Annotated in this window: 51 protein-coding genes (2 of these 51 cut by a window edge); 20 read left to right on the forward strand and 31 right to left on the reverse strand. The window is 36.1% G+C overall.

The genetic code is table 11. The features are described 5' to 3' along the window. The 8 genes from AC13DP_RS19990 to AC13DP_RS20025 form a co-directional block, all read right to left on the reverse strand. Positions 1-39 carry the start of an adenylosuccinate synthase gene (locus AC13DP_RS19990; RefSeq protein WP_347406828.1) on the reverse strand. Its footprint begins 1,236 nt before the window's first position, so only the first 39 of its 1,275 coding nucleotides appear in the window; its start codon is at positions 37-39; the stop codon falls past the left edge of the window. An 11-nt stretch (positions 40-50) separates the two neighbouring features. Beyond that, positions 51-506, reverse strand: a complete 456-nt coding sequence (locus AC13DP_RS19995; protein WP_013071152.1) for a Fur family transcriptional regulator — start codon at positions 504-506, stop codon at positions 51-53. A 30-nt stretch (positions 507-536) separates the two neighbouring features. Beyond that, positions 537-2,747: a RelA/SpoT family protein gene (locus tag AC13DP_RS20000; protein WP_013071153.1), complete on the reverse strand. Its 2,211-nt coding sequence runs from the start codon at positions 2,745-2,747 to the stop codon at positions 537-539. A 446-nt stretch (positions 2,748-3,193) separates the two neighbouring features. Then, a complete protein-coding gene (locus AC13DP_RS20005) occupies positions 3,194-4,426 on the reverse strand; it encodes a M48 family metallopeptidase (protein ID WP_347406830.1) in 1,233 nt (410 codons plus the stop codon). 42 nt (positions 4,427-4,468) lie between these two features. Then, positions 4,469-5,275, reverse strand: a complete 807-nt coding sequence (locus AC13DP_RS20010) for a TrmH family RNA methyltransferase (RefSeq protein WP_228252467.1) — start codon at positions 5,273-5,275, stop codon at positions 4,469-4,471. Positions 5,276-5,348: 73 nt separating this feature from the next. After that, the gene (locus tag AC13DP_RS20015) at positions 5,349-6,662 is read right to left on the reverse strand and encodes an amidohydrolase family protein (RefSeq protein WP_483068358.1); all 1,314 of its coding nucleotides are present in this window, start codon (positions 6,660-6,662) and stop codon (positions 5,349-5,351) included. An 11-nt stretch (positions 6,663-6,673) separates the two neighbouring features. Beyond that, positions 6,674-9,655: an amidohydrolase family protein gene (locus tag AC13DP_RS20020; protein WP_483068359.1), complete on the reverse strand. Its 2,982-nt coding sequence runs from the start codon at positions 9,653-9,655 to the stop codon at positions 6,674-6,676. An 83-nt stretch (positions 9,656-9,738) separates the two neighbouring features. Further along, a complete protein-coding gene (locus AC13DP_RS20025) occupies positions 9,739-10,812 on the reverse strand; it encodes a DUF3810 domain-containing protein (RefSeq protein ID WP_339813592.1) in 1,074 nt (357 codons plus the stop codon). 153 nt (positions 10,813-10,965) lie between these two features. On the opposite strand from AC13DP_RS20025, the gene AC13DP_RS20030 reads away from it, so the two are divergent. Together AC13DP_RS20030 and AC13DP_RS20035 are read left to right on the forward strand one after the other, a co-directional pair. Beyond that, on the forward strand, positions 10,966-12,840 hold the full coding sequence (locus AC13DP_RS20030; protein WP_483068360.1) for a DUF6055 domain-containing protein: 1,875 nt from the start codon (positions 10,966-10,968) through the stop codon (positions 12,838-12,840). Between the two features lie 142 nt (positions 12,841-12,982). Beyond that, positions 12,983-14,443: an aminoacyl-histidine dipeptidase gene (locus tag AC13DP_RS20035; RefSeq protein ID WP_272959614.1), complete on the forward strand. Its 1,461-nt coding sequence runs from the start codon at positions 12,983-12,985 to the stop codon at positions 14,441-14,443. A gap of 6 nt (positions 14,444-14,449) precedes the next feature. On the opposite strand, the gene AC13DP_RS20040 is transcribed toward AC13DP_RS20035, so the two are convergent. The 4 genes from AC13DP_RS20040 to AC13DP_RS20055 form a co-directional block, all read right to left on the reverse strand. Further along, positions 14,450-15,055, reverse strand: coding sequence for a hypothetical protein (locus AC13DP_RS20040; RefSeq protein WP_483068361.1), 606 nt, complete (start codon positions 15,053-15,055; stop codon positions 14,450-14,452). Positions 15,056-15,135: 80 nt separating this feature from the next. Continuing rightward, entirely contained in the window at positions 15,136-16,251 is a 1,116-nt protein-coding gene (locus tag AC13DP_RS20045) for a peptidylprolyl isomerase (RefSeq protein ID WP_228252225.1), read from the reverse strand. 40 nt (positions 16,252-16,291) lie between these two features. Continuing rightward, positions 16,292-16,846 (reverse strand): gliding motility-associated peptidyl-prolyl isomerase GldI, encoded by a 555-nt coding sequence (gldI, locus tag AC13DP_RS20050; RefSeq protein ID WP_272956948.1) that lies wholly within the window; start codon positions 16,844-16,846, stop codon positions 16,292-16,294. After that, positions 16,843-17,859 carry a DHH family phosphoesterase gene (locus tag AC13DP_RS20055; RefSeq protein ID WP_483068362.1) on the reverse strand — a complete coding sequence of 339 codons (1,017 nt, stop codon included), beginning with the start codon at positions 17,857-17,859 and terminating at the stop codon, positions 16,843-16,845. The genes gldI and AC13DP_RS20055 overlap by 4 nt, the downstream gene beginning before the upstream one ends. A 260-nt stretch (positions 17,860-18,119) precedes the next feature. On the opposite strand from AC13DP_RS20055, the gene AC13DP_RS20060 reads away from it, so the two are divergent. Next, complete coding sequence (locus tag AC13DP_RS20060) at positions 18,120-19,124, forward strand: alkaline phosphatase D family protein (protein WP_228252222.1); 1,005 nt, start codon at positions 18,120-18,122, stop codon at positions 19,122-19,124. A gap of 78 nt (positions 19,125-19,202) precedes the next feature. After that, positions 19,203-19,622 (forward strand): nucleoside-diphosphate kinase, encoded by a 420-nt coding sequence (locus tag AC13DP_RS20065; protein WP_013071167.1) that lies wholly within the window; start codon positions 19,203-19,205, stop codon positions 19,620-19,622. Between the two features lie 224 nt (positions 19,623-19,846). Here AC13DP_RS20065 and leuB read toward each other — a convergent pair whose 3' ends face one another. From leuB to AC13DP_RS20085, 4 genes are all read right to left on the reverse strand, one after another. Next, complete coding sequence (leuB, locus tag AC13DP_RS20070) at positions 19,847-20,959, reverse strand: 3-isopropylmalate dehydrogenase (RefSeq protein WP_483068363.1); 1,113 nt, start codon at positions 20,957-20,959, stop codon at positions 19,847-19,849. Between the two features lie 33 nt (positions 20,960-20,992). Beyond that, the gene (gene leuD / locus AC13DP_RS20075; RefSeq protein ID WP_013071169.1) at positions 20,993-21,607 is read right to left on the reverse strand and encodes a 3-isopropylmalate dehydratase small subunit; all 615 of its coding nucleotides are present in this window, start codon (positions 21,605-21,607) and stop codon (positions 20,993-20,995) included. Further along, the gene (leuC, locus tag AC13DP_RS20080) at positions 21,607-22,989 is read right to left on the reverse strand and encodes a 3-isopropylmalate dehydratase large subunit (protein ID WP_013071170.1); all 1,383 of its coding nucleotides are present in this window, start codon (positions 22,987-22,989) and stop codon (positions 21,607-21,609) included. The genes leuD and leuC overlap by 1 nt, the downstream gene beginning before the upstream one ends. 70 nt (positions 22,990-23,059) lie before the next feature. Next, on the reverse strand, positions 23,060-24,232 hold the full coding sequence (locus AC13DP_RS20085) for a 2-isopropylmalate synthase (RefSeq protein ID WP_347406837.1): 1,173 nt from the start codon (positions 24,230-24,232) through the stop codon (positions 23,060-23,062). 147 nt (positions 24,233-24,379) lie between these two features. Between AC13DP_RS20085 and AC13DP_RS20090 the strand changes: the two genes are divergently transcribed. After that, positions 24,380-25,924: a hypothetical protein gene (locus AC13DP_RS20090; RefSeq protein ID WP_272957065.1), complete on the forward strand. Its 1,545-nt coding sequence runs from the start codon at positions 24,380-24,382 to the stop codon at positions 25,922-25,924. A gap of 11 nt (positions 25,925-25,935) precedes the next feature. Continuing rightward, positions 25,936-26,802 carry a DMT family transporter gene (locus AC13DP_RS20095; RefSeq protein WP_228252218.1) on the forward strand — a complete coding sequence of 289 codons (867 nt, stop codon included), beginning with the start codon at positions 25,936-25,938 and terminating at the stop codon, positions 26,800-26,802. A gap of 13 nt (positions 26,803-26,815) precedes the next feature. Here AC13DP_RS20095 and AC13DP_RS20100 read toward each other — a convergent pair whose 3' ends face one another. The 5 genes from AC13DP_RS20100 to AC13DP_RS20120 all read right to left on the reverse strand — a co-directional run bounded on the left by AC13DP_RS20100 (position 26,816) and on the right by AC13DP_RS20120 (position 32,597). Beyond that, positions 26,816-28,618, reverse strand: coding sequence for a glycoside hydrolase family 15 protein (locus tag AC13DP_RS20100; protein WP_347406838.1), 1,803 nt, complete (start codon positions 28,616-28,618; stop codon positions 26,816-26,818). Positions 28,619-29,009: 391 nt separating this feature from the next. Further along, positions 29,010-29,717 carry an RluA family pseudouridine synthase gene (locus tag AC13DP_RS20105; protein ID WP_339810989.1) on the reverse strand — a complete coding sequence of 236 codons (708 nt, stop codon included), beginning with the start codon at positions 29,715-29,717 and terminating at the stop codon, positions 29,010-29,012. Between the two features lie 61 nt (positions 29,718-29,778). After that, positions 29,779-30,279 (reverse strand): cupin domain-containing protein, encoded by a 501-nt coding sequence (locus AC13DP_RS20110; RefSeq protein WP_347406839.1) that lies wholly within the window; start codon positions 30,277-30,279, stop codon positions 29,779-29,781. Between the two features lie 11 nt (positions 30,280-30,290). Beyond that, entirely contained in the window at positions 30,291-31,109 is an 819-nt protein-coding gene (gene panB / locus AC13DP_RS20115) for a 3-methyl-2-oxobutanoate hydroxymethyltransferase (RefSeq protein WP_228252214.1), read from the reverse strand. 360 nt (positions 31,110-31,469) lie between these two features. Next, a complete protein-coding gene (locus tag AC13DP_RS20120; protein WP_347406840.1) occupies positions 31,470-32,597 on the reverse strand; it encodes a glycoside hydrolase family 18 protein in 1,128 nt (375 codons plus the stop codon). A gap of 84 nt (positions 32,598-32,681) precedes the next feature. On the opposite strand from AC13DP_RS20120, the gene AC13DP_RS20125 reads away from it, so the two are divergent. Further along, a complete protein-coding gene (locus tag AC13DP_RS20125) occupies positions 32,682-33,134 on the forward strand; it encodes a nuclear transport factor 2 family protein (RefSeq protein ID WP_483068364.1) in 453 nt (150 codons plus the stop codon). Between the two features lie 54 nt (positions 33,135-33,188). Here AC13DP_RS20125 and AC13DP_RS20130 read toward each other — a convergent pair whose 3' ends face one another. The 3 genes from AC13DP_RS20130 to AC13DP_RS20140 form a co-directional block, all read right to left on the reverse strand. Further along, positions 33,189-34,193: an alcohol dehydrogenase gene (locus AC13DP_RS20130; RefSeq protein ID WP_483068365.1), complete on the reverse strand. Its 1,005-nt coding sequence runs from the start codon at positions 34,191-34,193 to the stop codon at positions 33,189-33,191. 57 nt (positions 34,194-34,250) lie between these two features. Then, positions 34,251-34,886 (reverse strand): CPBP family glutamic-type intramembrane protease, encoded by a 636-nt coding sequence (locus tag AC13DP_RS20135; protein WP_148211690.1) that lies wholly within the window; start codon positions 34,884-34,886, stop codon positions 34,251-34,253. Between the two features lie 73 nt (positions 34,887-34,959). Further along, the gene (locus AC13DP_RS20140) at positions 34,960-36,393 is read right to left on the reverse strand and encodes an L-serine ammonia-lyase (RefSeq protein ID WP_086026155.1); all 1,434 of its coding nucleotides are present in this window, start codon (positions 36,391-36,393) and stop codon (positions 34,960-34,962) included. A gap of 232 nt (positions 36,394-36,625) precedes the next feature. On the opposite strand from AC13DP_RS20140, the gene dnaK reads away from it, so the two are divergent. Further along, positions 36,626-38,545, forward strand: a complete 1,920-nt coding sequence (dnaK, locus tag AC13DP_RS20145; protein WP_483068366.1) for a molecular chaperone DnaK — start codon at positions 36,626-36,628, stop codon at positions 38,543-38,545. 104 nt (positions 38,546-38,649) lie between these two features. Beyond that, entirely contained in the window at positions 38,650-39,306 is a 657-nt protein-coding gene (locus AC13DP_RS20150) for a hypothetical protein (protein ID WP_483068367.1), read from the forward strand. Between the two features lie 7 nt (positions 39,307-39,313). Here the strand turns inward: AC13DP_RS20150 and AC13DP_RS20155 are convergent, their stop codons facing one another. Beyond that, on the reverse strand, positions 39,314-40,600 hold the full coding sequence (locus AC13DP_RS20155; protein WP_272958900.1) for a divalent metal cation transporter: 1,287 nt from the start codon (positions 40,598-40,600) through the stop codon (positions 39,314-39,316). A gap of 1,481 nt (positions 40,601-42,081) precedes the next feature. Then, positions 42,082-42,717 carry an alpha/beta hydrolase gene (locus tag AC13DP_RS20160; RefSeq protein ID WP_483068368.1) on the reverse strand — a complete coding sequence of 212 codons (636 nt, stop codon included), beginning with the start codon at positions 42,715-42,717 and terminating at the stop codon, positions 42,082-42,084. A 48-nt stretch (positions 42,718-42,765) separates the two neighbouring features. Here AC13DP_RS20160 and AC13DP_RS20165 point away from each other — a divergent pair, with 48 nt between their 5' ends. From AC13DP_RS20165 to AC13DP_RS20190, 6 genes are all read left to right on the forward strand, one after another. Beyond that, positions 42,766-43,188: a PaaI family thioesterase gene (locus AC13DP_RS20165; protein ID WP_483068369.1), complete on the forward strand. Its 423-nt coding sequence runs from the start codon at positions 42,766-42,768 to the stop codon at positions 43,186-43,188. Beyond that, positions 43,185-44,324, forward strand: a complete 1,140-nt coding sequence (locus tag AC13DP_RS20170) for a chorismate-binding protein (RefSeq protein ID WP_483068370.1) — start codon at positions 43,185-43,187, stop codon at positions 44,322-44,324. Before AC13DP_RS20165 ends, AC13DP_RS20170 begins: the two co-directional genes overlap by 4 nt. 202 nt (positions 44,325-44,526) lie before the next feature. Further along, positions 44,527-46,257, forward strand: a complete 1,731-nt coding sequence (menD, locus tag AC13DP_RS20175) for a 2-succinyl-5-enolpyruvyl-6-hydroxy-3-cyclohexene-1-carboxylic-acid synthase (protein ID WP_347406852.1) — start codon at positions 44,527-44,529, stop codon at positions 46,255-46,257. A gap of 6 nt (positions 46,258-46,263) precedes the next feature. Continuing rightward, positions 46,264-47,175: an AraC family transcriptional regulator gene (locus AC13DP_RS20180; protein ID WP_483068371.1), complete on the forward strand. Its 912-nt coding sequence runs from the start codon at positions 46,264-46,266 to the stop codon at positions 47,173-47,175. Positions 47,176-47,296: 121 nt separating this feature from the next. Next, positions 47,297-47,641 (forward strand): DUF2853 family protein, encoded by a 345-nt coding sequence (locus AC13DP_RS20185; protein ID WP_347406854.1) that lies wholly within the window; start codon positions 47,297-47,299, stop codon positions 47,639-47,641. 107 nt (positions 47,642-47,748) lie between these two features. Then, entirely contained in the window at positions 47,749-48,582 is an 834-nt protein-coding gene (locus tag AC13DP_RS20190) for a CvfB family protein (RefSeq protein ID WP_013071195.1), read from the forward strand. 4 nt (positions 48,583-48,586) lie between these two features. Here the strand turns inward: AC13DP_RS20190 and AC13DP_RS20195 are convergent, their stop codons facing one another. Continuing rightward, complete coding sequence (locus AC13DP_RS20195; RefSeq protein WP_483068372.1) at positions 48,587-49,090, reverse strand: hypothetical protein; 504 nt, start codon at positions 49,088-49,090, stop codon at positions 48,587-48,589. 225 nt (positions 49,091-49,315) lie between these two features. Here AC13DP_RS20195 and AC13DP_RS20200 point away from each other — a divergent pair, with 225 nt between their 5' ends. From AC13DP_RS20200 to AC13DP_RS20220, 5 genes are all read left to right on the forward strand, one after another. Next, complete coding sequence (locus tag AC13DP_RS20200; protein WP_483068373.1) at positions 49,316-50,059, forward strand: GLPGLI family protein; 744 nt, start codon at positions 49,316-49,318, stop codon at positions 50,057-50,059. An 87-nt stretch (positions 50,060-50,146) separates the two neighbouring features. After that, entirely contained in the window at positions 50,147-50,554 is a 408-nt protein-coding gene (locus AC13DP_RS20205; protein ID WP_013071198.1) for a DUF2059 domain-containing protein, read from the forward strand. Between the two features lie 307 nt (positions 50,555-50,861). Then, positions 50,862-51,701 (forward strand): 1,4-dihydroxy-2-naphthoyl-CoA synthase, encoded by an 840-nt coding sequence (locus AC13DP_RS20210; RefSeq protein ID WP_228252195.1) that lies wholly within the window; start codon positions 50,862-50,864, stop codon positions 51,699-51,701. Continuing rightward, positions 51,689-52,213 carry a PH domain-containing protein gene (locus AC13DP_RS20215; protein ID WP_347406859.1) on the forward strand — a complete coding sequence of 175 codons (525 nt, stop codon included), beginning with the start codon at positions 51,689-51,691 and terminating at the stop codon, positions 52,211-52,213. Before AC13DP_RS20210 ends, AC13DP_RS20215 begins: the two co-directional genes overlap by 13 nt. Next, positions 52,206-53,735, forward strand: a complete 1,530-nt coding sequence (locus tag AC13DP_RS20220) for a PH domain-containing protein (RefSeq protein ID WP_347406860.1) — start codon at positions 52,206-52,208, stop codon at positions 53,733-53,735. Before AC13DP_RS20215 ends, AC13DP_RS20220 begins: the two co-directional genes overlap by 8 nt. Before the next feature lie 17 nt (positions 53,736-53,752). On the opposite strand, the gene AC13DP_RS20225 is transcribed toward AC13DP_RS20220, so the two are convergent. The 4 genes from AC13DP_RS20225 to AC13DP_RS20240 form a co-directional block, all read right to left on the reverse strand. Then, positions 53,753-54,106: a S41 family peptidase gene (locus AC13DP_RS20225; protein WP_347406887.1), complete on the reverse strand. Its 354-nt coding sequence runs from the start codon at positions 54,104-54,106 to the stop codon at positions 53,753-53,755. A 457-nt stretch (positions 54,107-54,563) separates the two neighbouring features. Further along, positions 54,564-54,848 carry a hypothetical protein gene (locus tag AC13DP_RS20230; RefSeq protein ID WP_347406861.1) on the reverse strand — a complete coding sequence of 95 codons (285 nt, stop codon included), beginning with the start codon at positions 54,846-54,848 and terminating at the stop codon, positions 54,564-54,566. Positions 54,849-55,101: 253 nt separating this feature from the next. Then, a complete protein-coding gene (locus AC13DP_RS20235; RefSeq protein WP_347406862.1) occupies positions 55,102-55,386 on the reverse strand; it encodes a hypothetical protein in 285 nt (94 codons plus the stop codon). A 165-nt stretch (positions 55,387-55,551) separates the two neighbouring features. Beyond that, on the reverse strand, positions 55,552-57,671 hold the 3' portion of the coding sequence (locus AC13DP_RS20240) for an alpha-ketoacid dehydrogenase subunit alpha/beta (protein WP_483068374.1). It continues 286 nt past the right edge of the window; only the last 2,120 of its 2,406 coding nucleotides appear in the window; the start codon falls outside the window, past its right edge; its stop codon occupies positions 55,552-55,554.

Genomic DNA, 57,671 nt, shown 5'->3' on the forward strand with positions numbered 1-57,671 from the left:
GTCTCCCCATTGAAGCCCGAGTAGTAAATCTACCGCCATGAAAATTATACTTAATTAGTTGATTTTTTAATGCCGTAAAAATATAAAGAATGTTTGTCTATTTTGATATCAAACACTTCTTCTATGGTTTGTTTAATGGATTGAATTCTTGGATCGCAAAACTCGATCACTTCGCCAGTATCGGTAAGAATGATGTGGTCGTGCTGTCTGTCGAAATAGGATTTTTCATATTGCGCCTGATTTTGCCCAAATTGATGTTTACGTACCAGTCCACATTCTAATAATAACTCGATGGTATTGTATAATGTAGCACGACTAACACGATACTTTTTATTTTTCATTTTGATATATAAAGATTCAATATCAAAATGCTCATCATTATCATAGATTTCCTGTAAAATAGCAAAACGTTCAGGGGTTTTTCGGTGCCCTTTATCTTCCAAAAACTTGGTAAATACGTTTTTAACTACTGCCTGGTCGTTCTTATTTACAACTTTTTTACTCATAATTTTTTACTGCCGCACAAAGGTATGCGATTATTCACGGGTAACCTTATCTATCCCGTTAATTTTTTTCAGTCTGTTTATAATTTTTGTCAAAATATCATTGTTTTTAACGACCACGGTAATACGCCCACTAAAAATTCCGTCGTCACTCTCAAAATTGATATTCTTCATATTAACATGCATATTACTCGATATTTCACGGGTAACATCGCTAACAAGACCAATATTATCTATTCCATTTAGTTTAATGACAGCTTTAAAATCTTGCTGAGAGCTATCTACCCATTTAGCCTGAATAATACGATAAGCATAATTGCTTTGTAATTGTATAGCATTGGGGCAATCTATCTTATGTACCTTTATTCCTTCATTTACAGTTACAAAGCCAAAAACATCATCTCCCGGAATAGGGTTGCAGCAATTAGCCAGTTTATAGCCCAACTCGTCTTCTTCCTTTCCAAAAACTAACTGGTCATAATTTGCGGTAATTTCATCTTTATTAAGATCGTGGTTAACTTCTGGTTTTTTGCTTATTTTTCGTTTAATGTAACTCACCAGCGCATTGCTTCGGGAGGCTGCGAATTCTTTTAGTGCCTGGTTATCTATTTTTCCAATACCCACACGATAAAACAAATCCAGACTTGTTTTTAAATGAAAATGGGCTACCAGCTCATTTACCGTTTTTTCGCTAAAAGGAATTTTTTGCGCTCTGAGCTTCCTTGTTAAAACAGCTTTTCCTTCTTCCGCAATTTGCTTTTTCTCGTCTTTTAAAGAAGATTTTATTTTAGCCCTGGCCCTTGCGGTATTGGCATAATCCAACCAGTTGATGTTTGGTTTAGCGCTATCTGAGGTAATGATCTCTACTTGATCACCACTTTTTAAAACATGACTTAGCGGAACCAATTTGTTATTTACTCGTGCTCCACGGGTGTGTGTACCAATTTCTGTATGAATACTAAAGGCAAAATCGAGTGGTGTAGAACCTTTTGGCAGAGATTTTAAATCTCCTTGAGGTGTGAACACAAATATTTCTTTAGAATATAAGTTCAGTTTAAATTGTTCTACAAAATCCACGGCATTTACCGTAGGGTTTTCTAGAACTTCCTGCAGCCGGTTTAACCATTCTTCGATACCCTGTTCTTCCTTTTCGTCGGCATTTTTGTATTTATAATGTGCTGCATAACCTTTTTCGGCAATTTCGTGCATTCGCTCACTACGAATTTGCACTTCTACCCAACGACCTTTTGGTCCCATTACGGTAATGTGCAAGGCTTCGTATCCCGTAGATTTGGGCGAAGAGATCCAATCACGCAAACGGGTGGGGTTGGGTCTAAAATGATCGGTTACTACAGAGTAGATTTTCCAGGCCAGGAATTTTTCGTTGGCCTGATCGCTTTTATAGATAATACGAATCGCAAATTTGTCGTAAACTTCGTCAAAACTGATGTTTTGCGCATTCATTTTGCGACGTATCGAAAAAATGGATTTTGGTCGCCCTTTTATTTCGTAATTTAGGTTTTCCTTATCTAGAGAATCCTGAATGATTTTAGAAAACTCATTGATATAAGCATCCTGTTCTTCTTTACTTTCTTTAATTTTGGTTAAAATATCCTGGTAAACTTCAGGTTCGGTATATTTTAACCCTAAGTCTTCAAGTTCGGTTTTTACGTTGTATAATCCGATTCTATGCGCTAACGGAGCATATATATAAAGTGTTTCTGAAGCGATTTTTAACTGCTTATCCCTGCGCATGGCATCCATGGTTTGCATATTATGCAAGCGATCTGCAATTTTGATAATAATTACCCGAATATCATCATTTAGCGTAAGGAGCATTTTTCTGAAATTCTCGGCCTGTAGAGAAACATCCTTATCTTTTTTTAGACTTGAAATCTTTGTAAGCCCGTCTACGATTTTAGCAACGGTTTCCCCAAACATTCTTTCCAGGTCATCGAGGGTGTAAGAGGTATCTTCAACCACATCATGGAGTAGGGCAGCAGCGATAGATGTAGCATCCAGACCAATTTCCGAAGCTACGATTTTTGCCACTGCAATGGGGTGAAAAATATACGCTTCACCAGATTTTCGACGCTGATCTTTATGTGCATCAACAGCGGTATCAAACGCCGATCGGATGAGTTTCTTGTCCTCATCGGTTAAGGTTTGATAGCTAATCCTTAGCAGTTCTTTGTACTGCTGTGCGATTTCTTTATTTTCCTTTTCTATAGCTGCCTCTGTCATATTTTAAAAATACATAAACAAAAATCAATTAGCAATAACCACATTGCAATTAGCACTTATCAGTAATCAGTTAGCGATGATTATTAATACTTTAGCTTCCGGTAAATTCAAAAAATTTTTTTACAACTATAACAGCCATCGAACTAACTTTTAACTTTCAAATTAAAAAACATCCCTCCCGATAACTATCTGGATTGTCTAGATGACCGTAGCGTTCAAAGTTGAAAAGTTTAAGGTTTAAAGTTTTGTCCTAAGTGAAATGCAGAAGTCTTTTTTTCTATATACAGTTACACTTTGCGGTTTACAATGTATAGCCATTTAAAATTAATTTCATCCTGCTTTCTGCCTGTAGCATGTTATTTCTCTTCTCTTCTCTTTTTTTCTTTTCGCTATATTCTAAAACCTCGTTCTGCAATTCTTTTCTCGCCAAAATCCCCTTTTCTTACTTAATTCATCAAATTCCGGTAGCGCTGTAAAAGGCTGGGATGTGAATAATGCCAGAAGACATAAGTTTTATGTGGCGTTAGATTACTTAAACTGTTTTTGCTGAGTTTCTTTAAACTGCTAATTAAATCTTTGGCGTTGTAGGTTTCTTTTGCGTAATTATCTGCCTGATACTCAAATTTTCTGGAGATCAGGTTCATCATTAGTCCCGTTATTTCTGAAATGGGACTATACAAAATTCCGAAGGCGATCAAACCAATGTGAAAGCTTGGTATTTCTACGCCTAAAGCTTGTGATAATAATGGATTACCTATAAATAAACTTAGTAGCCAGAGTGTGAAACCGGTCGTTAAAACAGAAGCTACCAAATTGAAGATGATATGTTTTCTTTTATAATGCCCAACTTCGTGTGCAAGTACCGCAACAATTTCCTCTTCTTCTAAATCATTCACCAAGGTATCGAAAAGCGTAATCCTTTTTTCAGTTCCGAAACCAGAGAAATAAGCATTGGCTTTGGTACTTCTTTTAGAGCCATCGATAATAAAAATATTATCTAATTTAAAACCAACACTTTTAGCATAGTTTTCGATTTTGGTTCTTAATGAACCATCTTCAAGTGGACTTTGCTTATTAAACAATGGTACAATAAGTTTCGCATAAAACATATTTAGAAATATGGAAAAAACAGCAACTAATATCCAGGCATACCACCAAAAATCTGATCCGGCAAATTGATAAAACCAAACGATAAGGGCCAAGATGCTACCACCAAGAAGTAACATTAATAGCCATCCTTTTAATTTATCCACAAAAAAAGTAGATTTTGAAGTTTTATTAAAACCATATTTTTCTTCGATTACAAAAGTAGCGTAGTAGGAGAAAGGCGTGGTAAGGATATCGCTTCCAATCATAATAATTCCAAAGAAAATAAGGGAAATTATAGTTTCATTATCCGAAAATCCCCTGGCGATATTGTCTACCCATTCAAAACCGTCCAGAAATAGAAAGCCTAAAGTTAAAACAAGCGAAAAACCAGAAGTTAAAATTCCAAATTTATAGTTTTCTTTTTTATAGCGTTGTGATTTTTCGTACTCGTCCCGGTCGTAAACATCAGACAATTCGGCTGGAATTGGGTCATCAAAATGACGCGCATTTAGGGTATCCAATATTTTATCGAAAATAAAGTCGGCTAAAATGAGCACGACAATAATGTAAAATAAAGTTTCAGGATTCAAATTGAGAGTTTTTAAAATTGAATAACAAATTAAATGCCGAATCTACGAAAATGATCGTTGTCTTTTTGCCTCGAAAATAAGAATTCCGGCAGCCACAGAAACGTTCATACTATCAATGGCTCCGTTCATCGGGATAATAATATTTTGTGTTGCTGCCTCCCGCCATTCCTGGTTAAGTCCGGTTGCTTCAGTGCCTACAACAATGGCCGATGCTTTTGTAAAATCTATTTCAGTATAAATTTCTGAAGCCTGTAAAGCAGCGGCATAAATAGCAATATTTTTGTGTTGAAGAAATTTGATAATTTCAGCAGTGGTTCCTATAGCGATCTTATTGGTGAAAACACAACCTACACTAGATCGAATAATATTGGGATTGTACAGATCGGTTTTTGGATTAGCAATTAAAACCGCATCAACATTCGCCGCATCAGCGGTCCTAAGTAGCGCTCCAATATTTCCAGGTTTTTCAGGGGCTTCAGCTACTAAAATAAGCGGATTATTATGGCTAAAATTCAGCTTTTGCAGAGCGTTTTCTTTTGAAGCAAATACCGTAATTACACCTTCGGTGCTTGTGCGATAGGCCAGTTTTTGATATACTTCCGAAGATATCTCGATAATTTCGGCGTCAGCATGTTCAAAATCGGGGATTGATTTAAATTCATTTTCAGAAAAAAAATCCGGACAAAAATAGACTTCCAGGAGTTTAAAACCTCCCTGAAGTGCCAGACCGGTTTCCCGTAGACCTTCAACTACAAATTGACTTTCTTTTCTACGATTTCTGGATTTATCCTGAAGCTGTAATAGGTGTTTAATGCGTTTATTTTGAGTGCTGGAAATTATTGTATTCATAAATGCAAAAATACTAAAAAAAGCTGCCCAATGTTGAGCAGCTTTTGTTTGAATTTAATGGTAGTTTTACAGGTTATTCTTCTGCTTCCTGTCTTTCATATTTTTCCATATAACGCTTCCAAAGTTTGGTTTGTCTGGTATCAAGACTAATTTTTCTTCCCTGAATAAAAGCATCAGTAAGAATATTGGTCCTCATATCCAAGGCATCGCCTTCACTAATAAAAAGTGTAGCGTCCTTACCTTCTTCTAATGTACCGGCAAACTCGTCTATTCCAAGGATTTTAGCGGTGTTACTGGTGATTAGTTTTAAAGCCTCTTCTTTGTCAAGACCGTAAGCCACTGCCGTACCGGCATAAAAAGGTAAGTTCCTGGAATTCATGCGCTCCATGCTACCGCTGCCTTCAATCCCTACAAGAATCCCTTTTTTTGATAATTCGGCTGCTAATTTGTAGGGTAAATCATAATCGTCATCATCCTGATTTGGTAAGCTATGTGGTCTACCTGTTAAAACCCCAATGTTATTAGCTTTAAGTTCATCTGCAACTTTTAATGCGTTATAGGCACCAACAATCACAAGATCATGCAGTTTTTCATCTTTTTTAAATTGAATAACATCAAGTATTTCTTTTTCTCCATTTACATGAATATATACTTTTTTATCACCGTTAAAAACGCTTTCCATCGCAAGATAAGGAAGGTTGCTTTCTTTTCTATCTCCTGCCAGGTAGGCTTTAGCTTCAGCAAAAAAGCTTTTCAATTTTATGATATTTTCCTGATATTCTTTACTAGGTTTTATCCCGGGATCTTCGCCCATCCACCAGCGACCGCGGCGAACACTGTTTGGCCAGTTAATATGCAAACCATCGTCTGTTTTAACAGCGGCATCTTCCCAGTTCCAGGCATCAAACTGTACGATAGATGAAGTACCAGAAATAAATCCGCCTCTTGGTGCGATCTGCCCTAGTAAAACTCCGTTTGGCCGCATTGTTTCAGTAACCTGGCTTTCTGCATTATAAGCGATCAGGCTACGAATATGTGGCAGCATTTCACCAATTTCATCTTCATCGTCTGTAGCTCTAACGGCATCGATCTCCACCAGACCTAGCGTAGCATTAGGAGCTATAAACCCTGGATAAATATGTTTCCCTTGCGCATTAATAATTTCGCCTTTGGCTTGAGAAGCCGCTACAGCTGCGTCACCAACTTTAGTGATTTTTCCATCTTCAAAAATAATAAGGCTATTTTCTATAATTTCGCCATTGCCTATATGTGCGGTTGCACCTAAGATGCTAACGGCTTCAGATTGCTTGGCAGCTGGCATTTGTTGTGCATTTAATCCTAAAACAGAAATAAATGCAAGTATATATGTGATATTAAATAATTTCATTTCCTGAATTTTTATCGGATTGCTTCCATGGTGTCACAGTGTGCTTCAATTTTCTCTTTCTTAACAATGGGCTGTGTTTTCATTCCCTTGTTTTTTGCCTGAAGCATTTGCGTGATAAGCTCACTTTTTTGTTTTTGTAATTTTTCTCTCATCGCTTTATCACGTTCGATATCAAAATAAACAACGCCTTCAATCATTGTTTTTTCAGGCTTAGCGTATACTGATAATGGATGATCGCTCCAAAGCACTAAATCGGCATCTTTACCTTCTTTAATACTACCAACTTTATCGTCTATATGAAGTAGTTTGGCAGGATTTAAGGTTACAAATTTCCAGGCTTCTTCTTCAGAAACCCCACCATATTTCATGGTTTTAGCTGCTTCCTGATTAAGACGACGACTCATTTCTGCATCATCACTATTAATAGCAACTGTCACCCCCTGGCTGTTCATAATTGCAGCGTTGTATGGAATGGCGTCTTCGACTTCATATTTATACGTCCACCAGTCTGAAAAGGTAGAGCCACCTATATTACGTGCAGCCATTTTGTCGGCAAGTTTATATCCTTCAAGAATATGTGTAAAAGTATTAATCCTGAAATCCATGCTATCAGCAACACTCATCAGCATATTGATTTCACTTTGCACATAAGAGTGGCAGCTAATAAATCTTTCGTCACGTAAAATTTCAGCAAGCGTTTCCATTTCGATATCCTTACGATAAGAATCGGGATTTGCTTCTTTATTTTTCATATATTCTTTAGCGCGACCAAAGTAATCTGTAAACACCTGCTCTACCCCCATTCTGGTTACCGGAAAACGATTACCGCTTCCCCAGTTGGATTGTTTTACGTTTTCACCTAAAGCAAATTTTATGAATTTAGGAGAGTCCTCGAAAATCATATTATTGGCAGAAGCTCCCCATTTTAAACGTACGATTGCGGATCTTCCACCAATAGGGTTGGCAGAACCATGCAGTAATTGGGCCGTAGTTACACCACCTGCAAGATCACGATAAAGCGCAATGTCGGATGGGTCTATTACATCTTCCATACTAACTTCAGCCGAAGAATTATGACCGCCTTCATTAATGGAAGAAAGGGCGATATGTGAATGCTCGTCTATGATGCCAGAAGTTAAATGTTTTCCTGTGGCATCTACAACGCTCGCGCCACCTGCCCTTAAATCTTTACCAATTTTAGCGATTTTTCCTTTTTTTACGAGAACGTCGGCATTTTCCATAATACCTTGTTCTTCATTTGTCCAAACAGTGGCATTTTTGAAGAGGATATCTTTGGCTTCTGGCATTTTTTCAAAACCATAAGCCTCATTAGGAAAAGTAACCGGTAAAACCTCTGGATGTTTACTTTCTTCTTCTTCTTTTTTGTCTTTATCTGATTTTGCTGCTGAAGATTGTTTGGTTGCTGTAAAAACGGTAGTGTCTCCGTTTGGTAAGATTGCTTTACCGCTAATCTTATCTGATGCTGAAGGCACATTGGCCGATAATCTGATGAATTCAGTTTTAGTAGTATCCGGAGAAGAAATTAGCAAACTCATCCAATTGTCTTCAAAACTTAGCTTGGAACCCAGTTTAACATCTTTGGTTTCGAGTTTTGCATTTGGCTTCTCGGCAGAACCGGAAATATCTAAAGTGTAGGTTTTGCCATCTAGCTCAAGATCGTATTTACCGGTAATATCTGTCGTATTCATTGTATTGATAACGGCTTTTTCTCCCTGAACCCAATTTTCGAAGATTTTGGTATCTTTTTCAAAATAATCGCCAGAGGTTATAATGAAGTTGGCTAAGGCTCCTTTCTTAATCTCTCCCAGTTTTCCAGACTGGCCAATGATTTTAGCCGGGGTTATAGTTAATGCGGCAAGTGCATCTTCCTTAGAAAGTCCGTATTCTATTGCTTTTAGCAGGTTTTCCTTAAATTCTTTTGCAGGATCCACGCCTTTTGTTGTGATGGTAAATGGCACATTGGCTTCTGCAAGCATTTTTAAATTAGCTGGCGCCTGATTCCATCTTTTCATTTCAGCAAGGCTTAAATATTCCGCCATAAAAGGATCTTCAACATCGTAAGCTGCAGGAAAGCTTATAGGGATTATGTATGTGGCACCAGATGCTTTAATTTCATCTAACTTTTCATATTCAAAACCACTACCCAGAATGGTGTATTCAATACCAAATTCATTACCTATTTTAGCAGCTCTTAACTCGTCTAAAAGATTATCTGTTGTGAAAATTTGGGTAAGGTTTTGGTTGCTGTTTACCGCTTCTAAAGCAAGATCTTTATTAGTCGCATTTCCATTTCCATACCATTTTGCATCTAAGTACACCTGTCTTATCAAAGCCATAGCTCCCATGACAGAAGAAGGATAAGATTGCTGAGATTTTACACTTTTATCGAATGATAAATATTGGGCGGAACGATCTTTTAAGATTCGATCGCCCTCGGTACCATTAGGGTTTAGCGCTACTAAAACGCCACTTCCGCGAATAATACCATCCGGGATATGCGTGTTTACAACTCCAAATCCGCCACTATGATATTTACCCGCTTCTTTAGGATCATAGCTGAAGCTTTCTACCGCATTTTGCTCCGGTCTAATATGATCATTCCAATAAAAACCTTCACGGCTTGCTTCATATTGTCCCGATCGTCCAAAGCCAGATTCACGTTCTGGTTTTTTAATTCCCAGTTCGCTGTAAAGATCGATAAAAGAAGGATAAATGTCTTTGCCATCCAGATCGATAATTACGCTATTTTTAGGAATAGAGATGGATTTACCAACTGCAGTAATTTTTCCATTTTGAATTGCAAAGATTCCTTTTTCGATAGTAGAGGTGGGGTCTACATGAATATTTGCATTTTTAAATACAGTGTAATTGGTGTTGGTTGTTTTAACTCCCGAGTTTGTGGGGAAATATTCCTGGGCTGGTAAATTAACAATTCCCAGAAATAAAAAACATAGTAGAAATTTATATTTCATAAATGTTAGGGGTTTGGTTAAAAATGTGATTTAATTTATAAAAAGGAGAAAATTAAGAAAAAATTAATAAAATCTTAATGCTTTTAAAATGCATTTTCTGTGTTTTTATAATAATTAACGAGAAGAGCAACCACATAACTATAACTTCGTAAACCATCCTGTTGATTATTAACAATAAGAAAACGATTGTAAAAAGCCTGAAACAAAGGTTCTAGCGGGTTTTGATGTTGAAGCCAGAAATCTTCAACTTCCTGGTAGTTTTTTAAAATTCCGGGATGTAGCTTTTTCATTAATGCTTCGCCCACTTCTTGATCTCTTCTAAATAGTTCTGCTAAACAATAACGAAGAGCAAAGGTGAATCCGCAATACCTAAAAAAAGGGTCGGGATGGTTAATCGTTACAAGACAGGCTATAAAGTTGGCTTCGTTCTCTTTTGCAAAACCTAGCTGGTGACCAATTTCATGGCTTGCTGTAGTGGGAATTTTAAAGGGTAAGATAGTGGTGTTAACCTGAGCTTCTGCTGTGAATGGGTTTAAATAGCCATTAAATCCCATATAGGTTAAAGGCCAACTAAAAAGCGATCTTTTTAAGCTTCGTCCCTCGTATGTTAATTCGGGAAAATCTTTTTTTATATGGTCATAACCTTGGACGGTAATGTCAAAAATTTCTTCTTTCGAATAGGGTATGTCGACTTTTACAGTGTCATTTTGGACAATTTCAAGGTGAATTTTATTGGATTGTTCAATTAGTTTTTCTGTAAGCAGCACGAGCTCTTCCTTAGAATATTCATTATCGATATCTAAAGATTGATGAAGGGGAAAACGGTAATAATTAAATCCCCAGAAAAAATGAAAGCAAAAATATACGATCGAAAGTGTTGCCAACATTTCCAGCATCCATTCTTTTGGCTTTTTTAATCGTGTTTTAATCCTTTTTGCTAACCATCGGAGTATAAAAACCGTCAATATCGTATATAAAAGATCTCCAAATGAAAAAGGAAGGATACCAAGTGACCACCGCATTATTCTGGAGATGTAAGGATAAATCCCGCGACTATACCAACTTTCTATTAGCCATTCATTCCCTGCTAATAATTTGATGAGGATGATTTGAATGGGCAATAAAATAGCCAGAATTATTTGAGACTTATTTTTCACAATTTCAAAAATAGGATTTTTAACCGGGGAATATAACACTACTTTTTCTCTATATGTTAATTTAATCGAAGTATAGGTGAAGATAGTAGCAATTTTAATTTAGGTTACTTTATAATATTGGTGGTAATTATAATCTACTTAAAATTTTATTTCATGAAATTACTTAAAAAACTATGGTTATTTTTTGTTTTAACGTTATTTCTTACAAATTGCTCTATGGAGGAATCTTTTGAAGAAACGGCTGATGGAAAAGACCCACAAGATGTCCCATCTGAAGAAGTTGAGGAGAACCAATCAGCTGATGAATCAGCACTTTTAGTTTATATTCCTAATGAATTTAGCGATATGGACTTTGAAGATCCAGAAAGTACATGGTCTTATACTCGCAGCCGTGAATCTGAACATTTTATCGTTTTTTGGGGAGGTGGATATGGCGATAATGATCCGGGATCAGTGAATACAGCAGCAAAATATCGTATTGATATTGATGATCTTTTAACCCGGGCGGAAGATTTTTATGCCCTGAATATTGGAGAATTAGGTTTTGCAGAACCAAATGCAGGGAATTCTAATTTGGATCAGTATAAAATGATGATCTTTCTTTTTTATCAGGATGAATGGCTTGCCACGGGAGCGGGTTACGATGATACGATTGGTGCTTTATGGATTAGTCCCAATACTGCTCAACCCGTAGGGCACACCATCGCTCATGAAATTGGTCACAGCTTTCAGTATCAGGTGTTTGCTGATCTGGCTAACGGACACGGATTTAGATACGGTTTTGGCGGGAATGAAGGAAATACATTCTGGGAGCAAACAGCCCAATGGCAGGGTTTTCAATCTTATCCAGAACAGGTTTTTACTGCTGCCGATTTTAATGTGTATGTTCAGAATTATAATAAACATATTCATCACGAAGATTATAGATATGCCAGTTATTTTATACATTATTACTGGACCTCTTTACACGGTCAGGATTTTATTGGTCGTTTGTGGCGGGAAGCTCAGGAACCAGAAGATCCTGTGCAAGCCTATATGCGATTAACCGGGATTAGCCTAAGCGATTTTAATAATGAAATTTATGAAGCGGCTACAAAATTTGTAACCTGGGATTTCGATGAATTGAGAAATTTTGGTGAAGATTATATAGGAGCGCAACGTTATAAATATACTACCCAGCCAGATGGCAGCCATATGGTAAGCATAGATTATGCTCCTCAAACTACAGGTTACAACGTGATTCCGCTAAACGTGCCCGATGCTAATACCCAAGTTAGTGTTGATTTCACAGGACTACCTAATGCAGCTGGCTTTAATAATGTAAACGCTTCGATAGCTGGTTGGCGTTATGGTTTTGTTGCTTTACAAGAAAACGGAACCAGAGTTTATGGTGAGATGAATCAGCAGAATCAAGCCACGGCTTCTTTTGTTGTACCCGAAAACACTACACATCTTTGGTTAGTGGTTACCGGTGCTCCAACTGAATATGAACCGCATGCATGGGATGATGATAATACGAATGATGAACAATGGCCATATAAGGTTTCTTTTTCTGAAACCAATATGTTAGGAGTTATAGAACTTCCTGAAGATAGTGAACCTCACAATATAATTTTAAATTATGATGTCTCTTTTCCTGTGGATAATGAAAATTATAGCGGAGCAACTATTTCTTTGAATACTGAAGAGCTCGCAGAGGCTTTTTTAATGCAGCCTAATCAAATTTTAGATGAGTTAGGTGATTCTATTCAGTTTTATGGTGTAAACAGTAATGGAGATTTGATTGCTGAAACTACAGCAAATGGCTATGGTCATTGGTTCGATGAATCTGGAGATTTTATTGGTTGGGGCGATGCGGCTATGGTATATTCCGAATTTGAAGGAACCAGTTTTAATTTTAAAATTGGTCAGTATCCAGGGCATTCAGTTGCAGGAGATAAGTATACTATACAACAGGCACTGGTATACGAGTACGAACCTGGTAACTTTGTTCAGGCCACCGTAATATTTAATATTAAGATTGAATAAATTGTTAATTTAAAATTGATAGGGGGATTCGATCGAATCCCCTTTTTTAATTTAAGTCCTAAATTAAGATATTATTATAATTCTTGTCTTTAATTCTCAGTTAAATAGCGTTATTTTTGAAAATACATCAAAAAATATAAAAATGAATGATGAGATAAGGGATTTACAACCCAAAGCGCTTTGGCATAACTTTGCAGATTTAAACGAAGTTCCCAGAGCGTCCAAAAAAGAAGACAGAGTAATCGAATTTATTAAAAACTTTGGTGAAAACTTGGGGCTGGATACTCAGGTGGATGAAACCGGTAATGTGGTTATACGTAAACCGGCAACCACCGGTTTAGAAGATCGAAAAACCATTGTTTTACAATCCCATTTAGATATGGTGCATCAAAAAAATAACGATACGAAATTCGATTTTGATACACAAGGAATAAAAATGTATGTAGATGGCGATTGGGTAAAAGCTGAAGGTACAACACTTGGAGCGGATAATGGTCTTGGCGTCGCTACAATTATGGCTATTTTGCAAAGTGATGATATCCAACATCCCGCCATCGAAGCACTTTTTACAATAGATGAAGAAACCGGAATGACCGGGGCAAAAGGTCTTTCTCCAGAGTTATTAGATGGGGACATTTTACTGAATTTGGATACCGAAGAGGATGATGAAATTGGAATAGGCTGCGCCGGTGGTATCGATATTACGGCTTTACGCGAATATGAGGAAGAAAATATCCCTGATAATAGCGTGGGTTATAAAATTGTAGTGAAAGGATTGCAAGGTGGACATTCTGGTATGGATATCATTAAAGGACTTGCAAATGCCAATAAGTTAATGGCTAGATTATTATATACGGCATATCGTGATTTTGGATTACGAGTATCTGAATTACAGGGTGGCGGATTACGCAATGCCATTCCGCGTGAAAGCGAAGCTTTTGTAGTTGTTGATAAAGAGGATACTAACTTTTTTGTGCAACAAATGCTGATGTGGATCGATGAGATTAAAAAAGAATACGCCAGTTTGGAGCCCAATATGGATATAGGTATTTCTGAAGCCGAAATTAATGGAAAGTTGATGAAGGTTGAAGATCAGATGGAGATAATAAAAGCCATTGCATCTGCCCACAATGGAGTTTATAGAATGAGTCCCGAGATTGAAGGTTTGGTTGAAGCTTCCAATAATATCGCTAATGTTGTTGTAGCTAATGGAAAAGCGAAAATTAAGTGTCTTACAAGATCTTCTGTAGAATCTACTAAAAGTGATCTCGCGCATAGCTTACAGGCAAGTTTTGAGCTGGCGAAGTTTAAAGTAAAACAATCTGGCGAATATCCTGGTTGGGCGCCAAATCCAGCTTCCGAGATCTTAAAAGTTCTAGATGAAATTTATCAAAAGCAACACGGTGAAAAGGCTCATATTGCTGCCTGCCATGCAGGGTTGGAATGCGGAATTATAGGAAATCATTATCCTGATATGGATATGATCTCTTTTGGTCCAACAATAAAAGGGGCCCATTCTCCAGACGAGAGAGCAAGTATTTCTTCCACTCAAAAATTTTGGGATTTCACTCTCGAGATTCTAAAAAATATTCCGAAGAAATAGAGAATATTAGATTTCCTTCTGAATAAATTCGTAACAGCGATAGCTGAATTTGTTCAGAAGGTTTTTCCATACTTTGTCTAGATTAGTATTTTTGTTATCGTAAGCTACATATTTTTTGATAAGCATTCCTTCTCGTGGTTGAGCTTCAAAATTAATATCAGATTCAATGACAGCTGAGGTATCTTTAGATTCTACTTTACCAATAATTTTAAATTTTACCTTATAACTTTCATAAATACCTATAAACTCTCTTTCATTATAGGTATATACATTTTCATTTTTGACAATTTCTTTAAAAATTAAAGTATCTACTGAAATTTTATATTCTGAATTTTGGGATGACAAATTGAAATTTCTTTTTTCAAGATCTTTTACTAATTCTTTATTGAATTTGTTGACTATTTCCTGTGAATCTGTTTTAAAGTATTTTTTGAGAAAATAAGAATCATCATCGTAGATTTTAATTAGTTTAGGTTTGAACTGTAGGCTAGCATTTTGAGAAGTTTTAAATTTTCTATTTTTCCACCTATAGTCGTTCTTGAAGTTATTGGTGTTTAATAGATTGCATGATGAGACAATAAAGGTAAATAGAATTAAGATGAATTTTTTCATGATGAATGAAATAAAATTATCTGATTAAAACGAAAAAACTGCCGTTTTACCGGCAGTTTTTCTAGCTAACAGCTAACAGCTTATTTAATGTCTACCAGATCTACGATAAAAACTAAATCGGTATTCGGTTCGATTGGACCTCGACCTCTTTCGCCATAGGCTAAATGGCTTGGGATATATAAAATGGCCTGATCACCAACTTTCATTTGTTGAACTCCTTCATTAAACCCGGCGATCATAGGAGCATCTGGGCCATAACTAATATTTAGGGGAGCATAACCACCCTGCATACTTCGCATTTCATTGAAGATATCCCATTTTTTTGCTACCTCTTCTTTGCTGGTGTCAAAAATACCACCATCGGTAAAGTAACCTTCATAATCCACACCAACGTTTTGCCCAATTTTAGGTTTTGGACCTTCGCCTTCTTTAAGAATATAAATTCCTAATCCACTATCTAATGTTTTAGCTTCGTCTTGATATTTTTCGAACATCGCTTTATTTTCAGCTTTTGCTTCTTCAAGTTTTCTGGCTTCTTCTTCTTCAGCTTCTTTAATTTTCTGAAGTTCGTTTTCAAAAACCTTAGGCGCGTCGAATTTTCTGGCAGATTTCCCTTTCCTAATAATTTCAACTGAATTAATGACTACATCTTTTACAGGTCGATCACTAGGGTCGGTTTCTACTTTGCCTATGGCATCAACAACATCCTGTCCTTTTACGACTTTTCCAAAAACGGTATGTCTTCCATCTAAATTTGTAGTAGGAGCAAGGGTAATAAAAAACTGGCTTCCATTTGTTCCTGGGCCTGCATTGGCCATAGAAAGGATACCTTTAGATTCATGGCTTAAGCTGTCGATAGTTTCGTCAGGGAAACGGTAACCCGGGCCACCACGACCTGTACCGGTAGGATCACCACCTTGTATTACAAAACCATCAATGATTCTGTGAAAAATAATTCCATCATAAAAATTTTTGTTTTTATAAGTACTGTCTACCATTGTGCTGTTTCCTTCAGCCAGTGAAACAAAGCTGGCAACAGTAATCGGGGTTTGCTCATAATATAGCTCGGCTATAAAAGGCCCCATAGAGGTATCAAACTTAGCGTACATCCCGTCTTCTAAATCTGGGTAGTCGTCTTTACAGGCTGTAAAAGCCAAAACAATAGCACTTAAAAGTAAAAGGCTAAATTTCTTCATTATATAAATTTTAATTTTAAGCAAAAATAAATAAGATTTTTTAGTTTATAGAATCCTGTTCCCGGATAGAATGTAAAGTAACTGTAGTTTTTATTGGAATATTAGTTCCAATTCGATCTTTATCGCCATAATATCCAAAAGCTTTGTAAGAAGGGAATAAGAAAGTAACCGTTTCCCCGGCTTTCATCAATTTTAAGCCATCTCTTAAACCGCTAAACAAGTTTTCCTGATCTATAGCATATTCTTTTGTTGGCTTTTCGCCTTCACCGTATATCGTTTGGTCATTTAAGGTTTGAATATAATAATCGAAATTTACAATATCGCCAAATTCCGGTTTTGTTTTAGAAACGGAGTCGGCTACTTTTTTATTATAGAAATACCAAAATCCGCCATTACTGGCGATATAATTTTTACTACTGTCGTTTGCAATGATCTTTTTTATTAAAGATTCTTCTTCTGCCAAAAGCTTTTTATTTCTCGCTACCGATTCGTTGATATAACTTCCTGAATGTTGACTTACGGGATAGCGAGCTTCTGGAGATTTACAGGAAACCAATGCAGCGATAAATAATAAGCTAAAAATTAGTTTTTTCATGCCTGAAGTTGTTCTTTATATTCAGGAAGCAGTTTGTTAAATTCTACGATGGTGTCGTTCATGGACATTTCACTTCTTCCGCCAGCAGCATTATTATGACCACCGCCATTAAAGTGAGCCCTTGCAAAGGTATTTACTGAAAAATCGCCTTTAGAACGGAATGAAATTTTAATGATTCCTTCCTGTTTATTTTCAATAAAGATAGCTGCAAAAACAATTCCATCTAAAGAGAGCCCGTAATTTACAAAACCTTCAGTGTCTCCTTTTTTAAAGTTATGGGCATCTAATTCTTCCTGTGAAATGGTAATATAAGCGGTTCTAAACTGTCGGTTGACTTTTAAATTTTGCAAAGCTTTCCCTAATAATTGTAAGCGACTTTCAGAATTCGTATCAAAGACATCCTGATGAATTTTGCTATTTTCGGCACCTTTTTCAATAAGATCTGCGACTACGCGGTGGGTGTTTGGTGTAGTGCTTGAAAACCTGAATGAACCGGTATCGGTCATAATCCCAGTATACAAACAGCTGGCAATTTCAGGAGTGATTTTGTTTTTAGCACGAAGCCGTTCTATAAAATGATATACCATCTCACAGGTAGAACTCATGCTGGTATCGCTATACGTATAGTCTGCATAATTTGCCGGTTCCTGGTGGTGATCGATCATTATAAAAGTTGCTTCACTAGCTTCTAATGCCTGTTGCATATCACCACAACGAGATAGATCATTGAAATCTAAAGTAAAAATAATCTCTGCTTTTTCAATAATGTCGTCGGCCAGTTTTTTACTTTCTTCATATATAATCACCTGGTCGTTACCAGGTAACCATTTCAGGAAATTAGGGTATTCATTAGGAGCGATAACATTGGCATTATGTCCTTTATCCTTTAGGAAATGCATCAAAGCCAACGTGCTTCCCATCGCATCGCCGTCTGGGCCTTTGTGAGGAACAATTACTATATTGTTCGCTTTGGATAATTCGGCCGTTATTTCTAAAATATATTGCTCTATCATAAGAGTGTAAAGATACAATTTAATGCCTCATTCAGGCTTTAATTCCATTGAAGCTTGATTCGAATTTATAAAATGTTTTCCTATTCTTACGTCGCAGCCTTGTTCCAAAATCATCAAATTCGATTAGATTCAGTACCGCTTGTAGAACCTAAGGAGGTAAAAAGTTTAACAAGTGATATTTTATCATTACGTTAAGCCTAAGTTTCCATTTAAAGAGTTTTTTGTTAATGTTTATTTTTATGGAAAACAAAACAACAAAAATGATTAAAATTTTACGATTTTCATTGATTTTATTTTTGGTTGGCTGTAATTCTACTTCTGGTATAACACATAAAGAACGACAGGAAATACCTAAAAAAGATTATGACTTTACCATTGTTTTTGGTAGTTGTAATGATCAGGATAATCCCCAACCATTATGGGAGCCTATACTGGATAATGAACCCGATGCTTTTATATGGGGTGGTGATAATATTTACGCCGATACGCCAGATATGGAAAAAATGAAAGCAATGTACGATTTTCAGCAAAATGTTGAGGCCTATCAAAAATTGGTAAATACTGCTGTGATGTTAGGTACATGGGACGATCATGATTTTGGAAAAAATAATGCAGGGAAAGAATGGGAGAAGAAAGCCGAAAGTCAGCAATTATTTCTTGATTTTATGAATGTACCACAGGACGATGTACGTCGTGCTCGTGAAGGTGTCTATTATGCGCAAGATTTAATTGCTGATGGAAATACGATAAAAGTTATATTATTGGATACCCGGTATTTTAGAGATCCAATTAATGAGAGTAGGGGAGGTAGCATTTTGGGAGATGCGCAGTGGAAGTGGTTAGAGAAGGAACTAAATAATAGCACGGCAGATTATCATATTATAATGAGTAGTATACAGGTGCTTAGCATGCAGCATCGTTTTGAGAAATGGGCGAATTTCCCAGAAGAACGTGAGCATTTGTTAGATCTGATTGCGAGTTCAGGAATTAAAAAACCTATTATAATTAGTGGAGATCGTCATATTTCAGAATTTTCAAAAATGGATATCGAAGGTTTGAAGGCGCCATTATATGATTTTACTTCTAGTGGAATGACGCATGTTTATGAGAGTTTTAGTGGGGAAGCTAATATGTATCGAGAAGGTGAGGTGATCTTTCAGCTAAGTTTTGGTGTTTTGAATTTTGATTTTGAAAATGAGGAAGTTAATATGCAAATGAGAGGCATAGAAAATGCGCTTTTGCAAGAAACCAGCGTGAAATTTTAGAAAATTGATATAAAGTTTTAATAACCTTGTATTTGGAAGAGAATTGGTTATTTTTGCTGAAAATTTAAAAAACACGAAATGGCAGGAAACAGAACTTTCACCATGATTAAGCCTGATGCTGTAGAAAAGGGGCATATTGGTGCAATTTTAGATCAGATCAATGCTTCAGGTTTTAGAATCGTAGCCATGAAGTTAACGCAAATGACAACAGCTGATGCCGAGACTTTTTACGCGGTTCATAAAGAGCGTCCGTTCTTCGGAGAATTGGTAGAATTTATGACTCGAGGTCCAATTGTTGCTGCAATCTTAGAAAAAGAAAATGCAGTTGAAGATTTTAGAACTTTGATTGGTGCAACAAACCCTGAAGATGCTGCTGAAGGAACTATTAGAAAAAAATATGCTTCTTCTGTAGGAGAGAACGCAGTACACGGTAGTGATAGCGATGAAAATGCTGCTATCGAAGGTGCTTTTCACTTTGCAGGAAGAGAAATGTTCTAAGAGCATTTTTTAATAAAACAATAGAAGCTATCCAAAATGGATAGCTTTTTTTATGCTTTTAAAAAAACGCTCTCTTTTTAACTGTGGTCTAATTTATAGATGATTATGTATTAAAAAAGGGCTAGACTTTAATAAATCTAACCCTTTCTCTATACAAACTTACACAATTTTAGGGGACTATGTCTACACCCCTTTTTAATCTAACTAAGATTACAAACGTGAAATCAGATGATGGTCATTTGACCAAAATTAAGATTTTCGTCATTGATATTATTTTCAGACTCGCTAATTAGGCCTTCCAAGAAATCTCCAACTTTTTCAGTACTGTAAGGATTATCTTTATTAATATCTTCAGTACATACATTTAGTTTGATACTGGTGGCCACTGCTTTTCTTATGACATGGCCTTCTTCAATAAGACCAAAATGATCCAGTAGCATTGCTGCAGAGAGGATCGATGCTACAGGATTGGCAATTCCTTTACCCGTAGCTTGGGGATAAGACCCGTGAATGGGCTCAAACATTGCATTATCGCCACCAACAGAAGCTGAAGCTAATAAACCAATACTTCCTCCAATTACACTGGCTTCATCAGAAATGATATCACCAAACATATTTTCAGTAAGAATTACATCAAATTGCTTAGGATTCAAGATCATTTGCATAGCTGCATTATCTACGAATAAGAAATCTAATTCTACGTCCTGATATTCTTCAGCAATTTTCTTTACGGTTTTTCTCCAAAGACGGGAAGTTTCCAAAACATTGGCTTTGTCTACCAGGGTTAATTTTTTACGTCGTTGTTGGGCAGCTTTAAAAGCTAAGTGCGCCATTCTTTCGATCTCTACTACAGAATAGGTACACACATCGGTAGCGCTTTGTCCATCTTCACTCTGGCTTTTTTCACCAAAATAAATTCCTCCTGTTAACTCTCTAAAAATCGTTAAATCTGCACCCTGAATTCTTTCCGGTCTAAGCGGAGACTGATCGATAAGTTTAGGATAAGTAGTTACAGGACGGATATTGGCATAAAGACCTAATTCTTTCCTTAATTTCAATAATCCCTGTTCTGGTCTCACTTTAGCATCCGGGTTATTATCATATTTGGGATGACCTATGGCACCAAATAGTACAGCATCAGATTTTTTACAAAGGTCTAAAGTTGCTTCAGGTAATGGATTATCCAGTAAATCTATTGCAGCGGCACCAACAATCGCCTCTTCGAATTCAAATTCGTGATCAAAACGATCGCCAATAGCTTTAAGTATTTTTATGGATTGCTGTGTAATTTCCGGTCCAATTCCATCTCCGGCTAATACGGCTATTTTTAGTTTCATATGTTGTGCTATAAAAGTTTTTAGATCCAGTTCCTATTCCTGAATCGCAGCTTCACGCATTTGCGTTTGTTTTTCTTCAAATTTCTTGATGGCATCCAATTTACTCACTAAAAAGTCAATATCATCAAAACCATTAATTAAACAGGTCTTTTTGTAAGCATCTATAGCAAAATTTTCGGATTTACCGCTGCTTATAATTTGAATTTTTTGATTTTCGAGATCAACTTTAAAGCTTTCTTTATTATCTTTTTTAATGGCAAGGAAGAGTTCGTCCAAAAACTCAGGAGAAACCTGAACCGGTAATAAACCATTATTTAGTGCATTACCTTTAAAGATATCTGCAAAATAACTGGAAACAACTACTTTAAAACCATAGGCTTTTAATGCCCATGCAGCATGCTCTCTACTTGAACCGCAACCAAAGTTGTTTCCTGCTATTAAAATTTGTCCTGAGTATTGATCCTGGTTTAGTGAGAAATCCTCTACAGGTTTTCCATCTTTGTCAAAACGCCAGTCTTTAAAAAGATTTTCACCAAAACCTGCTTTATCTGTTGCCTTAAGGAAACGTGCAGGGATGATTTGATCTGTATCTATATTTTCGACCTCTAACGGGACGGCTGTATCTTGTAGTGTGGTGAATTTTTCCATTAATTCAAGCTTTTTGTAAAGTCGGTTATTTTTCCGGCCACGGCGGTTGCTGCAGCAGTAAGTGGGCTCGCTAAAATTGTTCTTGAACCTTGTCCTTGCCTACCCTCAAAATTTCTGTTACTGGTAGAGACACAATATTCGCCTTCTGGAATTTTATCATCGTTCATTGCCAGGCAGGCTGAGCACCCGGGTTGTCTTAATCTAAAGCCTGCTTCTTCAAAAACTTTATCGAGACCTTCTTCCTGAATTTGAGCGGCTACCTGTCTACTTCCGGGAACGATTAATGCATTTACATTTTCTGCTTTTTTCTTTCCTTTGATATAGCTCGCTGCCATTCTGAAATCCTCGATACGACTATTTGTACAACTGCCAATGAAGATATAATTAATAGGTTTGTCGATTAAACTTTCTCCAGGTTTAAAGCCCATATAGCTTAAAGCTTTAGCATCACTTTTACCTCCTTCAACTGGGATAGCTCCGGTAATTTTAATTCCCATACCAGGATTGGTACCGTAGGTGATCATTGGCTCGATATCTTCTGCATCAAAAGAATATTCCTGATCAAATTCGGCACCTTCATCGGTTTTTAAAGTTTCCCAATACGCTTTTAACTTATCAAATTCTTCTCCTTTGGGCGCAAACTCCCTTCCTTCAACATAATCATAAGTAGTTTGATCTGGTGCAATTAGTCCGCCACGAGCTCCCATTTCAATACTCATGTTACAAACGGTCATGCGACCTTCCATCGACATATTTTCAAAAACATCACCGGCATATTCGCAAAAATAGCCCGTTCCAGAGTTTGTCCCCAGTTTACTAATCACGTAAAGAATAACATCTTTTGGAGTAACTCCTTTTCTCAGATCTCCGTTTACGTTTACACGCAGCCTTTTAGGTTTTTCTACCAATAAGCATTGTGAAGCGAAAACCTGAGTTACCTGGCTGGTACCTATCCCAAAAGCAATTGCACCAAAAGCTCCATGGGTAGAAGTGTGACTATCCCCACAAACCATGGTTTTACCGGGTTGTGTGATCCCCAGTTCTGGCGCCATTACGTGAACAATCCCGTTGTAAGGATGTCCCAAACCATAAAGTGTAATATTGTTTTCTTCACAGTTCTGTGAAAGTTCTTTTAATTGTTTTCTGGATAGCAAATCCTTAACCGGTAAATGCTGATTTTCAGTTGGCGTGTTGTGATCTGCGGTGGCCACGATTTTATTAGGCCGAAAAACAGGAATTTCCCGCTCTTTTAATTCGTTAAAAGCTTGTGGACTCGTAACTTCATGAATTAAGTGCTGATCGATATATAGAATGTCTGGACCATCAGGAATCGACTCTACCACATGGGCATCCCAAATTTTATCAAAAAGGGTTTTCTTCATTTCTTTAAATTTTTAAACACAGCACGAGGGCTGTGTTATGATAAGTTTTATAAAACTTAATATGACGTCTTTACGCGATTGCTTTAATTTTCTTTTTAGAAATGGCCATGATTTCATGGATATCTTCGTCTAATACCTCTTTTTTCATATCTGCATAATTAAGAAATTCGGTATAAACAGCATCCAGTTCTAATTTTGTAAGATTATAACCTACTTTTTTGGCTTTGTAAGCTAAAGCGGCACGACCGCTGCGGGCAGTTAGAACAATAGCAGATTCTGTTACGCCAACATCAGCAGGATCAATAATTTCGTAAGTTTCACGGTTTTTAATAACCCCGTCCTGGTGGATCCCAGAGCTATGAGCAAAAGCATTTGCTCCTACAATTGCTTTATTTGGCTGAACAAACATCCCCATTTCTTTAGAAACCATTTTACTTAATTCAAATAGTAATTTTGGGTTAATGTCTGTATTTAAGTTTAAAGTAGGGTGTTGGCGAAGGATCATTACTACTTCTTCTAATGCAGTATTTCCGGCACGTTCACCAATGCCATTGATGGTACACTCAATTTGTCGTGCACCATTGGCAACACCAGCAATGGCGTTAGCAGTAGCTAATCCTAAATCATTATGGCAATGACAGGAAATGATTACATTATCAATACCCGCCACATGATCTTTTAGGTACTTTATTTTTTTTCCATATGCTTCAGGAAGGCAATATCCTGTAGTGTCTGGAATATTTAAAACGGTAGCCCCAGCGTTGACGACCTCCTGGCAGACCTGCGCAAGAAAAGCGTTATCGGTTCTGCCGGCATCTTCAGCGTAAAATTCGACATCGTCTGCAAAGTTTTTAGCGTAAGCAACAGCTTCGACCGCACGTTCGATAATCTGCTCTGGAGTAGCATTAAATTTATATTTAATATGAGAATCTGAAGTTCCTATCCCTGTATGAATACGAGGTTTTTTTGCATATTTTAAGGCTTCAGCAGCAACTTCGATATCTTTTTTTACGGCTCTGGTGAGTCCACAAACGGCAGCGTTTTTTGCTATTTTTGATATTTCGGTCACAGATTGAAAATCACCAGGACTTGATACAGGAAATCCGGCTTCTATTACATCTACCCCCAGCTCATCCAGTCTTGCCGCAATTTTTAATTTTTGTGCTGTATTCAATTTACATCCGGGAACTTGTTCACCGTCTCTCAAAGTTGTGTCAAAAATTTCTACCTTTTCTGCGCTCATAAGAGTTTTTTTTTGCTTTATCTTTAACTAAAGTATAACAAAGCCTACTGCTCACGTAGTAGACCTGTTTAAGTGTTACGATAATTAAATGAGTTATATTTTTATAATATAACTGATTATCAGTTATTTAAAAAGTATCTTGTTACAATGACCAACGATTTAACGGATAACCTATTTTCTTTAATAAAATCACTTTCTCCTTCCGAAAAGAGACAATTTTCGTTGTATGTAGGAAGAATTGGGGTGAATTCAGATAGTAAATTTCTCAACCTGTTTAAAGTTTTAAGCAAGCAAAAAAGGTATGATGAAGAATTACTGCTTAAAAACACCAATATCACCAAGCAACAATTGTCCAATATTAAGGCACATTTGTACAAGCAGATTTTAATTAGTTTACGTCTAAACCCAGCCCATCAAAGTATTCCGATTCAGATTAGGGAACAGTTAGACTTTGCTATTATTTTATATCGAAAAGGCCTTTATAAGCAAAGTTTAAAGCTCCTGGATAAAACGAAAGCTACTGCTTTAGCTTACGAGGAGAAAAACCTGGCTTACGAGATTTTGGAGCTCGAAAAAATTATTGAATCCCAATATATCACCAGAAGTATTGAAAACAGGGCCGAAATTTTAATAAAACAAACAGAAGAACTTACCAATCTTAACCAGATTTCTAGTAAGTTATCCAATTTATCGTTGCAGTTATATGGCATTTTTCTAAAAATGGGGTATGCTCGTACAGAAGAAGAAGCTACAGCGATCCATAATTATTTTGAAACAAACTTACCTGAATACACTTTTGCAGATTTGGGATTTAAGGAGAAGTTATGGCTATTTCAGGCTCATTTGTGGTATAGTTTTATTACGCAGAACTTCCTGAATGCTTTTAAATATTCTTCTAAATGGATCGATCTTTTTAACGATAACAAGCATTTAATTCCTGTGCATCCTGTTTTCTATTTAAAAGGCAACCATTACTTGTTAGAATCATTATTTTACCTGAACCATACTTCAACTTTCGAAAAAGTTTTACATCGATTTGAGGATACGCTTAAAAACCCAAAAATTCCTGATGATGATAATATAGCCTCCCTGTCTTTCCTATATCTCTATGAAAATAAACTAAACTTAAGGTTTATGAAAGGAGAGTTTCACGGTGGCGAAACTCTGGTAGAAAAGATCGATCAAAAAATCAAGCGATTTAAAGGAAAAATTGACGAGCATCACATTATGGTGTTTTATTATAAAATCGCATCGCTTTATTTTGGTGATGGTAATAACAAAAAATGTATCGAGTATTTAGGAAAAATCATTCAAAACAAATCTTTGGAAATGCGTGAAGATTTAATGTGTTTTTCGAGGATACTGAGTCTGGTTGCTCATTATGAAGCAGGCATGGATTATCATTTAGAGCGATTAATAAAATCTACTTATAAATTTTTAATTAGGATGAACGACCTACACGAGGTTCAAAAGGAGATGATTAAGTTCCTTCGAAATCTGCCTGATGTTAGTCCGCTTGATATAAAAGATGAATTCCGAAAGCTTCACGCCACACTAAAACGGTACGAAGATCATCCGTATGAGCGTCGTGCTTTTTTATATCTTGATATTATTTCGTGGCTAGAAAGTAAAATCGATAATCGCCCCGTTGCCGATGTAATTAAGGAAAAAGTAAATGATTATGCACGCTAAAATGTTGTAATTTGGTTGAAGAAAAAGCCTACTTAAAACATATCTTTCAATTAAACCTGGCGGTTGTAATTATTAGTACTTCTGGGACTTTGGGTAGGTATATAGATTTGAGTCCTTTTTTAATCATTTTTCTTAGATCTTTTATTGCTGTCTGGGTGTTGCTTATTTTTTGTAAGCTTAAAGGTTTTAAGCTAAATTTTGAAAATAATAATGATCTTCTGAAAGTTTTATTTGCTGGTTTTCTAATGTGTGCGCACTGGCTCACCTATTTTCAGGCGCTAAAATTATCCAGTGTTGCTATAGGGATGCTCTCTATATATACATATCCTGTTATCACCACTTTTTTAGAACCGATAATTCGTAAAACGGGTTTCAATAAGCTACATCTGCTTTTAGGTGTTCTGGTGTTATTAGGGGTTTATTTTTTAGTACCAGAATTTAGTTTGGATAACCAACAAACCATTGCAGTTTGTTTTGGTGTTGGTTCGGCTTTTTTATATTCACTTCGGAATATTTTAATGAAACAGCAAGCCTCAACTTACAATGGTTCGGTTCTTATGTTGTACCAGATGTTTGTAGTTAGCGGGTTATTGATTCCGGTTTTGTTTTTCTTTGATTTATCGGTTATTCCATCGCAAATAGCACCTGTTTTAATATTGGGATTATTTACTACTTCGGTTGGGCACACCCTTTTAGTGAGCAGTTTTAAATATTTTTCTGCCACTACCGCCAGTATTATAAGCAGTGCCCAGCCTATTTATGGTATTGTATTAGGTTATTTTATTTTGAATGAAATTCCGTCAGCAAACACCATGATTGGCGGAGTATTAATTGCCGCTGCTGTTTTTACAGAAATTTATAGAAGTTTTAAAAAGTAGCTAATTTACATAGTTAATTATTCTTTTTTTTATCCATTTTTTTATTGAGTTCCAAACAGGCATTGATGAGTGCCAAATGCGTTAAGGCTTGCGGAAAGTTACCAACCTGTTCCCCGCTTTTACTTATTTGTTCACTAAATAATCGTAGTGAATTACCATAGCCTAAAATCCTGGCAAAATTTTCAGCAGCTTCTTCAATGCGGTCACCCAGTGCCAAACATTCGATATACCAAAAAGAACACATGGTAAAGGTTCCTTCTTCGCCTTCTAGTCCGTCAGTCTCGGTTTCGGCAGCACGATAACGGTATATAAGCACATCGTATTTTAATTCTCGCTCTACCGCTTGCAAGGTTTTTTTCCACTTCTCGTCGTGTTTATCAATAAAGTGAAGAATTGGCATTAATAATACCGAAGCATCCAGTTCATCTGTATCTTTATGTTGAACAAATGCCTGTTTTTCTTCGTTCCAAAAGTCGGTGTAGATACTATTCTTAATTTGTTCTCTTACTTCTTCCCATTTCTTTCGAGGAAACTCGAGATTATTACCTTCTGCAATTTTAATTCCGCGATCCAACGCCACCCAACAGGTTAATCTGGAATGTAGAAATTCTTTTTTATCCCCTCTAATTTCCCAAATTCCGCGGTCTTTATCTTTCCAATGTTCACAAACATATTCTATATGATGTTTTATATTTTTCCAGAAGTCTTTTTTGATTGGACCGTCGTGCAAATAATAAACGTAGACGGCATCGATAAGTTCGCCATAAATATCAAGTTGGGTTTGATTTTTAGCTTCGTTGCCCACCCGAACCGGTTTACTGTTTTTATACCCGTTAAAATGATCTAGTGTACGCTCATCTGGTGGTGTTTTTCCATCATAAGTATATACTAAATCCATTTTATCCTTAAAACAATACTTCTCTACCCATTTAAAAAATGAAGTTGCTTCTTCTTTAAAACCGAGTTTTAAAAAAGCATACATAGCAAAAGCGGCATCCCTTATCCAGGTATATCGATAATCCCAGTTTCTTTCACCCCCAATTTTTTCTGGCAAAGCAAATGTGGGTGCCGCGATAATACTTCCTTCTTTATGAGAAGTTAGGAGCTTTAAAGTAATGGCCGATCTTATAACTGTTTCTATCCAGCGACCTTTGTACGTGCATTGACTTACCCATTTTCTCCAATATTCATTACTTTCTTCATAATATTTTTCTCCAAAGTCAGACATGTTTTGTTGTTGTTCTTCAGACAAATGGAAATCGGTTAGAATGAAATAAGCCGACTCTCTTTCGGATAAGGTAAATTCAGAAAAACCATCGTCCATAGCGATATGCAAATCCTGGCAGCTATTTAAACAAAGAATGCTTTTATCATCTTTACAAAAAGTAATTTCATTTTCTTTTTGAGAAGCCGAATGCCTTTTCTCAGCATGATTAAATCGTGGTTTGCATTTTACGCGATAAGAAACATTGCCGTAGGTAGTGGTTATTTTTCTAAGCAATTTAAACTTGTGGTCCTTTTCATCGATCACCATGGTATCACAAATTTCGCCCATGCCGTCTTTGGACGAAAACCGGGTGATAAGATTGGCGGTATCAGTGATGTAAAACTGATTATATTCTAAATTTTCAATTAATGGCTCAATAGAAAAACAGCCACCTTTGTCTTCATCCAGTATGGTCGCAAAAACCGTAGGTGAATCAAAATTGGGAAAGCACATAAAATCGATATCCCCTTGTTTGGAGACTAAAGCAGTAGTTTGCAGGTTTCCTATAAAACCGTAATTATTAATTTTAGTAAAATTGTTTTTTCGCATTTGTCTATCAGATCGTAATTTTTATTCAAATTACGCTAAGCAGAGGGGATCAAAAAATCTTCATCCAAGCTTTGGGAAATATTTAATGGCATGGTTGAAGATTTTAAAAAAAATGAAATATTAGAAAGCCTTAAATGGCTTTTCATCCTTGCTTTTGTAAAGTAAGGGAAAGTTGATGTGGAATTAGAATCTTGAAATAAAGAAAATAGACCACTATGCTTTTGGAATCAGGAATCAAGACAATAGCTCATAGAACAATAGACTTTTTTATTCTATATTGTTGAAAAATTTTGGATTGTAATAGAATTTGTTATCTGTAGTAGGTTCTTCGTTTTGTAAAGTGTAAAACTTCAACTTCAACTTTCAACTTTCAACTTTTAACTTTTAACTTTTAACTTTGAATTTTACAAGCCTGCCACAAAGATTCGTCTGGAACTTCGGCAATTACTATTATCGGTTCCCTTTTTACCGGATGAATAAACTCTAGTTTTCTGGCGTGCAGATGAATGCCAGCATCTTTATTACTACGATCAAAGCCGTATTTTAAATCACCTTTTATAGGGCATCCGATGGCCGAAAGCTGACTACGGATCTGGTGATGTCTTCCCGTTTTTAAATCGACTTCCAGTAAAAAATAATTGTCTAATTCTTTTAAAATACGATATTCCAGAATTGCTTTTTTACTATCAGGCACTTCGTTTTTATGGGCAAAAGACTTGTTTTGTTTGGGGTTGCGCTTTAGATAATGCACCAATATATCCTGATCTTTTGGCGGCCTGTTTTTGACCACGGCCCAATAGGTCTTTTTAGCATCTTTTTGCTGAAATAATTTATTAAGCCTGGGTAGCGCTTTTGAAGTTTTCGAAAATAAAACAATACCGCTGGTTGGCCGGTCAAGACGGTGTACCACGCCCAAATATACATTACCCGGTTTGTTGTGCTTTTCTTTTAAATAGGCTTTAACTACTTCATTAAGCGGTTTGTCACCGGTTTTATCGCCTTGTACTATGTCGCCAACACGTTTATTGACAATGATGATATGATTGTCTTCGTGTAATACCTGTAGGTTGTTTTTATTGGAAAGTAACTTATCTGCCAAAATTGAATTTAAAACTTAATGGTAAAATAACTAATTTCTTAGAATAGTAATTTGCATCAGATCATCGGGTGAATTCCTCAATAATCTTCTTATGTTGCGGATATTTTTTAATTAAAAATTCCTGTTTAGCTAGCGTAAAATCACTAAAATCAAATCCCGGTGCAACCGTACAACCTACAAAAGAGAATGCGTTTTGTTGTATAGCTTTTGCAGCAAACCAGTAATTTCTTGGAACCACATATTGTGGAACTTCACCGTTTTCCAAATCTCGCCCTATTTTTATTTCTGTAAGTTCCCCCGAAGGAGAAATGATATATAAAAGAAGAGGAGAGCCATCATAAAAATGCCAAACCTCTTCTTGATTTATTTTATGAAATGCCGAAAAATTATCGGAAGTCAGTAAAAAGTAAATACTGGTAGAATAATTTCGTTCGGTTTTAAAAGCTTCAGGCAAAGCATCAGCCTCTAGGATATCTGAACTTCGATAAACTTCTTTAAAGTAACCACCCTCTGGATGAGGTTGTAAATTTAGCCCGGCGATAATTTTTTCCGCAGTATTCATCTGGCAAAAGCTTAGTATTGTTCGTCTTCAGACGGGAAATCACCACTTTTTACATCTTCAGCATAACGCTGAAAAGCCCCTGTCATTTCAGTATGGAGATCTAAATACCTGCGTAAAAATCGTGGATGAAATTCTTTGGTCATTCCTAACATATCATGTACTACCAAAACTTGGCCGTCACAACCGTTACCAGCACCAATACCGATAACAGGAATACTCACGCTTTTAGCAACTTCTTTAGCTAATTTTGCAGGTACTTTTTCTAGAACTACCGCAAAACATCCTAATCTTTCCAAAAGTTTAGCATCAGATTTAAGCTTTTCTGCTTCTTCTTCATCTTTGGCCCGAACGGTGTAGGTTCCAAATTTGTAAATAGATTGTGGAGTTAATCCCAAATGCCCCATTACCGGAATCCCCGCATGCAAGATTCTTTTAATAGACTCTTTAATTTCTTTACCTCCTTCAAGCTTTATGGCATGAGCACCACTTTCTTTCATAATTCTTATCGAAGATCGTAACGCCTCTTTTGGATCACTTTGATAAGAGCCAAAAGGAAGATCTACAACGACTAAGGAACGGCTAATAGCGTTTACCACACTTGTAGCATGGTAAATCATATGGTCCAGAGTCATGGGCAAGGTAGTTTCGTATCCTGCCATAACATTACTGGCAGAATCTCCTACCAGGATCACATCGATCCCGGCACCATCCATAATTTTTGCCATTGAATAATCATAGGCGGTTAACATAGAGATTTTCTCTCCACGCTTTTTCATATCGACTAAAGACTTAACCGTAATTCTTTTATATTCTTTTTTAGCAACAGACATTAATCTAAATTTTTATATGTGTAAAAATAGGGTTTTACTAATAGATTAATTAAGATATTGTCAAGAATTTGGAAAGTCAAAGTTTTAAATACTATTCTTAAAATAGAAATTTAAAGAAAAATACAGTGTATATAAAACTGTAATTAACGTGATGAGCCAATTCCATTTTTTCAGAAAAATCTTACTGATGGCAAAAAGGAAAAACCCTGCAAGTATTAAGATCCAGGGGAATACATAAGGAATTATACCTGCATGATTAGAACTCGGTGGCATATACGTATTGCATGCGACAAAGAATGTAACCAAAGCGGTACAAAAATAGATCCTGAAATAAATGTCCAGGAATTGCATTTACTCTTCTTAATTTCCATTTTTTAAATTCCGGTAAAGACTTTCTAAAAGTTCACCATCATCTGCGTGATATTGCCAAAACATTGCGCCACCCAGGTTTTCTTTTTTTATGAATTCCGCTTTCTTTTCTAAAGAAACTGGATCATCATAACTTATAAAAATTTTGTCTTTAGCATTCCATAAATAAGGTGCTTTTGCTTCCTCATCCCAGTAACGATGATATTTACCGGAACGTAAACTATCTTTTAGAGCGGTATAATTTAAGGCAAATGACTGGCCTTTTGCTGGTTGGTATAATCCATTATTTACAGGAGTTACTTTTTTCCAGCCACGACCATAAAAGGCGGCACCAATAACTAATTTTTTTGGGTCGGCACCAGATTCGATATAGTTTTTAACAACAAGTGCGGTACTTTGTTTTTGATTTTTAGGCTCTGCTAGCGAAATCAGTAAATTGGTATGATGGCAGGTTGAGGTATTCCAATCATCATGGAAATCATAACACATAATATTTACAAAATCTGCAATTTTTGCAATTTGATCGATTTCGACATTTTTTAAATAAGTTGGGTTAGGAGGAGTAGCCACCGTTAATAAATATTGATTGTTCGTTTTTGCTGAAAACGAGTCTAATTTTTGTCGAATCTCGGCCAATAATAATGTGAAGTTTTCTTTGTATTCGGGGAAGAATGGAGTGCTTCCATTGTTTTTATGTGCCTCCCAGTCTAAATCGATTCCATCTAATTTATATTTTTTTAAAAATCGAAGTGTACTATTAGCAAATCGTGTTCTGGTACTATCACTACTGGCTATCGAAGGAAAACTTGCTGTATTGGTCCAACCACCAACCGAAATTAGGAGTTTTAAGGATGGGTTTATAGATTTTAATTTATTTAAAGTTTTAAAATGTTTAGGATCATCTTCATTAGTAATACTTATTTTTCCGTTTTCAATTTTAGCGAATGCAAAGTTTAAGTGCGTTAGTTTTTCAGCCTGAACAGGATTTTCAGCTTTCTCCATCAGATCACCAAAAACATAACCAACTATTTTATGTTCTTTACTTGTATTTTGCTGAGCAAAAAGTAAATTTCCAAAGAAATATATCAACGAAAGGAATAGATATATAGCAATTTTCATTAAGTAGATTTTCTAGATTGTTCTAAATTTAGAAAAATTATATAGTAAGTTTGGTAAAGCTTGATAAACTTAACTTTGTTTTAAATGAAACAGATTCCATTAGTAATTATTCTTCTGGCTTTTAATGTTGTAACTGCGCAGAATGAAAAGGAAAAGGTGAAAAACACAATCGATTCTTTTTTTGAATCTTTTCATAACCAGGATTCTGTTACGATGAAAAAAAATGTTTCAGAAAAGGTAATTATCCAATCAATAGGGGAGAACCAAAAAGGAGCAACGGTAGTCAATGAAATTTCATTTTCAGATTTTTTGAAGTCAATTTCAAGTATTCCCAAAGATATTAGTTTTAAAGAAGAGCTATTGGATTATCAAATTTCGATTGATGGAAGTATGGCGAATGTATGGACACCATATAAATTTTATTTTAACGATAGTTTAAGTCATTGCGGTGTAAATTCTTTTCAGTTGGTGAAGATCAACGGTAAATGGCAAATAATTTATATTATTGATACACGTAGAAAAGAAAAATGTGAATAAAAAAGCCATCAATTAAGCGATGGCTTTTGATGGTACTTCAAAAATTGTTTTTCTCTATGGTTTTAAAACCACTCTAAATCGAGCTTCATTATCCATCATTTTCTGATAAGCTTTCTTAACATCAGTAAGTGGATATTCTTCGATCATTGGTTTCGTACCGCTTAAAGCGCTAAATTTTAAAGTATCTTCACTATCCATAGCTGTTCCGCTAGCCCAACCTGCAACGGCATTTTTACCCATGATTAATTGAAATGGAGAAACCGATAGCGGATCTCCCGTAGCACCAACAACAAGGAGTTTGCCATTTGGTCCCAGTCCATCAACTACACTACTAATTGCTTTACTATTAGGTGCTGTTGCAAGAATTAAAGATGCGCCACCTAATTTTTGTAATTCATCTACGGTATCCTGTTCTTTTGCATTTATAAAATGATGCGCCCCAAGGTTTGATGCTAAGGATTTTTTATCGTCACTGGTGGAAATAGCTACGGTACGCATTCCCATTTTTGCAGCATATTGAATGGCTAAATGCCCCAAACCACCAATTCCCTGGATAGCCACTACATTACCGGGTTTAATTCCAGAATTTCGTAAGGCATTAAAGACTGTAATCCCGGCACAAAGTAAAGGAGCAGCCTCGGCTGAAGATAATTCATCCGGAATACTGGCAATCGCTTCCTGTGGTGCCGTCATAAATTCGGCATAGCCGCCATCATAAGAAATACCACTAATTTTTGCATTCTGGCAATTGATAAAATCACCACGTCGACAGGGTTCGCATTCAAAACAATGACCACCATGCCAACCAACACCTACACGTTGTCCTTCTTTCCATTGTGTAACACGTTCTCCCACCTTTTCTATGATACCTACAACTTCGTGTCCCGGTATTCTTGGATATTCGATGGGCATCATACCTTCTTTGGTAATGGCATCGCTATGACAAATACCGCAGGCTTCAATTTTAATTAAAACTTCGTTTTCCTTTGGTGAAGGCTTGTCGACATCAACATATTCAAATTCACCACCTTTTTCTTTTACTTGTACTGCTTTCATCATTCAATTTTTTGTTTCCTTAATTTACAAAATTGAATAATGAAGATTTCTAAGTCTTTGTTAAATAAACAAATTGGTAATTTCATCAGCTTTAGAAGACAAAAGTACTACGATTCCGTTATTCATAGCATGAAGCAATATAGGCCAGTATAATTGCTGATTTTGCACCTTTAACCTTCCAAAAAAATATCCGGCGATGATTCTGGGGAAAATAAGGATGAAGAGGATAAAGTTAAACTCGAATCCTGAAACGTAATTCCATACATGCACATAGCCAAAAATTAAGGCTGATAGCATCCAGATTAACCGGTAATACTTATGAAGATAATATTGCATTTTTTTCATCTTCTTTTCCGGAATGATCGATTTCAGAAATAGGAAGATGATAAAAACGCTTAATAGAAGTAAACTGTATTTTAAAATCAAATTTGCTTTGGCAGGAATAAAAGGAAGGCTTATAAATAAAATCCACGAACAAATAAAGACGAGGATTTCATTTTGCGAAGGTTTGATGAGACTTCTAAAAAGGCATTCTTCTATTATTGGTGCGATGATTACTGCCAGGATAAAAAATACCAATGGATTGTTGGTCATCATCTCATAGATTTCTGTCTGCTGATAACGGTCGAAATCTAACTCAGGAAAAATCGTGTTTAAAATACCCATCCCCATAAAAAACAGGAAGTAGCACGCCATGGTTAAAAAATAATGACGGAAGAGATTCTTGATTTTAGATGGTAAATTTTGCTCGTACAATTATAGAAGGCGATTAACAGTCACTAAGGTTTACTTTTACGGCAAGTCCGCCTTCACTGGTTTCTTTGTATTTGGAATTCATGTCTTTTGCCGTGTCCCACATGGTAGCTATTACCTTATCTAATGGCACTTTTGCTTTGGTAGCATCACTTTCTAAGGCAATTTCGGCAGCATTAATCGCTTTAATAGCTCCCATGGCATTGCGCTCGATACATGGTACCTGTACCAATCCGGCGATAGGATCGCAAGTTAAACCTAGGTGATGTTCCATTGCAATTTCACTGGCCATTAGAACCTGCTCTGGCGTACCACCAAGCAGTTCTGTTAATCCCCCTGCGGCCATTGCCGAGGATACACCTATTTCTGCCTGGCATCCTCCCATTGCGGCAGAAATTGTTGCTCCTTTCTTAAATAGACTTCCAATTTCTCCTGCAACCAGCATAAAGCGTTTCATATCTTCAAAAGTGGCCTTATGATTTTCGATCACCATATAATACATCATAACGGCAGGAACGGTACCGGCACTACCATTTGTTGGGGCTGTAACTACACGTCCCAGACTGGCATTTACCTCGTTTACACTTAAAGCAAAACAACTTACCCATTTTAAGATTTGGCGAAATTTTACTTCAGTATTTCTAATGGCGGTGATCCAACTTTTAGGGGAATCGTATTGTTCTTCGCCAATAAGACGTTGGTGCATTTCGAAAGCGCGACGTTTTACACTCAATCCGCCTGGTAAAATGCCTTCAGTATGGCAACCAATATACATTGATTCTAACATGGTATTCCATATTTGTTGCAGACCGGCGTCTATTTGTTCATCATTTCTTAGGGAACGTTCATTTTGCAATACCAGTTGTGAAATGCTCATATCTTCAGCTTTGCAATAGGCTAATAATTGATTAGCACTTTCTACCGGAAAAGGAAATTCATCAAACTTATCCTGTTTCTTTTTAGCGTTTTTTCGAGTTTTTTTTACAACAAATCCTCCGCCTATAGAAAAGAAAGACGACGAGCATTTTTTACCATTTTTAAGCGTGGCTCTAAAAATCATTCCGTTAGGATGAAAATCCAGGAATTTACGATTGAATTTTATATCGGTTTCAAAGTTAAAAGGAATGTCCAGCTCCTTATTAAAATGAATTATTTTGTGTTCTTTAATCGCAAGAATTTCCTCATCTATAATAGAGATATCCATGGTTACGGGGTCATGACCACATAGGCCCAATAGGGTTGCAACATCTGTAGCATGACCTTTACCTGTTAAAGAAAGCGAGCCATAAAGATCAATATGAATTTTTTCTACCTGATTAAAGAGTTGTTTGGCCTTAAGTTCCAGGATCCAACGTTGGGCGGCGCGCCAGGGACCTAAGGTGTGAGAACTGGACGGGCCTACGCCAACCTTTAACATGTCGAATACACTAATACATTCCATATTGAAAATTTATGCAAACAAATGTATCATTTCAGGGACAGAATCAGAAATAAAAAATTAGCAGTACCTGCCTATTTATACACAATTTATCGAATACTCTGCAAAACTTGCATTGATTTTTGCTCAAAACGGGGATGTTTAAAAATGTCTCTGCCAACCTGTCATAAGATTTTTGCTGGCACAAAGATTGACTTTTAGAGAGCGAAACAATGAATAAAATATTAAATCAACGTATAAAGTTATGAGTAAGATAATTGGAATTGACTTAGGTACAACTAACTCCTGCGTTTCAGTTATGGAAGGTAACGAGCCTACGGTAATCCCTAATGCCGAAGGTAAAAGAACAACTCCTTCTGTAATTGCTTTTGTAGAAGGTGGTGAAATAAAAGTTGGGGACCCTGCAAAAAGACAGGCAGTAACCAATCCAGAGAAAACTATCGCTTCGATTAAAAGATTTATGGGAAATAAATTCTCTGAATCTGAAAGAGAAGCAGGCCGTGTGGCTTATAAAGTTAAAAAAGGAGATAACGACACTCCTCGTGTAGATATCGATGGTCGTCTTTACACTCCACAGGAACTTTCTGCAATGATCCTTCAGAAAATGAAGAAAACTGCTGAAGATTATTTAGGACAGGATGTTACTGAAGCTGTTATTACAGTACCAGCTTATTTTAATGATTCTCAACGTCAGGCTACCAAAGAAGCTGGTGAGATCGCTGGCCTTAAAGTAAGACGTATTATTAACGAACCAACCGCTGCGGCACTTGCTTACGGTTTGGATAAAAAATCTACCGACCAGAAGATTGCGGTTTATGACCTTGGTGGTGGTACTTTTGATATTTCTATCCTGGAACTAGGGGACGGTGTATTTGAAGTATTATCTACAAATGGTGATACCCACCTTGGTGGTGATGATTTTGATGAAGTAATTATTGATTGGTTAGCAGATACATTCCAGAAAGCTGAAGATATTGATCTTAGAAAAGATCCTATGGCGCTACAGCGTCTAAAAGAAGCTGCGGAAAAAGCTAAAATCGAGTTATCTTCTTCTTCTCAAACAGAGATCAATCTACCTTATGTAACTGCTACAGCTAGTGGACCAAAACACCTGGTAGAGACATTAACAAGATCTAAGTTTGAGCAGTTAGCAGCCGAATTAGTGACTAGATCTATGGAGCCAGTTAAAAAAGCGCTTCAGGATGCAGGTCTTTCTAAAAGTGATATAGATGAAGTAATTTTAGTAGGTGGGTCTACACGTATTCCTAAAATTCAGGAAGAAGTAGAAGGTTTCTTCGGAAAAAAACCTTCTAAAGGTGTTAACCCAGATGAGGTAGTATCTATTGGTGCTGCAATTCAGGGTGGTGTATTAACAGGAGATGTTAAGGATGTATTGTTATTAGATGTAACTCCACTTTCATTAGGTATTGAAACTATGGGTGGTGTAAACACTAAGCTTATTGAAGCGAATACTACTATTCCTTCTAAAAAGTCACAAACATTCTCTACCGCAGCAGATAATCAGCCATCTGTAGAAATTCACGTATTACAGGGTGAGCGTCCAATGGCGGCAGATAATAAAACGATTGGTAGATTCCATTTAGATGGTATTCCACCAGCACCAAGAGGAACTCCTCAAATTGAAGTAACTTTCGATATCGATGCCAACGGTATTATTAAAGTAAGTGCTACAGATAAAGCAACCGGTAAATCTCAGGATATCCGTATCGAAGCTTCTTCTGGATTAACAGAGGAAGAAATTGCTAAAATGAAGCAGGAAGCTGAAGCAAATGCCGATGCCGATAAGAAAGCGAAAGAAAAAGTAGATAAGCTTAATGAAGCTGATGGAATGATTTTCCAGACTGAAAAGCAATTAAAAGAGTTTGGAGATAAACTTTCTGATGATAAGAAAAAGCCTATCGAAGATGCTTTAGCAGAACTTAAGAAAGCTTACGAAACTAAAGAAGTTGAAACTATTCAGCCAGCTTTAGACAAATTGAACGAAGCATGGAAAACAGCCTCAGAAGAAATGTATAAGGCACAAGCTGAAGCTCAGGGAGGCGCTCAACAAGGAGCAACCGGAGCTGAAGGTGGACAAGCCGGAGACGGTGAGACCAAAGGTGGAGACGATGTAGAAGATGTAGATTTCGAGGAAGTGAAATAAGCTTCATCCAGATATTTTATAAAAAGCCGCTGATTTTTCAGCGGCTTTTTTTGTACGCAACCTTTTCGAAATTTTGGTATCTAAATAGAAATCAATCAAATATTATGATCAGAAAATTTTCAATCTTAGTTTTAGTCATTTTACTCTTTTCGTGCTCGGGTGATGACGAAGGTCTTAGAGCTAATTTCAATGATTTTGAAGCGATATCTGCAGCCTACCCATTTTCTGATATTCAGGCTGATGACCCAATCACTTATTTTGAATATATCCAGTCGATGCCAGATTATGAAGATCCTGGTGATCCAACTTCATTAGTATATCGCAATAATGTCCACTATTCTTTTGGTGAAATTTGTGCAGATGCCGATTGTAGAACTGCATTTTACAATCTACAAGCAGATGCTGGTTTTATTACTGGGTGTTTGCCTTCATATTGCTTTTATTACATTAAATACCAAACACAAGAGGAAAGTCATGTAGCTACTTCTAAAGAGGATGTTCTTGATTTTCTTGGAGAAATCGATACACCGGGTGAAGCCTTACTTGTTGCCAGAGCTAATGATTATTATTGGTCTGTAAATAATAAAAATAATGGTGCTATTAAAGAAATTCAGGATGGTTTCGAATTAATTGTAATGCAAACGGTAAGCTATTGTTTACCTTTTCAAACTAATCGATTTCATCTTAAAGTAGATCGACAGGGAAATATAACAATAGTTTCTGAAGAGATCGCAGAGATAGGTGAGAATTCCTGTGTATAATTCGTTTCTATATAAAGAAATTATAACCCAAATAAGCAATATTGAATACCAAGAGCATCACAAAGCATACTATTGTAAATATTCGGTAATTTTTACCGGGACGGTCGGCTTCTGGCATTTCTTTGCCGGTAACTAATTTGTAATTAAACCAAGCGAGTATAGGTGCAGATAAAAAAGATAATCCCGCGGCAAAATCTACCAGAATAGTAAATGAACCTGAGGTAAAGTATAGAATGGCTAAAGATAGTATTGGAATGATAAAGATTGATATTTTATAAAATTGCCAGCGTTTTTTTCGATTATCGGCTTCAGCTTCACTTGACTTTTCAGGATAAAATAATTCAGAAATTACCCTGGGATACGCATCAGTCACCGTAATTACAGTACTTAGCATGGTTACAAAAGCAGCTATGGCAATCACCGGTTTACTCCATTCTCCCAATGTTTTTCCGTAGAGATTAATAAGTTGCGAAGAAAATTCTACACTATTACTGCTAAAGCTTTCGCCACTTCCAAACATCACCAAAACGCCAAGTAAAAAGAACAATACTCCAATAAAACAAGCCGATAAATAACCAATATTAAAATCTAAAAAAGCACCTTTTAAACTAAGCTTCTCTCTATTTTCGTGTGCTTTTTCTTTGGTCCAGATCGAATGCCAAACGGCAGCATCTAAAGGAATAGGCATCCAGCCCATAAATGCAATGATAAAACCGAGGCTTGCGGTAGTCCACAAAGGCGGAACTTCAACAGTTTCTATCGGTTCTTTTTGAATCCCCAAAGCCATGCATACCGCAGCTAAAGTAGCAAGTGTAAGTAAACTAACAATAATTTTCATGCTTTTATCTAACCCCGGATATTTTCCTATTAATAATAAGGCAATGCTAGCTCCAAAAATTATAAAACTCCACGTAAATGGCGAAAGTCCAAAATTAAAAAGGCGTTCTGCCAAACCAGCTGTTACGATAGTTACTGCCGCCTGAATAATAAACATGCTGGCAACTGTAATAAATATGAATAGCAAATAAGGAATCTTACCCAGCTGCTTATATCCGGTAATTAAATGTTTCCCGGTTCCGGCTACATATCTGGGACCAAACTCCAAAAAAGGATATTTAGAAATACAGGCCAATAACAACGCCCAAATAAGAATATAGCCATAATCGGCCCCTGCACGAGTAGATTGTACTAAATGGGATACACCAATGGCAGCTCCCGCCAGTAAAAATCCCGGACCGATATTCCTTAAAATTGAAGTCTTTTTTGTTTTTACTGGGCTTTTTTGTGATTTCATGATGTTTCTAAATCAGATTCAGCGAAAATATTTAAAATTTTTAAGAAAAAATTGAAATATGAAGAGTTTAAAGGTTACAGAAAAGCTTTTACGTTTTCAGCATTCAGCGAAAAACTAAATATTATTTATTAATAATTGTTTATTATTCACTAATCACTACAAATGTGACTGTATATTGCGACTGCTAACTGTGACAGACTTCTCGATACATTTTATTTTTTCGCTGCGCTACAAAATAAAACACTCGAAGTGATATTTTTAGAATTTGTCATCTTATGTTTGTGATGAGTAGATTTACGTGAAATAATGATTACATTTTAATAGAAAAAGGGAAAGCAATAGAACCTGGCTTTGTCATCTCGACCGAAGTGGAGAGATCTTTTTTGAAACAGGATAAAGATTTCTCGACTTCACTTCGTTGTGCTCGAAAAGACAAATTATAATCAAAGTTAGCAGAAAAGCTTTTAGGTTTTTCAGCATTCAGCGAAAAACTAAATATTTATTAATAATTTTTTACTACTCACTAATCACTGCAAATGTGACTGTATATTGCGACTGCCAACTGTGATAGACTTCTCGATACATTTTATTTTTTCGCTGCGCTACAAAATAAAACACTCGAAGTGACATTTTTAGAATTTGTCATCTTATGTTTGTGATGAGTAGATTTACGTGAAATAATGATTACATTTCAATAGAATCAGGCTTTGTCATCTCGACCGAAGTGGAGAGATCTTTTTTTGAAACAGGATAAAGATTTCTCGACTTCACTTTGTTGCGCTCGAAAAGACAAATTATAATCAAAGTTAGCAGAAAAGCTTTTAGGTTTTTCAGCATTCAGCGAAAAACTAAATATTATTTATTAATAATTGTTTACTACCCACTAATCACTGCAAATTTGACTGTATATTGCGACTGCTAACTGTGATAGACTTCTCGATACATTTTATTTTTTCGCTACGCTACAAAATAAAACACTCGAAGTGATATTTTTAGAATTTGTCATCTTATGTTTGTGATGAGTAGATTTACGTGAAATAATGATTACATTTCAATAGAAAAAAGGAAAGCAATAGAACCAGGCTTTGTCATCTCGACCGAAGTGGAGAGATCTTTTTTGAAACAGGATAAAGATTTCTCGACTTCACTTCGTTGCGCTCGAAAAACAAATTATAATCGAAGTTAGCAGAAAAGCTTTTAGGTTTTTCAGCATTCAGCGAAAAACTAAATATTATTTATTAATAATTGTTTACTACTCACTAATCACTGCAAATATGACTTTATATTGCGACTGCTAATTGTGACAGACTTCTCGATACATTTTGTTTTTTCGCTACGCTACAAAATAAAACACTCGAAGTGATATCTGATTTAATTCAAAATTCAAAATTTTTCATCTTGGCTCCAGCTTACCACATTTTCAAATTACGAAATTACCAAATCATCACATCCTCACATCCTCACATCACCAAATTTTCAAATTAACTCAGTTTTTCGATAATGTCAGTATTAAATTCGTGTCCGCCATCGTAAGTTTGGATCTCGAAATTATAAGGGAAAAGGGATTTTAGTCGTGTTTCTTCAACTTCAATAATACCTTTTTTAAGATATTCGTCTTGTGTTCCGTAGAGATAAGTGACTTTGGTATCTTTCAGGAACGCAAAGTCTTTAGCAGTTAATTCAGCAGGAACTTTTCCAGAGTGTAAAATCAGTTGGGCGCAATTTATCTTTCGTTGCGCCAAATAACGAGTGGCTACAGAAACACCTTGTGAATAGCCTAAAACGATCAAATTGGGAACTTCTGCTAAATTTTCTTCTATAAAAACTTCATCTAAATAATTTAGGACATTATCAATTTCAGCCTCTAAATTCTCCCGCGTTAGCCAGGAAGCGCCTACATGTCTATAATCAGATTTTAGATAATATTTAGACTGCGCCTGTGGCGCGATAATGTAGTTTTCATCGACATCAAGATGATTAAAATGCCGAATAAAATATCGGCTTAAATAGCCAATGCCATGGCAAACCAGCCACACGTTTTTTGTCTTTTCCGTAAACCTGTTTAAAACACTATAGGTATTGGTGATTTGGTAAGAAACCTGTTTTTCGCGGCTCATGCTGTAGATTCAATTTTGTACTTTTACAAAGTAATTAATCGTATTGCTATGAACAAAGAAGAAATCCTGGGAATGTGTGCAATAATGTGTAAAAACACATTAATGGAAACCTTGGATATTGAATTTATCGATGTTGGTGAAGATTACTTAACCGCCAAAATGCCGGTGACGCCAAAAGTACATCAACCCGATGGAGTGTTACATGGAGGCGCGAGCGTTGCTTTGGCAGAAAGCGTAGGAAGTGCGGCATGTTATTTATTTTTAGATACCAGAGATTTTGTGATTCGCGGAATAGAGATTTCTGCTAACCACATTAAAAGTATTAAAGAAGGCCATGTTTTTGCCAAAGCTACTTTTATCCATAAAGGGAGAACCACACAGCTTTGGAATATTCATATCACCGATACCGAAGATAATTTAATTTCGCTGGTAAAATTAACCACCATAGCATTAGCAAAAAAGAAATCATGATGCAAGCGATGGCGTTTTTTAACGTACTAGAAGATCATATCCATAAAAACTTAGCATGTGTAGCTTATCGAAAACCAGATGAAAATGTGATTAAGGCATTTTTGCAAAAAGATAAGCAATCGCATAAAACCACCGATTTTTCTGAAAGTGGATTTGTTTTTTCTGATTTCTGCGGAAGTGAGAGTTTATTAATCCCTAAAGATCAATCTGATGTGATTAGTACCGAATATGAACCAGAATATTCATTAAAAGAAACTTTAGAATATGTTCCTGAAATCACGAATTCCAGCGAACAAAAAAAGCACGAAGAGCTGGTGGCTAAAGGAATTGCTGAGATTAAAATGGGAAATATGAAAAAAGTGGTCCTGGCCCGAAAAGAGCAAAGTCCATCACAACTTTCAGCACTCTCTATTTTTAAAAATCTGTTACAGCATTATCCAAAAGCATTTTGTTATGTATGGTCACATCCAGAAAGCGGACTTTGGATTGGTGCTACACCCGAAACTTTAGTTAAAGTAGAGCGAAACCGCTTTAAAACGATGGCCCTTGCAGGAACACAAGCGTATAAAGGAAAGATAGAAGATGCTGCCTGGACGCCAAAAGAAGTTGAGGAACAGAAAATTGTCTCAGATGAAATTGTACAGAAATTAAAGGATTTTAAAGTAGCTTCCGGCGTAATTAATCTTAGCGATCCTTATACCGTAAAAGCCGGAAATCTGCTTCATATTCGTACTGATATTTCAGGAACTTTAGAGAATGATAATCTCTCTAATTTGTTAGAAAGTTTACATCCAACACCCGCTGTTTGTGGTTTTCCCAGGGAAAAGGCCAGAGAATTTATTTTGGAGAATGAATATAGCGATCGTGAATTTTATTCGGGATTTCTTGGTGAAATTAACTTAAAGCAGGAAGTAAAGCGAAGTTCGAATCGCCGAAATCAGGAGAATCAGGCGTATGCCAGCATTTTAAACCAATCGCAGATTTTTGTAAACCTAAGGTGCATGAAATTAGTTGAAGGCGAAGCTGAAATTTTTATTGGTGGCGGCATCACAGCCGACTCTAATCCAACAGCCGAGTGGGAGGAAACGGTAAATAAAAGTTATACCATCAAATCTGTTTTAGTGCATCAAGACTGAACGAAAAATTAGATCCCACAAGCCCTATAGCTATACGGATAAACCTGTGAACTTTATCAAGTCTTCTGTATAAAAAAATCAGTTAAATCCTTTTTAAAGGGGTATGGAAGTCTGCTTTAAATCGTAATTTTGGGATATAATTTTAATACGCGGTAGATTTTAAAACTCCCCACAAACTTCCGCTCGCAAAAAAATAAAATTTGTGAAATACTCTAAAATACCTTTGGCACGTAATGTGGTTTCCCTTTGCGTTTCAAAAAATATAAAACACGTAGTCATATCTCCCGGTTCGCGTAATGCGCCGTTAACAATAGGGTTTACGTATCATCCCGACATTAAATCTTACAGTATTGTAGACGAGCGTTGTGCGGCCTTTGTGGCATTAGGTATGGCTCAGCAATTGCAACAACCGGTAGCGCTGGTATGCAGCTCAGGCTCTGCACTACTAAATTATTATCCAGCAATTTCAGAGGCATTTTATAGCGATATTCCGCTTGTGGTCATTTCTGCAGACCGCCCCATTGAGCGCATTGATATAGGGGATGGGCAAACTATCAGACAGAAAAATGTATATGAGAATCATATTCTGTATTCTGCCAATTTATATTCTGAACTGGTTTTAGAATCTGAAATCATTGACAAAAAACTGCTACAAAAACAGTGGGAAGCGCAGAAACATAACGAGCGTGAAATTAATTTAGCACTGAACAAAGCTATAGAAGAAAAAGGTCCGGTTCATATTAACGTACCTTTTTATGAGCCGCTTTATGACACAGTGGAGAATATAGAGGTAAATCCTATCGAGATTTTTCCTGAAATAACAAAACGGCATTATTCGAAGGAAGAGCTGCTGCCATACGCCGAAATTTGGAATAAAGCCAAACGGAAAATGGTCATTGTGGGTGTAGCGCAACCTAATGCAGTTGAGCAAAAATTCCTTGAAAAACTAGCGAAAGATGATTCGGTTATCGTATTTACTGAAACCACATCTAACTTACATCACGAAGATTTTTTTACCAGGATCGACACGATGATTGGGCCGATCGAAAAAGACGAAAATATGCAGGAGCTTTTTGAAGCTTTAAGACCTGATATTTTACTGACTTTTGGAGGAATGATCGTTTCTAAAAAAATAAAAGCTTTCCTGCGGAATTATAATCCCAAACATCACTGGCATATTGATTCTAAAAAAGCTTATAATACATTCTTTTGTCTGAACAAGCATTTTGAAACATCGGTGAACGATTTCTTTCTGGAGTTTTTTCCGCTGACTACGAAAATCGATAGTGATTATGGTGAATTTTGGAAAAATATACGTCAAAAACGTCAGATAAGACATGATGCCTATATGGATGAGATTCCCTATTCCGATTTAAAAGCGATGCAACTACTTGTGTCCAAAGTCCCAGATAATTATATTATGCAACTGGCAAATAGTTCGACTATTCGCTATGCGCAATTGTTTAAATGGCCTCCTTCCTTAAGAATTTTTTGTAATCGTGGTACTAGCGGGATAGACGGAAGTATTTCTACGGCAGCGGGTTCTGCGATGGCCAGTAACGAGCCGGTGCTTATGGTTACAGGCGACCTTAGTTTCTTTTACGATAGCAATGCACTTTGGAATAAATATTTACCTTCTAATTTTAGAATAATTATTTTGAATAATTCCGGCGGCGGTATTTTTAGGATTTTGCCAGGGAATAAGAATAGCGAAAATTTCGAAAGCTTTTTTGAAACTGTTCATGATCTTAAAGCAGAACAATTAGCTAAAATGTATAATTTTGGATATAAAGCTGCATCCTCTGAAACTGAAATTAGTGAATGCTTAAACACATTTTTTGATGCTTCAGGACGCCCTAAGATTTTAGAGATTTTTACTCCTCGAAAAGTAAATGATAAGGTGCTTTTAGAGTATTTTAGTTATATGAAATAAAGACCGATGTTTGAAGAGGAATTGCAAGCTGACTATAAAAACAGAATTAACCGGGTTTTTGAATTTATAGATGAAAATTTAGAAGCCAACTTATCCTTGCAAAAACTTGCTCAAATTGCCTGTTTTTCTCCTTTTCATTTTCATCGAATATTCAGATTTATAACTGGAGAGCGGCTTAACGAATATGTAAAACGAAGGCGTATCGAAAAATCGGCTCTGGAACTGTTGCATACAAATAATACCACTACGGTATTAGCACATAAATTTGGCTTTAGCGATAATTCATCGTTCTCCAAGGCTTTTAAAAACTATTATTCAGTAAGTCCAACTGAATTTAAAAAATTGAATCCACATAGACATAGCAAGATTCGACAACTTAATAGCAAAAACGGACAAGCCTATCCTGACCTTGAAAAATACATTTGCACTATTAATAATCTAAAAAAATGGATAAAAATGAATGCAAATGTTCAGATTACAGAAATTCCTGCGATGCAGTTGGCGTATGTTTCTTGTTTAGGCTCTCAAAATCTCCAAGAAGCCTATGCAAAATTAATTCGATGGGCAACTCCTCAAGGTTTATTAAGTGAAGAAGCTAAAATGGTAACGATATATCATGATAGTTTTAAGGTTACTACCTCAGAAAAAGTAAGAATGAGTGCCAGCATGATAATTAATTCACCTGTGGAAATAGCTGGTGAAATAAGGCTTACTTCGATTGATGCAGGAAAGTGTATTGTAGCCAACCTTACGATTGGAGTACATGAATTTGAAAAATCATGGACCGGTTTATTTCTGTGGATGAATGAAAACGGATATAAAAAAGCCGATAGAGCGCCTTTTGAAGTATATCATAACAACTTCAATGAACACCCAGAAAAGAAAGCTATAGTCGATTTTTACATTCCTGTGGGATAAAAGACGTTCATTTAGCTGTAAAATCTTCTATTTTTAATATAATGCTAAGGTTTCTTAAGAAGGTATTAGCGGTTTAAGAGAAGATGAATTGGTATCTTGTAATTAACCAAAAAACTTAATTATGAGTACCAAGACAGATGAACGCGTAGGGAAATACATTCAGGATTTTAAAGAAAAGATAGGAGAAGAGCCTGATGTAAATTTATTAAGAAATATAACCGAGTATTTGGGCCCGGTGGTATTTAGAGATGATGCAGAGACGATTGCTTCGAGTAGTGATAGCGAGTTAGAAACCGTAAAATCTAATTTTTTAGTAAAAAAGCTTGGCCTACCAAACGATAGCAAATTAGATGTTGGCTTAAATGCCATGTTAGAAAAATATGGTAAATCCAACCGAAATAAATACAGAGCAATAGTTTATTATTTGCTTACCAAATACTTTGATAAAGAGTCTGTATTTGCCTAGTCCTGTGGATTAGTCAAGATTGAATCCGCTTTCTATTTTCAGGAAGCGGATTCTTTTTTTGTATTCCCCTAAAATTATAAAGTATCTTTGTTGTCTAAATTTATGTTATGCTGAATATTGGCGAAAACCATCGTTTAATTATTGATCGTGAAACCGAACCCGGTTTATTTCTAAAAAATGCGGAAGGAGATGAGGTATTATTACCTAACAAGTACATTCCTGAAAACTTTCAGTTAGAAGATGAAATCGAGGTTTTTGTGTATTTGGATCATTCAGAACGTCCCGTGGCGACAACTTTGGAGCCATATGTGAAGTTGGATGAATTCGCTTTTTTAGAATGTGTCGAGACCACCGATTTTGGTGCTTTTTTAGATTGGGGGTTAGAGAAGCATTTATTTGTGCCATTTAAAGAGCAGGTATATCCAATGCAAAAAGGGCATCGCTATCTTATTTTTTGCTATTTAGACGAAGACACTAATCGATTGGTGGCTTCTAGTAAAGTACATGCATTTTTAGATAATTCAGATTTAACTATAAAACCTTTTGAAGAGGTGGATTTAATTATAAGTAATAAAACAGATCTTGGTTACAATGTGATCATAAATGAAATTCATCTTGGTTTAATTTACAATGATGATGTCTTCCAGCCCATAGAAATTGGGGATCGCATCAAGGGCTTTATAAAGAAAACACGTAAAGACGGAAAAATTGATGTTACTTTACAGCGCCCCGGTTACCGAAGTATCGAGCCTAATGCCCAGGTGATTTTAGATAAGTTACAAGAAAATAAAGGATTTTTAAATATCACAGATAAATCTTCACCAGATCAAATAAAATCAGTGCTTAAAATGAGCAAGAAAAGCTTTAAACGAGCCGCTGGAAATCTTTATAAACAACGCCAAATTGATATAAAAGACGATGGTATTTATTTAAAACAGTAAATGTTTAGTAATAATAGCGGTTAGTGCCGCGATAAGAATAAGGCGTGGTATAGAAGTTATTCATCTGGCTATTGTATAGGGAATTGTGGTAGCGATGAAATGGGTTATTGCTAAAGTTATTGTTATTAAAATTATTTATACCGTTATTTAATTGATCCTGTTGGTTGTTGCCGGTAAGCTGAATGGCTTTTTTTTCTCTTGGAGCACTTTGTGGTAAGTTGATACTGGCCAGACGTTTAGCTTTAGCCAGTTCACGTTGGCGATTCTCTTCTTGAATCACCCCAACCATATCAAATTCTTCACGTTCATTTTGCACACCAATAAACCTTCCACTGGGTAAATTAGGATCATATACCAAAAATTGATTAGGGCGTAAGTCGGTTAAAACAGGAGCTAAGAATTGATCCTGATCAAGTTTAAGATGAACCGTTTCGGTAGCAGGTATTTCCTGGGCACATAATCCTGTGCTTAAAGTAAAAAGAAAAAGGATGCTAAGAAGATTTTTCATTTAACTGGAAATTTCCATAAAACTGTTCAAAAATTATGCTAAACTTAAAACAGACTTGTGTAAATTCAAAATTATTGTATTTAATTTTTATAACAGGTACTATTAATCATGTTTAGTTCATTTTTGGGATTGTAAAATTACTGTTATCATTTATCTTGGTTTTAAGGTAGTTATCGTTAAATGTTTTTACATTTAGGTTTTATGAAGCCAAACCATAAGCTCATTATGAAAAAATCATACTATTTTATAATATCTTTAGTTTTATTATCTGTTGTAAATTCCTTGTTCGCTCAACAAACTTCTGGGATCGTAAAATATAAAGGAGCCATTGATGAAGAATTCAGAAAGAGTTTTATTGAAGATTTCAAGAATAAAGATGTTGCTCCTGATATTAGAAAAGGGGTCGTAGAGATGTACCTTAATGCACAGGAAGATACATATGAACTTCATTTTAAAAACCAGGAGTCTTATTTTCATTATATGAAGGAGTTAGAAAATGAAACAGGAAAGGGCCTAAAGATGGGAAGCAAAGCAGGAACTAATGAGTTTTATGTCAATTTAACCGACAAAAAAATTATTGAAAAAAACTCAGTTTTGGGTTTTTTGGAATACTCTGGGATACAATGGGATGTAAAGAATGTTACTAAAAATATTGGGGATTATAAATGTTTTAAAGCTGTTGGAACCGAAAAAAATTTTACCAGAAGTGGAGCGATTAAAGAGGAACAGGTGGTCGCCTGGTTTACTCCTGATATTCCTTTACAATTTGGGCCTAAAAATTATAACGGCCTGCCTGGGTTAATCCTGCAGATCGATAAAGAAAAATTTTCTATCCTTGCTACCCAAGTTATACTTAATCCCGACGAAAAAATTGAAATTGAAGCAGTTAAAAAAGATGAAAAAATACGTTCAAGACGGGAGGCTTATCAGATAGCAAATGAGTATTATAAAGATGCCTACGGTAATTGATGGGTGATTTATTAAAATATCATTACAAACCAGCGAATTTTAAAAAATAGGGCTACTTTAGTCGAAAATATAAAACCAGATCTAATCATGAGAAAACTAATTTTCATCCTATTTGTAATTATAGGAACCAGTACTTTTGCACAGGAAACTGAAGGAGATTCTTTTCAGAAAAAAGCAGTGAAATTAATCGAATTGACTTCAGGGCAGCAGTTTGAAATTATTAGCGAACCAATAGTAAATCAGATTCCTGAAGAAAATCGTGTAGAATTTAAGAAAGAACTTAAAGCAAGCCTGAAAGGACTTTATGTAAAACTAGCCGAAATTTATCGTGAAGAGTTTACGGAAGATGAATTAGATGAAATTCTTGCTTTTTACGATACACCGGTAGGTAAGAAAATGGTAGAGACTACACCAAAAGTAATGGAAAAAGCAATGACTGTGGGCCAACAATGGGGAATGGAACTTCAATCAATTATGGCCAAATACATGCAGTAAGCTATAGCTATAAAGTATTTAAAAGCCTGGTTTAGAAACCGGGTTTTTTTGTACAAGAGTTTTAAAGTTGGGAGATTAGAAAGTTAGAAATTGGGGGTGGAATATGAGCGTTTTATGCCGGATTTAGGAAGCAAGAACCAGGAAACTAGAACCAAGATAATAGACTAAAAAATATTTTAAATGTTAAATCTTGAGAATGTCATTTCGATTGTAGTGCAGCAGAACAGAGAAATCTAGTGCTTCAATCCACATTTTCACTTTATAAACTGCTTACAATACCTTATTTTTACTTCTTAAAATTTACAATATGAAAAAAGCTGACTGGGAAACAGTTAAGGAATACGATGATATCACTTATAAAAAAAGCAATGGTGTTGCCAGGATTGCATTTAACCGCCCAGAGGTACGTAATGCTTTTCGACCAAAAACAACCACCGAATTATTAGATGCTTTTCACGATGCGCACGAAGATACTTCGATTGGAGTAGTTTTACTTTCTGCAGAGGGTCCTTCACCAAAAGACGGTGTGTATTCGTTTTGTAGTGGCGGCGATCAAAAAGCCAGAGGTCATCAGGGGTATGTAGGTGAAGACGGTTATCACCGACTTAATATTTTAGAAGTTCAGCGTTTAATTCGCTTTATGCCAAAAGCGGTTATTTGCGTGGTACCCGGTTGGGCTGTAGGCGGCGGACATAGCTTACATGTGGTTTGCGATATTACTTTGGCGAGTAAAGAACATGCAATTTTTAAACAAACCGATGCAGATGTTACCAGCTTTGATGCCGGTTACGGATCGGCTTATTTAGCGAAAATGGTAGGGCAGAAAAAAGCTCGCGAAATTTTCTTTTTAGGTAGAAATTACTCCGCACAGGAAGCTTACGACATGGGGATGGTGAATGCCGTGATTCCACATGAAGAACTGGAAGATACCGCTTACGAATGGGCTCAGGAAATTTTAGCAAAATCGCCAACATCCATTAAAATGCTGAAGTTCGCCATGAACTTAACCGATGACGGAATGGTAGGACAGCAGGTTTTTGCCGGGGAAGCTACCCGATTAGCCTATATGACCGATGAAGCGAAAGAGGGACGTAATGCATTTCTGGAAAAAAGAAAACCAAATTTTGAGAAAAAATGGATTCCATAGAGGCGTCATTCAGTAATAAGCCGATCGATATTACCACACTGCCAGCTTTTGAGCAGGTGGTATTAAATCCGGTCTGTAAAAAACTATTGACCAAGCATCTGCTGCAAACAGGTGTTTGGTTTTTAATAGTTATTGCTTTTGGTGTTTTTATGTATTTCCAGGAAGAAATTTTAGTAGGAAGCTTAATTAGCGGATTTCTGCTGCTATTTTTAATATTTCTGGTTTTCGATTTAATTAAAAAACAACCAAGGTACGGCTATGTTATAAGAGAGAAAGATCTTATTTACAAACGTGGATTTTTAGTAAGCAAGTCTACCGTAGTTTCTTTTAACAGAATTCAGCATGTTTCTATAAACCGTAGTGTTCTGGATAAATGGCTCGATTTGTCAACTTTAAAGGTCTTTACTGCTGGTGGCAGTGGTAGCGATATGAAAATTCCTGGTTTAGAACCAAAAGTAGCCGAAAAACTTAAAGAAGCATTAGCAGGAAAAATTGCTAACGAAGATGTCTAAGCCTTTTAGTATACCGCAACGACAATCTGCTGTGGGAATTTTACTAATTTTCACTTCTACACTTTATAAATTTCTAAGGGGTTTTTGGGCGGCCTTAGCCTATTTTGTGTTTAAAAAACCAGATGGTGAAGTGTTTATTTACATCATTTTAGCAGTTGTGGTACTCTTCGTACTTATCGCAGTTTACAGTTATTTTGATTACCGAAAATTCTTCTTTCATATCGATTATAAAGCCGAAGAATTTATTCTGAGAAAAGGTGTTTTTAGTTCAGACTTTGTGTCGATTCCCTTTGATAAAATTCAGCAGGTAAATTTTAAACGTGGAATACTGCAGCGAGTGGCCGGAGTTTACAGTTTGGTAATCGATACCGCCGGAAGTAACCAAAAAGAAGTCGAAATAAAAGCGGTTAATACAGAAGATGCTAATCAATTAGCTGACATTTTAAATAGACTGAAAGAGACTAACACTACGTCCCTCGAAACTTTAGATGAGGTAATAGATAGCGAAACAAAGACTGAAAAAAATAATGAAGAAAAATGGACGTACAGGCTAAGTCTGGCCACTTTAATAAAAACCGGTTTAAGTAGTAATTTTTTTAGGGGCTTTGGTCTTATTTTCGTGTTTATTTCCACGATTTTTAATGAACTAAATCAGTTTTTTAAAGAAGAAACATCCCAGTGGGAAACGCAGCTTACTGAAGATATGGGAGGAATTGCTACCGGCTCTATATTGTTTATATCAGGGTTTATTATTTTATTGCTGGTGCTTAGTATTCTTATCACTACAGTCGAGGTTTTTATTAAATACTTCAATCTTAATCTTACGCAAACCAAAAACAGTTTAGATCTGCAAATGGGGCTACGTACCAATACCAGGGTTTCTTTAAAACCAATTCGGGTGCAGATTTTAAAGATTATCACCAATCCTATTCAGAAACGCCTAAGTTTATACAAAGCTAGTCTATGGGTAGCCAGTAGCGAGGATAACGATAAGAAAAGTGTTATTCAGATTCCTGGTTTAGAAAAAGATACCATTCAGAATATAAAATCATTTCTATACCAATCTTCTCAAAACGAATCGGGTACTATCTTTAAACCCCATTGGGTCGAGTTGTCTCGCAGATTGATAATCGGTGCTATACCGGTAATCGCTACAGGAATGCTACAGTACTTTACCAATTTTATCGAATTTGTATGGTGGGTTATTGTCGCTTCGATTTATTTATTGCTGCATGCGATCATTCAATTTAGGATCTATAATTCTTTAAATTTAAAAATAGGGGAGGAGTTTATAAGTAAATCTTATGCCGCCTGGGATGAAAGTACTGAAATTATTGAAATCTACAAGCTTCAGGGAATTACGGTAAAGCAACCTTTATGGTATAAAAGGCGAAATCTGGTACATATCGTTTTTCATAATGCTGCCGGTGATATTACGTTTAGAGCTGTGGATAATGCCATTTTACGAAAAGTGAATTATTGTCTATACGCGATAGAGCGAACAAATAAAGCCTGGATGTAAGTTATACTGGTTTTGTTTTATAGAGAATGATCAATAAGTTTTAAAGCCTCTTCAATATAAAAATCGTACTTATAATTTTTAGTGTTTTTCTTGATGTAATGATCTATTTTTAATCCTTTTCTTTGGACTGATGAATCATCTGAATAAAAGGCTCCAAATCCGGTTGTATCGATGCTAGTACCGTCTTTAAGTGGAACTGCCATACGATTCATTACGGCACCAAAGGTTTGTTCGCTAAGTGTTGTGCAGTTAAATGAATTTTGGATTGCCATAGCAAAAAAATCGCTCATACTAGCGGTGCTACTATTTACAAGTAAAATAATTTTACCCTTGTAATAATCTTTGTTTTTTTTTACCGATTTTGAATGGATTTTTAATCAATTTTAAAGCCGAATCGATATCATATTCGGCATAAGAAGGGTATTTGGCTGCCATTATTTTTATAAAAGTACTTTTCTTTGAATACAGCAAATTAGCAAGGTTGTTAGTTACTAATATTATTTGGATAATTTCTAAGATCTAAGATAATTGCTTTCTTGTTTTGGTAATTTTCAAAAGCCTCTTTTAATGCTTTTGCCTGAATTTTCCCAAGATTTATATATCTGGTTTCGTTGTTTAAAGCATAAAATGTTTTCTCATTTTTTTGCGCTGCTGCTTTTTTACAAAATAGGACTTTAGTTCAGAAAATTCATATCGTTCAATCCCAGTTTAGATAATTTCTCCTGAATTTTTTACAATCTCTACATCTAAACCATCAGCAGACTTGCCACCTAACATATAAAAGCGTTGGACAATTGATTCTAGATAATTTTCATTAGAAGTACTTATTTATTGCGAAAACTCATTAATTATTTCGGTAATACTTTTAGCGTTGACCTTGAAAATCACATCACCTATTTCAAGATTACTTTCTTTAACTTTTTCAGGATCAAGGATTTCAGTAATCACTAATGGGTTATTGATAATTTTCCCCGAAATGGAAGCGAAATATTTGGAATTTTTATTACTGAAAAGACTGCTTGCCGTATAGTTAGCATGAGAATCATCCAGTTTTGCAAAAAGCCGATCTTTAGTTAAACTAAAATTTTTAGTTTCTGAGAATTGCGGAATCATTTACTGTAACACCTTTTTCCAGGGATCTTTGGTCAGGTAAATATTTACGTTTCAATAGCGTATAGCATTCCAAAAACCAGCCAGGAAAAGTAAACGATGTGTTTCATTTTCAGCATCAAAATTGTTTAGCCTTTCATCTTTACGAAAATCCACGGTATTTCCTAATAATTTAACCTTAGCGTAGTGATCACCAATATTCGCATTATTCTTTATTTTTTTTGTTGAATTAACTCGGGCGTAAAACCAGATTTTTCTATCGATGTATAATCAGGATTTTTTTGAAGATGTTATCTTTTTGAAGATTCGCATTGCTCGATTTATACTTAGCATCGATATTATTTAATTTATTAATCCATTTTGTAAAAAGCTCATTAACTCCTTCAGTACAGGTAATAGTGTTTAATTTTGCTAAGAGTTCCAGAAATTCAGCGTCCATATCGACTTTACCGTCACTGGCAGCGGGATGTAGGTATTTGGTCATTCCCCAAATATGAATAAGCTGAGCTGTTTTTTCTGTTTTAGGAGATCTCTGATGCAAAAATTGATGAAAATTGAAATAAAATAGAGAGTAGAATGAGTTTACGAAACATGATTGTTGATTGAAGAATTAACACAATACCGTTTAGATATTAAGATAATTGCTTGAAAAAAACAAAAGCCGCTATACATTAGCGGCTTTTTTAATCGTTAAAAATCGTCGATTTTACATCAATTTTGGAAATTTATCGGGATTGCTCTCATGCATAATGGCATAAATTTTTTCAAAAACATCTTCGTGGGATGGTTTCGAAAAATAATCCCCATCACTACCGTAAGCAGGGCGATGTTCTTTAGCGGTTAATGTTTGCGGTTTGCTGTCCAGATATCTCCATGCATTTTGATTTTCTAAAACTTCCTGTAGAATGTAAGAAGAAGCTCCACCAGGAACATCTTCATCGATCACTAATAGTCGATTTGTTTTCTTTACACTCTCTACGATATCATGGGCTGTATCAAAAGGAAGTAAAGACTGAACGTCGATAATTTCAACATCGATTCCTATTTCAGCCAGTTCCTCAGCAGTTTGTTCAATAACTCTAAGCGTCGAACCATACGAAACCAGTGTAATATCTTTTCCTTCTCTTAAGGTTTCTACCTTACCAATAGGGGTTTTAAATGCTGCCAGGTTTTCCGGTAAACGCTCTTTTAATCGATATCCGTTCAAACATTCAATAACCAAGGCTGGATTATCCAGATCCAGAAGGTTATTATAAAAACCAGCCGCTTTCGTCATATTTCTGGGAACTAAAACAAACACACCGCGTATTAGGTTTAAAATACCACCAAGTTGCGAACCGCTGTGCCATATACCTTCTAAACGGTGACCGCGTGTCCTTACAATAAGCGGGTTTTTTTGTTTTCCTTTGGTACGGTAATGTAATGTAGACAAATCATCACTTATCGTTTGAAGAGCATACATTACATAGTCTAAATACTGAATTTCAGCAATAGGGCGTAATCCTCTAAGCGATAATCCAATTCCCTGCCCCAAGATTGTTGTCTCTCTAATTCCGGTATCAGCAACACGATAAGCACCATATTTTTTCTGAAGACCTTCTAATCCCTGATTTACGTCACCAATTTCGCCGGCATCTTCCCCAAAGATCATGGTTTCCGGACGGGTTTCAAAAATCTTATCAAAGTTATCCCTAATCACGATACGTGCATCAACCATCTTAGGTTCGTCTGCATATACCGGTAAGATCTCCTGATCGATCGGTTTATTAGTACTGTAAAGATGACTGCTGTATTCATCAAATGATTGTTCGTTAAAATCATTGATCCATTGTATCAATTCAGTCTTATATTCTCCTTTATAGTTAGTGATGTATCGAAGTGTTTTTCTGGCTACAGAAAGTACATCTTTTTTTAGAGGCTCTTTAGTACTTTTTATTTTTTTTATTAAGGGGGGTAACTGCTCGCCGGCATCTATATTTTTAGTGATGCTACTTAAAATTTGAAGCAGTTCTTTTTGCTTTTGTTTGTTAGGAGTTATGTATGCATTCCAGGCACGTTTTTTACCTTCTCGAACCTGGCGTTTAATATCTTTATCGAATTTATTCATTTCTTCAATAGTGCTGAAGCCATTTTCGATAATCCACTCTCTAAATTTTACATTACAGTCAAATTGTTTTTCCCATGTTAAACGCTTATCGCTTTTGTAGCGCTCGTGGGATCCGGAAGTAGAGTGTCCCTGTGGTTGTGTTAATTCTATAACATGAATTAATACCGGGCAATGTTCTTCTCTGGCAATTTTTTGTGCTCTGTTATAAGCCTCAACAAGCTCAACATAATCCCATCCTTTAACCACAATAATTTCGTAACCGTTATTCTGAGCTTCGTCACGTTGAAAACCTTTTAAAACTTCAGAAATACTTTCCTTAGTGGTTTGATGCTTTGCGTGAACTGATATCCCGTATTCATCATCCCAAACGCTTAAAACCATAGGTACCTGCAATACACCAGCGGCATTAATAGTTTCCCAAAAATGTCCTTCACTAGTACTGGCATTTCCTATAGTTCCCCACGCAATTTCGTTTCCGTTATCCGAAAACTTTTCAGCATCAAGTCCATCAACATGCCTGTAGATTTTAGAAGCCTGGGCCAATCCCAACAATCTTGGCATTTGGCCTGCGGTAGGAGAAATATCGGCGCTGGAATTTTTTTGCTCCATCAGATTTTTCCAGCTTCCGTCTTCATTAATGTTATGCGAAATAAAGTGACCTCCCATTTGGCGACCGGCAGACATCGGTTCGTTTTCTATATCGGTATCGGCATATAGAC

This window comes from Zunongwangia sp. L-65, from assembly GCF_056859415.1.

What these genes read in the sequence shown, in the direction of transcription:
- AC13DP_RS20030 (WP_483068360.1), top strand. Translation starts at nt 10,966, where the DNA reads ATGAAATTACTTAAAAAACTATGGTTATTTTTTGTTTTAACGTTATTT.
- AC13DP_RS20165 (WP_483068369.1), top strand. Translation starts at nt 42,766, where the DNA reads ATGAACAAAGAAGAAATCCTGGGAATGTGTGCAATAATGTGTAAAAAC.
- AC13DP_RS20065 (WP_013071167.1), top strand. Translation starts at nt 19,203, where the DNA reads ATGGCAGGAAACAGAACTTTCACCATGATTAAGCCTGATGCTGTAGAA.
- AC13DP_RS20100 (WP_347406838.1), bottom strand. Translation starts at nt 28,618, where the DNA reads ATGCGAAAAAACAATTTTACTAAAATTAATAATTACGGTTTTATAGGA.
- leuC (WP_013071170.1), bottom strand. Translation starts at nt 22,989, where the DNA reads ATGAAGAAAACCCTTTTTGATAAAATTTGGGATGCCCATGTGGTAGAG.
- AC13DP_RS20010 (WP_228252467.1), bottom strand. Translation starts at nt 5,275, where the DNA reads ATGAATACAATAATTTCCAGCACTCAAAATAAACGCATTAAACACCTA.
- AC13DP_RS20130 (WP_483068365.1), bottom strand. Translation starts at nt 34,193, where the DNA reads ATGATGAAAGCAGTACAAGTAAAAGAAAAAGGTGGTGAATTTGAATAT.
- AC13DP_RS20180 (WP_483068371.1), top strand. Translation starts at nt 46,264, where the DNA reads ATGTTTGAAGAGGAATTGCAAGCTGACTATAAAAACAGAATTAACCGG.
- AC13DP_RS20135 (WP_148211690.1), bottom strand. Translation starts at nt 34,886, where the DNA reads ATGGCGTGCTACTTCCTGTTTTTTATGGGGATGGGTATTTTAAACACG.
- AC13DP_RS20205 (WP_013071198.1), top strand. Translation starts at nt 50,147, where the DNA reads ATGAGAAAACTAATTTTCATCCTATTTGTAATTATAGGAACCAGTACT.
- AC13DP_RS20190 (WP_013071195.1), top strand. Translation starts at nt 47,749, where the DNA reads ATGCTGAATATTGGCGAAAACCATCGTTTAATTATTGATCGTGAAACC.
- gldI (WP_272956948.1), bottom strand. Translation starts at nt 16,846, where the DNA reads ATGAAAAAACTAATTTTTAGCTTATTATTTATCGCTGCATTGGTTTCC.
- AC13DP_RS20045 (WP_228252225.1), bottom strand. Translation starts at nt 16,251, where the DNA reads ATGAAGAAATTTAGCCTTTTACTTTTAAGTGCTATTGTTTTGGCTTTT.
- AC13DP_RS20195 (WP_483068372.1), bottom strand. Translation starts at nt 49,090, where the DNA reads ATGAAAAATCTTCTTAGCATCCTTTTTCTTTTTACTTTAAGCACAGGA.
- AC13DP_RS20170 (WP_483068370.1), top strand. Translation starts at nt 43,185, where the DNA reads ATGATGCAAGCGATGGCGTTTTTTAACGTACTAGAAGATCATATCCAT.
- AC13DP_RS20035 (WP_272959614.1), top strand. Translation starts at nt 12,983, where the DNA reads ATGAATGATGAGATAAGGGATTTACAACCCAAAGCGCTTTGGCATAAC.
- AC13DP_RS19995 (WP_013071152.1), bottom strand. Translation starts at nt 506, where the DNA reads ATGAGTAAAAAAGTTGTAAATAAGAACGACCAGGCAGTAGTTAAAAAC.
- AC13DP_RS20125 (WP_483068364.1), top strand. Translation starts at nt 32,682, where the DNA reads ATGAAACAGATTCCATTAGTAATTATTCTTCTGGCTTTTAATGTTGTA.
- AC13DP_RS20220 (WP_347406860.1), top strand. Translation starts at nt 52,206, where the DNA reads ATGTCTAAGCCTTTTAGTATACCGCAACGACAATCTGCTGTGGGAATT.
- AC13DP_RS20185 (WP_347406854.1), top strand. Translation starts at nt 47,297, where the DNA reads ATGAGTACCAAGACAGATGAACGCGTAGGGAAATACATTCAGGATTTT.
- dnaK (WP_483068366.1), top strand. Translation starts at nt 36,626, where the DNA reads ATGAGTAAGATAATTGGAATTGACTTAGGTACAACTAACTCCTGCGTT.
- AC13DP_RS20160 (WP_483068368.1), bottom strand. Translation starts at nt 42,717, where the DNA reads ATGAGCCGCGAAAAACAGGTTTCTTACCAAATCACCAATACCTATAGT.
- AC13DP_RS20120 (WP_347406840.1), bottom strand. Translation starts at nt 32,597, where the DNA reads ATGAAAATTGCTATATATCTATTCCTTTCGTTGATATATTTCTTTGGA.
- AC13DP_RS20155 (WP_272958900.1), bottom strand. Translation starts at nt 40,600, where the DNA reads ATGAAATCACAAAAAAGCCCAGTAAAAACAAAAAAGACTTCAATTTTA.
- AC13DP_RS20090 (WP_272957065.1), top strand. Translation starts at nt 24,380, where the DNA reads ATGACCAACGATTTAACGGATAACCTATTTTCTTTAATAAAATCACTT.
- AC13DP_RS20060 (WP_228252222.1), top strand. Translation starts at nt 18,120, where the DNA reads ATGATTAAAATTTTACGATTTTCATTGATTTTATTTTTGGTTGGCTGT.
- AC13DP_RS20150 (WP_483068367.1), top strand. Translation starts at nt 38,650, where the DNA reads ATGATCAGAAAATTTTCAATCTTAGTTTTAGTCATTTTACTCTTTTCG.
- AC13DP_RS20040 (WP_483068361.1), bottom strand. Translation starts at nt 15,055, where the DNA reads ATGAAAAAATTCATCTTAATTCTATTTACCTTTATTGTCTCATCATGC.
- AC13DP_RS20215 (WP_347406859.1), top strand. Translation starts at nt 51,689, where the DNA reads ATGGATTCCATAGAGGCGTCATTCAGTAATAAGCCGATCGATATTACC.
- AC13DP_RS20000 (WP_013071153.1), bottom strand. Translation starts at nt 2,747, where the DNA reads ATGACAGAGGCAGCTATAGAAAAGGAAAATAAAGAAATCGCACAGCAG.
- panB (WP_228252214.1), bottom strand. Translation starts at nt 31,109, where the DNA reads ATGTCTGTTGCTAAAAAAGAATATAAAAGAATTACGGTTAAGTCTTTA.
- AC13DP_RS20085 (WP_347406837.1), bottom strand. Translation starts at nt 24,232, where the DNA reads ATGAGCGCAGAAAAGGTAGAAATTTTTGACACAACTTTGAGAGACGGT.
- AC13DP_RS20230 (WP_347406861.1), bottom strand. Translation starts at nt 54,848, where the DNA reads ATGATTCCGCAATTCTCAGAAACTAAAAATTTTAGTTTAACTAAAGAT.
- AC13DP_RS20210 (WP_228252195.1), top strand. Translation starts at nt 50,862, where the DNA reads ATGAAAAAAGCTGACTGGGAAACAGTTAAGGAATACGATGATATCACT.
- leuD (WP_013071169.1), bottom strand. Translation starts at nt 21,607, where the DNA reads ATGGAAAAATTCACCACACTACAAGATACAGCCGTCCCGTTAGAGGTC.
- AC13DP_RS20015 (WP_483068358.1), bottom strand. Translation starts at nt 6,662, where the DNA reads ATGAAATTATTTAATATCACATATATACTTGCATTTATTTCTGTTTTA.
- AC13DP_RS20055 (WP_483068362.1), bottom strand. Translation starts at nt 17,859, where the DNA reads ATGATAGAGCAATATATTTTAGAAATAACGGCCGAATTATCCAAAGCG.
- AC13DP_RS20020 (WP_483068359.1), bottom strand. Translation starts at nt 9,655, where the DNA reads ATGAAATATAAATTTCTACTATGTTTTTTATTTCTGGGAATTGTTAAT.
- AC13DP_RS20200 (WP_483068373.1), top strand. Translation starts at nt 49,316, where the DNA reads ATGAAAAAATCATACTATTTTATAATATCTTTAGTTTTATTATCTGTT.
- leuB (WP_483068363.1), bottom strand. Translation starts at nt 20,959, where the DNA reads ATGAAACTAAAAATAGCCGTATTAGCCGGAGATGGAATTGGACCGGAA.
- AC13DP_RS20110 (WP_347406839.1), bottom strand. Translation starts at nt 30,279, where the DNA reads ATGAATACTGCGGAAAAAATTATCGCCGGGCTAAATTTACAACCTCAT.